The organism is Chitinophaga agrisoli (assembly GCF_008386695.1).
Classification (GTDB): Bacteria; Bacteroidota; Bacteroidia; order Chitinophagales; family Chitinophagaceae; genus Chitinophaga; species Chitinophaga agrisoli.
This window is the reverse complement of the sequence record NZ_VUOC01000003.1, coordinates 862,950-920,620: the sequence shown is the minus strand read 5'-3', so window position 1 is coordinate 920,620 and position 57,671 is coordinate 862,950. Positions and strand designations below refer to the sequence as shown.

Here is a 57,671-nt window from a genome sequence, read left to right as displayed (position 1 = left end):
AGATAGCGTGCATACATCCGCTATCAAAAAAGATTCCGCAGCTATAAAAAGGGATTCTGTACCTCTTCCTGCATTAAGACCGCCCCACAGTCCGCGTAAGGCGGCCTTTTACTCTGCCGTGCTGCCGGGTTTAGGCCAGATCTATAACCGCGAGTACTGGAAATTACCACTGGTATATGCCGCTATGGGCATCTCTGCTGGTTTCTTTGTTTCTAACTTTGCCACTTACAAAGATTTCCGCGACGCCTACCGTATACGTATGGACGGGAATGCAAATACTATAGATAAATATGAAGGCATATGGGATCCTGAGGATTTAAAGGTGAACCGCGACGCTTTCCGGCAATATGTGGACTATTCTGTGCTGGTATTTATACTGGCTTACGGGTTGAATATCATTGATGCCACCGTATTTGCGCATCTGCGGAACTGGAATATGAATGATGACCTGAGTATGCGGATAGTGCCCAAGGCGGAATACCATTCCCTGGGCGTAAGCCTGCAAATAAACCTGGGTAAAGCGAAACGCAGCAAGGCAACGGGTTGGGTATTTGGAAAATAAGGGGGATCGTTGTTGATCATAGCTGGCTGTCAATATAAAACAAGCGATTAAATTCTGGAACTGAGACATAATTATGAAAATAGCACTCATCGGATACGGAAAAATGGGACAGGCCATAGAGGCCATTGCAACAGCGAAAGGACATGAAGTCGTGCACCGCATTGATCTGAACACCCAGCACCTGCTGGAAAAAGAGCATTTAGGACAGGCTGATGTTGCTATTGAATTCACCACGCCGGAAACTGCTTATTCCAATATACTCAAATGTTTTGCCGCCAATGTACCGGTAGTAGTAGGTACCACCGGCTGGCTGGATAAATTGCCCGATATCAAGGCCCGTTGTCTGGAACAACACCAGGGCTTCCTGTATGCCAGCAATTTCAGCATTGGCGTGAATATCTTCTTCGAGATCAACAAACGCCTGGCAGAACTAATGGCTACCCAGCCCCAGTATGACCTGCAGATGGAAGAGATCCATCACACCCAGAAAAAAGATGCGCCCAGCGGCACCGCCATTACCCTGGCAGAGCAGATCCTGGAAAAAGTGAACCGGAAGACCGGTTGGGTAAACCAGGAAAGCAGCCAGCCGCAGGAACTGTCTATCATCTCCCGGAGGATCAACCCCGCGCCGGGCACCCATACCGTACATTATACCTCCGCTATTGACGATATTACCATTACCCACACGGCCCATTCCCGCGAGGGCTTTGCCGCCGGCGCAGTAATAGCCGCTGAGTGGCTGAACGGTAAAAAGGGTATCTTTACCATGAAGGATGTGCTGGACCTGTAAACTTCAAACTTTTAAATATATTTGCCAGCAGTTATCACACATACGGGTGGGATGCAAATCGTATTTATATGCTTTCTAAGAAAACACAATATGCCTTTCATGCCCTGATTCACCTGGCAGAGCATGCTGATAAAGGGCCCATCCTCATTTCCGAGATAGCGCAGGAGAAGAATATATCTATTAAATTCCTGGAGAATATCCTGCTGGAATTGAAGAATGCGGGCATACTGGGTAGTAAAAAGGGAAAAGGAGGCGGCTATTACCTGATGCGCACGCCTAAGGAGATACCACTGGCCCGGATCATCCGGCTGCTGGATGGGCCTATTGCCCTGCTGCCCTGTGTTAGCCTGAATTACTACGAACGCTGCGAGAATTGTAAGGATGAGGCGGTATGCGGGTTGAACGATGTGATGGGAAGAGTACGTGACGCTACGCTTAAGCTACTGGAAAACAAGACGTTGAAGGACATTTTGACCAAAGATTGATCTGATAAGGGGGATACCGATGAATGCCGGTTATCCCCGGTAATGCTTAAGGGAGTTATTTTCTACTACCAGGCCCAGGGGGCTATTTCCATTTAGATTTTCCTATCATATTGGTTAAAAGCCGTCTGCTTAGTTGCCCGGACGACAGAGTAAATTATGCGCTAAAGCCGGCTGCGGCTTTGCTAGCAGACAGTCCCCCCACCCCATCCATCCAATAATTAAATAATTTCCTCCTAATAGCCTATAGTTTTTATAGGATTTATGTATTTTTGTCTTAGCTAAGGAAGTACATGACAGACATTAAATCAGCATTGGCAGGACTGTCAGAAACGGCTGCCATTCAATATCTTGCAGAACAATTCCCCGGTGCGGTGGCATTTTCCACCTCCTTTGGGCAGGAAGACCAGGTACTGGCGGATATGATATGGCGCCATCAACTGCCGGTACGCGTATTTACGCTGGATACCGGCCGCCTGTTCCAGGAAACCTATGAGTTGATGGATCTTACCCGCGCCCGCTACAAACAACCTTTTGAGGTGTATTTTCCGGAAACAGCCGCAGTGGAAAAACTGGTGGCTGAAAAAGGGATGAACAGCTTTTATGACTCTGTTGAGAACCGGAAGGAGTGTTGCTATATCCGTAAGGTAGTGCCCCTGAACCGTGCCCTGCAGGGGGTAAAAGTATGGATCACCGGACTGCGGGCAGAGCAGTCTGAGAACCGCCAGGCGCTGGAAGCCCTGGAATGGGATGAAACCCGTGGACTGTATAAATTCAATCCCCTGGTGAACTGGTCCTATGAAGACATGCTGGCTTACCTTGACCAAAACAATGTACCTTTCAATAAACTGCACAACCAGGGTTTTGTTAGCATAGGCTGCGCGCCCTGCACCCGTGCCATTGAGCCTGGTGAACATCCCCGCGCCGGCCGCTGGTGGTGGGAACAGTCCAAGAAAGAGTGCGGTTTACATGGTTGAAATAACGATTAATAATGTACCATGAATAGTTAAGAGGGTGATGTGCTCTTGCCACATCGCCGTAAAAAAATTATACTGCTTAATTATTCCTGATTAATTTAACGATATGAGTAACAAAATACAATGGGAATTTCCGCAGGCACTGGAAGATGAGGCCATTTATATTCTCCGGGAAACTGCCGCACAGTTTGAGCGGCCAGCCATCCTGTTTTCCGGGGGAAAGGATTCCATTACGATTGTACGGCTGGCTCAAAAAGCATTCTATCCCGGAAAGATACCTTTTCCGCTGTTGCATATCGATACCGGGCATAACTTCCCGGAAACGCTGGAGTTCCGCGACCAACTGGTAGCCTCCCTGGGGGTAGACCTGGTGGTACGCAGCGTACAGGACAGCATTAACCAGGGGAAAGTACAGGAAGAAACAGGCAAATATGCCAGCCGTAACGCCCTGCAGACCGTTACCCTGCTGGACGCCATTGAGGAGCTGAAATATGACGCATGCATTGGCGGCGCCCGCCGTGATGAGGAAAAGGCCCGCGCCAAAGAAAGGATCTTCTCCGTACGTGATGAATTTGGACAGTGGAACGCCAAAATGCAGCGCCCGGAACTGTTTGACATGCTGAATGGTAAGATCCATATCGGCGAAGGCGTAAGGGTATTCCCTATCTCCAACTGGACAGAGCTGGACGTATGGAACTATATACGCCGCGAGCAGCTGGGCATCCCCTCCATCTACTTCTCCCATGAAAGGGAGATCATAGAGCGCGATGGTATGTACTGGCCCTACTCTCCTTTCCTGAACACCACAGAAGACGAAGTGCCCTTCCGCCAGAAAGTACGCTTCCGTACGGTGGGTGATATGACCTGTACCGCAGCGGTGATCTCTGACGCAGATAACCTGGAAGGTATTGTTTCTGAAATACTGGAAGCAAAGATCTCTGAGCGTGGCGCACGTATTGATGACAAACGCTCTGAAGCTGCGATGGAGAAAAGGAAACAGGCGGGATATTTTTAATGTGCGGATGTGCTAATGTGCAGATGTGCTAATGATTGAATGCAGCGAATATGGGTGAAAGGGATATTGACGATGACTGCAACGATTTAAAATTTGATTACTTCTGAAATTGTAAATAAGATATCAATGGAGGTTTTACGTATAACCACTTCGGGAAGTGTAGATGATGGGAAAAGTACCCTGATAGGCCGTTTATTGTATGATACCAACTCCATCCCGCAGGACAAGCTGGAAGCACTGCATGCGGCCAGCAAGCGCAAAGGGCTGGATTTTACAGACCTGTCCCTGTTAACAGACGGGCTGGTAGCTGAGCGGGAGCAAGGTATCACCATAGATGTGGCGCATATCTATTTTTCAACGCCTACCCGCAAATACATCATTGCAGACACGCCCGGACACGTGGAATATACGCGTAACATGGTAACCGGCGCTTCCAACGCGCAGGTATCCCTGATACTGATAGACGCCCGTAAAGGCATTGTAGAACAGACCTACCGCCACTTCTTCATTGCCAACCTGTTAAGAATACAGCACCTGGTAGTGTGCGTGAACAAGATGGACCTGGTGGACTATAGCGAAGAGCGCTTTAACCAGATCGTAACAGATTTTCAGCAGCTGCTGAACAACGCCGCCTTTAAGGAACAGGATGTGAAATTCATCCCCATCTCCTCCATTTATGGCGAGAACCTGGCCGCCCGCTCTGAAAAGATAGGCTGGTATAAAGGCGAGTCCCTGCTGGAGCACCTGGAGCAGATCAGCTTTGACCATGCAGATAATACACACCCGGCACGTTTTCCCGTACAATATGTGATAAGGCCCCGCACGGAGGCTCATCACGACTTCCGCGGATTTGCCGGAAAAGTGGCCAGCGGCCATTTTAATGTGGGTGATGAGGTGATCTCCCTGCCTTCTATGCAGACCAGCAAAATCAAGACCATTGAGCAGTTTGAGACCCAGCGGCCTACGGCCAATGCCCGCGAGAGTGTGGTGATCACGCTGGAAAGCGAGATAGACACCAGCCGTGGCAATATGCTGGCTAAACCAGACAGTGTTCCTGCCTCCCTGAAGGAGATCAGCGCACAGATCTGCTGGATGGACCAGCAGAAGCTAACGCCCGGTAAAACCTACCTGCTGCAGCATGGTATTAACCGCGTAAAGGCCAAGGTACAGCAGATAGATCATGTGATAGAGGTAACCACCGGCCGTACCCTGGACGATAAGAAGGAACTTGGCCTTAACGATATAGGCAAGATCAGCCTTAAGACCGCACAGCCCATTTTTGCAGACCCATACCGGGTAAACCCTGCCAATGGCGCATTTATACTGGTGGATGAGTATAGCAATGCGACGGTAGCCGTAGGATTCGTAGAATAATATTACAAGTACTGATAATAGAAAATGTCCGTGTTATCTCATATAACACGGACATTTTTATTTAGCGGAAGAAACGGTCGAATTCGGAATCCAGCTGGAAGAACTGCACGCCCAGGGATTTAAGGCGGGTGGCATCCCGGGCGGCGGCCAGATAAGGGCGGCTTTTGCCTTTTTTACCTTTATAACGGAACATATTCAGCACCCCAACTACCATAATACCCTGGTATTGGGCCCATTTTACATCATCATCGGTCATGCTGCCGGTCTCTCCAAAAAGATAGTAATATTCCGGGCTATAACCTGGTTTTTGGGTATTTATTTCCAGCTGCTGGCGGGTGCAGCTCAGCTTTATCTTACCGGTGAAATAGTCTGTGGATTCATCTGTGCCTATCATAAGGGCCTGCTTATCCAACCCGTATTTCTGCAACAGGCTTACCACCTGCGAAAACAGCAGGGTATCGTTGCCGCTGATCTTATTATCCAGCATGACCTGGATCTTGCCGCTGCAGGCAGAGAGAGCGTCTTCCAGCTTCATGACCTGGTTGCCCCGGGCGCTGCGCAGCTGGCTGATCTCGTCCCATGTCATGGCGGATACGGCTTTTTCCACGCCATAGTAGCGCTTAAAATCGGGATCGTGATGAATGATGAGCACACTATCGCGGGTGAGGCGCAGGTCCATCTCCACCATCCAGTATCCTCTTTCAATAGCGTCCTGCAGGGCGGGCAGGCTGTTCTCCGCGTTGGTGCTGTCTACTACCCCACCCCGGTGGGCAATGAGGAAATAGCGGCCAAATCCCTTACTAGGCAAGCCTGATTGCGCAAACGCAATATGGGAAATCAAACAAAGGCTCAATAGCAAGAGAAAATCCCCCTTAAAATATCTCATAAAAGTGCTCCCAGATTTCAAATGATAAAATAGCAAGTACGGCACATTCATCAAAATGAAAATTTCATTAACGTTTAGCTGTAAGGCTGCTTACAGTTTATCAAAGATATTGTGTCGTTGCCGATTGGCATAGCGATTACAATAGCACTTTAGTACCATAAAGGGCTTTATCTGGCATCCGATATAATGCGGAGGGAGGGTTTGTTACAGGTTCTTCAGCATGTCCGTCACCATCTTGGGCAGGTCATATTCCGGTTTCCAGCCCCAGTCTGTGCGGGCCAGCTCGTCGTTAATGCTCTGGGGCCAGCCATCTGCGATCTGCTGCCGGTAGTCTGGCTGGTAGCCGATGGTAAATTCCGGGATATGCTGTTTTATCTCTGCGGCGATCTCTTTGGGAGAGAAGCTCATGGCGCTGAGGTTATAGGAGGAGCGTACGGATATTTTGGCCTGGTCTGCCTCCATGAGCTCAATTGTAGCGCGGATAGCATCCGGCATATACATCATGGGCAAATAGGTATCTTCAGAGAGGAAGCAGGTATATTTCTTTTCTTCCAGGGCTTCATGGAAGATCTCAATGGCATAGTCTGTAGTGCCGCCACCAGGTGCGGATTTATAGCTAATAAGACCGGGATAGCGCAGGCTTCTTACGTCTATGCCGAAGCGGTGGTTATAGTACTCGCACCAGCGCTCGCCGGCAAACTTGCTGATACCATAGATGGTGGTGGGCTCAATAACGGTATGCTGCGGGGTGGTTTCTTTGGGGGAGTTGGGACCAAATACGGCAATAGAGCTGGGCCAATAGATTTTATCCAGGCCTTCTTCCTTGGCAATGTCCAGCACATTCAGCAGGCTTTGCATGTTGATGTGCCAGGCAAGCAGCGGATTCTTTTCACCAGTAGCAGAAAGGATGGCGGCCAGCAGGTAAATCTGGGTGATGTTATGGCGGATGACCAGTACGTGCAGCATCTCCTTGTTCATTACATCCAATGAAACATAGGGGCCGGTACCTTTTAACAGCTCATGCTCTTCGCGCAGATCAGAAGCCACTACATTCGCATCCCCATACATTTTTCTTAATGCCAGGGTAAGCTCCACTCCTATTTGCCCGCAGGCGCCTATTACCAGTATTTTGTCCTTCTTCATGTTTGGTTTTTGACGTACACCCGCAGGGCATACTTGCGTCCGTAATATTAATTGCTTTGGTGAAAATTTTAAACAGGGCATCACAGCACATGACAATGTTTCAACAATCTTTTCATTGTATTGAGAGCGGCGCCCGCATTATCTGTTTTGTGGTTACAATATTATGACAATTTAAACATTTAACGGATTACGTACCTTTACGTCCTCAAAATAAAATAGCTGTGTTAGGGCTGGTTAACCGCCGTCATAACACGGGGAATTAAAAACAAACAATAGCAGATGAAACACCTGAAAGCTTTATTCAAAGAGCAATATAATCCAGACAATTTTTTCCTGGTTGCCGGTCCCTGTGTGGTAGAAAATGAGGACCTGCTGATGACGGTAGCGGAAAAAGTATCCGGCATCTGCAAGCGCTTACAGATCCCTTATATTTTCAAAGCATCTTACCGTAAAGCCAACCGTACCAGCATCCATTCCTTTACCGGCGTGGGCGATGTAGAAGGGCTGGAACTGCTGCAGAAGACCGGCCAGGCCTTTAACCTGCCGGTGACCTCTGATATACACTCTGCCGCAGAAGCTGCCATGGCCGCTGCTTATGTAGATGTATTGCAGATACCGGCTTTCCTTTGCCGGCAAACAGATATTCTGCTGGCGGCCGCAGAAACCGGTAAGGTAGTGAATGTAAAGAAAGGCCAGTTTGTAAGTGGCGAGGCAATGAAGTTTGCGGTGGAAAAGATACAGCAGGCAGGCAATAACCAGATCATACTGACGGAGCGTGGCACTACATTCGGCTACCAGGACCTGGTAGTGGATTACCGCAACATCCCTATCATGCGGAATCATGGCGTACCCGTGGTAATGGACTGCACCCACTCCCTGCAGCAGCCTAACCAAAGCAGCGGCGTTACGGGCGGTAACCCGCAGCTGATAGGCACTATTGCCAAGGCGGCTATTGCCACCGGGGCTGACGGCCTTTTTATTGAAACGCACCCGGACCCTTCCAAAGCCCTGTCTGACGGCGCTAATATGCTACGCCTGGACCTTTTGGAAGAGCTGCTGGAGCAACTGGTACGCATAAGGGAAGCGGTGAAGGAAAATGTAAACGCCTGAGCGCATTTTTGCTGATTTTTTATTAAATTCATGCAAACACAAAATCAATCACCATGATACGTTTGCATGATGTTAAAACAGGCGATACGGTATTAGTACAGTATGAGGGCGATTTGCTGGAAGGGAAAGTGCTGGAGGTGAATCCGGAAGACAAGCAGGCATGTGTACTTACCCATGAGCAGCAGGAATTCTGGTACGATTTCGACAGCCTGTATGAAATACCGCTGGATGAGACACAGTTGCTGCGCCTGAAGTTCCAGAAGGATGAGGCGCAGTCCAGTAACGGTAGCGGCGCTTTGTATATACGCGGACCTTTCAGCGTACGGCTTTACCAGAAAGACGGACATGAGATGACGCTACTGAGTTACCGGGATGAGCACCGCGATCTGAAGGGAACGATAACGGTAAATCAGTTACAGAATCACTATCATGGCATGACCAATTTCCACCTCGATTAACCTTAGATCACAAATGCCTTATGGCTTATAAGATAACCCTTCTGACAGCTGCATTAGTACTAATGCAGCTGTTTCATGTTGTAGCACAAACCCCATCCCCCACGGTTTTATGGCAGGAACATTTTAATGAAGACGGCTCCAGCCGATGGCCGGTCATTAACCATGGCGATACCGCCACCGCGGGTATTGTAAAAGGGAATTATGTGCTGAATAACCTGCACTCCTCCTGGTATTTTGCGTTGCGCCTTGGCGCAGTGGATCTGGGCTCCGCGCCACAAATACTGGAGATGAAAATGAAAATGACGGATCACGTGAAGGAGGATGCTACTTATGGCATTATCTGGAATGTAGATAAAAAGTCAGCGCGTGTTTTTGATGAAAATTCTTTCCTGATCACTACAGACGGGCACTTCACCATTCAACGGCGGGAGAACATGGGGTCCGCTCCTATTAAGGAATATACCGCTTGCGCCTGCATCCGTAAGGATGACTATAATGTGCTGCGTATTGAGCAGGTACCTGGTCAGCCTTGCAGGTTTTATATCAATGACCAGCTGGTACACACGGCCACACTACCAGCCACTAACCTGGCGAGCATTGGCTTTTTCTGTGACCGGCGTGCTACGCTGGCCACGGACCATATTAAGTTTGCTGTTTATAATAAAAATTAGCCTCGGACAGCAGTTGAGGATAATAAAAAAAGCTGGCTGCCTCTGTTGATGAGGCAACCAGCTCTTATTATTTATGGATGGTATTATTTCTGTAACCGCACGGTATCCACAGCAGTTACCTGCCCCAGCGTAACAGATACGCCGTCTTTTATCGCGGTGTTGAATAACGTGTCTGTTGGAATAAAATGCAGGGAGTATGTACCGGCATCCACCCCTTTGATCAGATAAGCGCCATGGTCTGTGTAGGTGCTGGCCACTGTATCAGCGCCGTTCAGCACCACTACCGCAGTAAGCACGGAATCTGGCAATACGGCCCCTTTAATGGCGCCGCCCTGCGCTTCCATAAAGCCCCTGATCACCGGTTTCAATATAAATTTACCGCTGCCGCCGGCCGGGTGTATGGATTTAGCCACGTCAAAATCCAGTACCAGTTTGTACAATACATCTGCTACAACATCTGAGTTGAGCTTTAATTTAACGCCGGAAGACTGGCCGCTGGGCGTTTGCAGGTGAACGGAGTCGCCATCGTTGGTCACTACCCAGTTGTCGTCTCCTAATACCAGGCGGATTTCTTTTACGGTGCCAGTGTTGATGTAGGCGTCTGCCAGCACGGTGTCTTTATCATTCACCAATGTGAGCAGATTGTAACGTCCTCTTTTGAACCCTTGCAATGTTTGCCAGCCATTGTCATCGCTGTCGGAGTAGTTGATATTCACATCCTGCACATCAATGTATACGGCTTTAAAATCGCCAGGATCGTCCGTAAGCGCAACCTGGAAGCGGGCCTTACCGCTGTTGTCCTCATTTTTGGAACAGGAAGATAACGTAAAAATACCAGCAGCGATGAGCGCGCCGACGCAAAGGTTCTTCAGTAAAGTGTTCATCATACAAGTTTTAATGATAGATATGGCTGCCTCTTGTGAACAGCATCAATGCTTAGATGAACTGTTTTGCGGAAAGTTTAAGATAGTATTAAAAAAAACTTAATTTATTGTTAAATGGTAGTTAAGCGTATGATTTACACGGTCTTCTCCATTTTCCATTTGATATTACAACCCAGGCTGGGTTTCTGGAGGGGGCTTACAGGCTGGTCTTCCAGGAGCGCATTGAGGGCAGCGCGCATGTCTTTGCCGTCCTGGGGGCGGTCGTTGCCGGGCCGGGCATCGTCGAGCTGGCCGCGGTATACCAGTTTCAGCTCCCGGTCATATACAAAGAAGTCCGGCGTGCAGGCGGCTTCAAAGGCCAGGGCTACCTGCTGCGTCTCATCATACAGGTAGGGGAACTCATAACCCAGTTCTGCGGCTACTTCCCGCATGTGCTCCGGGCCATCTTCCGGGTACTGGAGGGCGTCATTAGCGCTGATAGCCAGGAAACGGATGCCTTTGGCCAGGTATTCCCGGGTAATCCTGACCATTTCCGGCTGTACGTATCTTACAAACGGACAGTGGTTGCAGATGAACATGACCACGGTGCCAACGGGCGCTGGGTCCTGGTGCAGGCGGAATAAATTACCGGAAATCACATCGCGGAGCTCAAAGTCGGGCGCGGGCGTACCCAGCGGAATCATATGGGAGGGTGTACGGGCCATGGTATCACATTTATACAGTACGGCGGCACAGGGAAAGGCGGGCGTTTTCCGCCTGGATCATAAATACCTTAACGGGTTACGACGGGCATTAAGGATGTAATTCTTCATGTTTACCCAAAAAGCCAGTATCATGTAAATAATGACGGGCGACCCCATGGTAAGGAATGATGTGTAGATGAAAAACAGGCGGATACGGGAGGTAGCCACCCCCAGCTTATCACCAATGGCAGCACATACTCCAAAGGCCTGCCATTCCACAAAATCCTTGAAACGCTTCATGATCCAAATTTATTAAAATCCGGTGTGAAAACCAAGCGGCCCAGTGGGGGCCAAGGACGGCAATACCTGTTAGTTACTGAAAGATAGTGGGTTACATATCTTTTTTGGGCAACAGGCGGCAATAAATAATCGTGCCAAGGTACCGGACTTATTTTAAAAACTTCCCGATTTTAGTTAATTTCGCGGTGCAATTTTTAACCGCTCTTAAATAATTTATTTCTCATGGTGTTTGATATTGAAATGATTAAACAAGTGTATGCGGCACTGCCGGGTAAAGTGGAAGCTACCCGTAAGATGTTAGGTCGCCCGCTCACTTTGGCAGAAAAGATTTTATACGCCCACCTGTACGCACCTGCTACTACGCCGTATGAAAGAGGAAAATCCTACGTGGAATTTGCACCGGATCGTGTAGCCATGCAGGATGCAACCGCTCAGATGGCCTTGTTACAGTTTATGACGTGCGGGCGTGATAAAGTAGCGGTTCCCTCTACAGTACACTGTGATCACCTTATACAGGCCAAGACCGGCGCTCAGCAGGATCTTGCCACAGCCCTGGACACCAACAAAGAAGTTTACGAATTCCTTTCCTCTATTTCCAATAAATATGGCATTGGCTTCTGGAAAGCCGGCGCCGGCATCATTCACCAGGTAGTGCTGGAAAACTATGCATTCCCCGGTGGTATGATGATAGGTACGGATTCTCACACGCCCAATGCCGGCGGTTTAGGTATGCTGGCCATAGGCGTAGGCGGCGCCGATGCAGTAGACGTAATGGCCGGCCTGGCCTGGGAACTGAAGATGCCCAAGCTGATAGGCGTAAAGCTGACCGGTAAAATGAGCGGCTGGACCTCTGCCAAGGACGTGATCCTGAAGGTAGCAGGTATCCTGACCGTAAAAGGCGGTACCGGCGCTATTGTTGAATACTTTGGCGAAGGCGCTGACAGCCTGAGCGCTACCGGCAAAGGCACTATCTGTAACATGGGTGCGGAAATAGGCGCTACCTGTTCCGTATTTGCTTATGACGAGAAGATGGCAGGCTACCTGAAAGTGACCGGCCGTACCGAAGTAGCTGCCCTGGCAGATGGCGTTAAAGAACACCTGCGCCCGGATGCTGAGGTATACGCTGATCCTTCCAAATACTATGACCAGGTAATTGAAATAGACCTGAACGAGCTGGAGCCTTATGTAAACGGCCCCTTCACCCCGGATCTGGCATGGCCTATCTCTAAATTTGCACAGGCTGTAAAGGAAAACAACTGGCCTGAGAAGCTGGAAGTTGCCCTGATAGGCTCCTGCACCAACTCTTCCTACGAAGATATCACCCGCTCTGCCTCCCTGGCTAAACAAGCCATAGACAAGAACCTGGATGTGAAGTCTGAATTCACCATCACCCCCGGTTCTGAGCTGGTACGTTATACCATTGAAAGGGATGGCCTGCTGGCTACCTTTAACCAGATAGGCGGCGTAGTGCTGGCAAATGCCTGCGGTCCCTGTATTGGTCAATGGGCCCGTCATATAGACGATCCTAACCGTAAGAACTCCATCATCACTTCGTTTAACCGCAACTTTGCGAAACGTAATGATGGCCTGGCATCTACCCACGCATTCGTAGCATCTCCGGAAATTGTAACGGCGCTGGCCATTGCGGGCGACCTTACTTTTAACCCGCTCACAGACAAACTGAAGACCAAAGACGGTAAGGAAGTTATGCTGGACGAGCCTACCGGTTTTGAACTGCCTTCCAAAGGCTTTGCCGTAGAAGACGCCGGTTACCAGGCGCCTGCTGCAGACGGTAAAGGCGTACAGGTGATCGTATCTCCCACCAGCGACCGCTTACAGTTACTGGCGCCGTTTGCTGCATGGGAAGGCATAGACCTGAAAGGCCTGAAACTGCTGATCAAAGCAAAAGGCAAGTGTACTACGGACCATATTTCCATGGCTGGCCCCTGGTTAAAATACCGCGGTCACCTGGATAATATCTCCAACAACATGCTGATTGGCGCTGTAAATGCGTTCAACGATAAAACCGATACTGTAAAGAACCAGCTGACCGGCGAATACGGTCCGGTACCGGCCACCCAGCGCGCTTACAAAGCCGCCAACATTGGCGCGGTAGTAGTAGGTGATGAGAACTATGGCGAAGGCTCCAGCCGTGAGCACGCAGCTATGGAACCCCGTCACCTGGGCGTTAGGGCTATCCTGGTTAAATCTTTTGCACGTATCCACGAAACCAACCTGAAAAAGCAAGGTATGCTGGCGCTTACTTTTGCCAATAAGGAAGATTATGAGAAAGTGCAGGAAGATGATACCTTCGATATCAACGGCCTGACCAGCTTTGCTCCCAACACAACGCTGACCGTGGTGCTGAACCATAAAGACGGCAGCCAGGACGAGATCACCGTTAACCACACCTACAATGAACAACAGATCGAGTGGTTCAAAGCGGGTGGCGCACTGAACGTGATCCGCTCTGAGTTCGCAAAGGCATAAGGAACTTAATAGCTGATAAATAAAAAAGCACTGGTGTAAAACGCCAGTGCTTTTCTATTTACTGATAGTATATTAACAAAACCCGTTGTTCGAACGTTAAGCGAACCTAAACCGAACCTAAACCGAACCTAAGCCCTTTCTAAAAACAGGTAAAATAGTATCATTCTAAAACAGCGATTTCTTCAAGGCAAACCTCCTTACCAGGCTAATACGGAAGTTACCGGTGCCAAAGGTCTGGTAGGTATTAGCCACCGGCGTTTCGCTGCGGGTGACCACATTTACATAGTGAATACCTGCAAAATAGCGGTTAGAATTATAGCCAATAGAAGCGCGAACAGTGTTATTCAGCTGCCAGCCTCCCTCCCGGGAGCGGCTGCCATCCATCATAAATAATTTGGTCACATTCACCCCTAACCCTCCGGAAAGTGAGAGGGTAAGGAACAAATGCCGTTTGTATACGAACGTGTACGCATACCCTGCCGTGGCGGCCACGCTGATAATGCCGGAGCGATCGTAGCGTTTGCCCTCAAAAAAATCCGGTTCTTCCAGGCTGGTGGGTATCAGGGAGGAGTCTCCATCTATCTTGGTGCTGAAGATCTCGCCGCCCAGTATCAGGGAACCTGCGCTTTTTTTCTGGTAATCGTTCTGCAGATAAGCCGCACGGTAAGAGAAGCGCTCATCGTTGAAAACATACAGCATGCTTAGCCCATAGTTACGGGTGTGAAGATCCGGGCGGATCATCAGGGGTTTGCCTTCTTCTGTATTAATACCAGCGGTAGATAATAAGCCATTATCACTGGCGGCTATATAATAACCCCGGTAATACTGCCAGTAAAAATCCACTACCAGTTTACGCAGGTATAGGTGGGTTTGCAGATCCAGGTACCGGGTGCGGCCATACACTTCGTCATCTTTGTTAATAAAGGGCAGGTTAAACCCAATATTAATGCCCAGGAACTTGTAGTTGGCGCCAAAACCTATGTTGAAGTTATCATTAGGCCGGTACAGGATCTCCTTATCCCGTTTGGTATCTACAATATCGAAAGTAGTGTATTTGCGGGAGCCATAGAGGCGGAAAGTGATATCACGGGTATAGTCATCAATGTAAGCGGAATCGTTTGTTGTCCGCAGCCAGTTGAAGGGTTTCCGGGGCGCAGTTTGTTCCTGCGCCGCTACGGCCGCAGGTATCCATAAAATGGCCACCAATATGATCATCCACAGGCGCATAGTGTAACAGGTAGGTTGTTGCAAGATATATTTTCTGACAATCGTTGTTAAACAGTTAACGATAGGGCTGCCTTATAAGCCGCTGAACGATCTATATTGTACGGTCAATTATTTGACGAGCTCTATGACTTCCAGCTTTTGAATACTGCCGGCTTCCAACTCGAAACGGACCAGGGTCTTTACTTTATGCCAGCCTTGCTGTCCGCAGGCGCCCGGGTTAATGTGTAATAACTGCAGTTTAGGATCCGGCATTACCTTCAGGATATGGGAGTGGCCGCAGATAAAGAGTTTAACAGGTTGTTTAAGCAGCATCTCCTTTACGCCCGGGGCATATTTGCCGGGATAACCGCCAATATGGGTCATCAGCACGCCCACGCCTTCCAGCTCAAAATGCAGGTTTTCCGGGTAACGGACACGGACATCCGCGCCATCAATATTACCATATACGGCGCGGAAGGGCTTAAAGGCCTCCAGTTCGTCTGCCAGGCCAGTATTGCCTATATCCCCGGCATGCCAGATCTCATCCACCTGTTCAAAGTGTTTGAATACCTGCGGATGCAGGTAACTATGCGTATCTGACATGAGCCCTATTTTTTTCATCCTTTAATATCTGATTTTTTATGGTTGGTAGAATCTGCGCTAACATTACCTTTCTGTGAAAAATGTTATGCCGGTTTCAGCCGTAAGTTATTTACGGGTTGATGGAATTTCGCATTGTATGCTCTCCTGTGAAAAATATATCATGCCCGGTTTCCTGCGGCGAAAATAGTAAAAAGCATTATTTTTAAAGACCCTTAAAGCTGCGTACATGCATCCATATACCGATATTACCGGCAGGCTGTTGATCTGTTGTCCTGACCGTCCCGGCATAGTGGCCGGCGTTTCACAATTCCTTTTCTCCCACGGCGCTAATATCCTGGATGCAAGCCAGCACAGTACTGATCCAAGGGAAGGATTATTCTTTATGCGCATGGTGTTTCACCTGGAAAATACCGGTATGAGCCGGGAGCAGCTGGAAGCGGATTTTCGCGAAAAAGTAGCCTTACCGCGGCAAATGGACTGGCATATTGATTATACAGACCGTCGCAAACGCATGGCCATTATGGTATCCAAATATGACCATTGTATCACGGAACTGCTGTGGCGCTGGCGTAGTGGCGAGCTGGATGTAGATATCCCTTTAGTGCTCTCTAACCATGATCACCTGCAGAAGCTGGCGGCAGATTTTGAGATCCCTTTCCTTTGCCTGCCGGTAAATGCGGAGAATAAAGCCCAACAGGAACAGGAAGCCATTAAGATCCTGCAGGAACAAAACGTTGATTTCATCGTACTGGCGCGTTATATGCAGATACTGTCGCCCGCATTTGTGAGCCATTTCCCCGGCAGGATCATCAACATCCACCATTCCTTTTTACCTGCTTTTGCCGGCGCCAGGCCTTATCTGAACGCCTATACCAGGGGCGTAAAACTGATAGGCGCTACGGCGCATTATGTAACCAATGATCTGGATGAGGGACCTATTATTGAGCAGGACGTGGCCCGCGTTAGCCATAAACATGCGGTAGATGACCTGGTGATGCTGGGGCGTGATATTGAACGGCAGGTGCTTACCCGGGCGGTAAAGGCACATGTGGAAGACCGGGTGATCATCCACGGTAATAAGACGATTGTGTTTTAATAAAAAAGGGGCTGTGTGTTGCAGCCCCTTTTTACTTATATCGCGACTATACTTAGTCTATCTTTCCCTTCACGAATTTACCCAGCGCTTTCCCGGCATCTGCATACGCTTCTGCGATACGTACGCCGGTATCAAAGTCGAAACCGCCAAAAACGCGGCCCTGGGCCTTTTCAACAGAGATCTTGGCTACTGGTTTGGAAGGATTGGCTGTTTCCACGATCCATACCTCCCCATCCATAGATGCGTTTTTACGCCAAACGCCTACGTTATAACCAGGCTCAATAAAACTGGTCTTAAAGATCAGCGTGTATTTGGCGCTTTTGTTGTGATTCATTTTAAGGCCGGCATACTCGTTGAACAGTTCAGAGAATTTAGGCTCGTAGCGCGCTTCGCGGTCGTCTTTCCAGGCTTTGGCCCAGGTATCGCCACGGCCGGCTTCTTTGCCGTTGTACTCTTCGGTCTTTTTGTGGATGTAGTCGTCCTCTTTGTCGAACTTACCCACTCTTAAACCGTCATAAGTGAATTCGCTGTTCAATTCTGTTTGTCCCTTTAACGCGGAAAGGTCGCCTTCTGTTAACTTAAGTTTCTGTGCATTTGCATTGCTCGCCATCATTGCTACCAGGAGGGCAGCGGACAGCTTGGGGATGAATTTCATGATCCTTGGGATTTAAGATTAGGTAACAAATATATGTTAACTTTAATTATATGGCTATGATGTGGGAAACTTTACATGCATACCTGCAGGACCAGTGTGCTACCATTATGGACCTGGCGCCTGTTATTGGCGAAAAGTCCCATAAAAAGGACGTACATAAGCTAAGGGTAACCATCAAAAAGACCAGGGCATGCCTTGATCTGGCCAGGCAGCTGAGCAACAAGGCATTTAAAGGCAAAAAGTATATCCGTTTACTAAAGGTATTACAACAGGCCGCCGGGGCGCTACGTGATCTGCAGCTACAGGAAGAGAGCCTGTTACAATACACCGGAAACGGCCGCCGTTATGCCCCTTTCCATCTGCTGCAGAAAAACCATGCCCAGCTGGCGGCGCAACAGGCGCGGGCCATTGCAGACGCCTTCCCGCTTGCCTTTGTAAAGACATTACCCAAACAGCTACAAAAAAAGGATGTAAAAGCTACCGGTGCAAAGGATGCGGGCGCTTACCTGCAACAGCAATACGCTGCTATCTCATTGCCTCTGGGCCGGGGGCCTGCGGAAAAATGGCATGACCTGCGTAAGGAGGTAAAACGCCTGCACTATCAGCTATCTATCCTGCAGCCGCTATTTGACACCTCCAAAGGCCTGGAAGAAATGCTGCGTTTTACGGACGAAGCCGGCTCCTGCCTGGGCGCCTGGCATGACCTGCTGGCGCTGCAACAGGTGATACGCCAGCATATGCGTTTGCTACGCAGCGAAGGGATGACTGTGCCTGCCGGCACAGATGAGTTATTAAAACGTATAGCAGCAGATACACGGCAAGAGCTGCAGCGGTGCAAGGCCTGGATACAACAAAAGCCCGATGTAACGATATAAAAGTGTTGCCTACTCTGTACGCAGGCTCTTCACAGGGTTGGCCACAGCGACCTTAATAGTGGCATGCCCCACCGTAAGCCAGGCAATACCAATGCAAAATAAAAGGGTGGTGATAAAGAACCCGATACCCAGGGAGATGCGGAAAGTATACTGCTCCAGCCAGTCCTGCATAAAATACCAGGCCAGCGGGGCTGCCAACAGGAAGGCAACAGCTATCAGCACGGTAAATTCCCTCGATAGCAGCAGGAGGATGCTGCTTACGGGCGCGCCCAATACCTTGCGGATGCCAATCTCCTTTTTGCGCCGTGCAGCCATAAAGGATACCAGCCCATACAAACCCAGGCAGGATATAAAGATGGCCAGGCCCGCAAATATCCTAAAGAGCCGGGCCAGCTGATTTTCCTGCTTGTAATAATCCGCTACTGTTTGATCAATGAAGCGGTATTCAAACACATAGTCGGGAAATACCTTGTTCCAGGCAGCGGCCATGGATGCCAAGGCTTCCCTCGTTTTACCCGGCGTTATCTTAATATTGGCCGTGCGATAAGTCCGCTTTAAGGTGGTCATTACAATTGCGCTCAGGGGATCCCGCAGGGAGCTCATATGAAAATCCTTCACCACACCCACAATAGGATAGGTATACGCGTCGCCATTTACGGTAATGTTTTTGCCGATGGCCTCGTCCGGCGTGCCCAGGTTTAATACCTTCAGCAGGCGTTCATTAACGATATATTCCTTTACCGTATCTGAAGGAGAATAGATACGGCCGGCCAGCAACTGCAGCTTATACATATCAAAGTAACCGGTATCCGCTGGTTTCATGTGTACAATGAGATCTGCCTTGCTGGTATGATTGGTGCTTAATTTAAGATCTGTAGCCCAGCTACCCTCCCCTACCGGGGCAAACGCACTAAAACTCACAGCCTGGATGCCCGGCTGCTGTAACAACAGGCTACGGAACATGTTTAGTTTTGCCTGGCTAAGGCTATCTCTGGGAAAGCCGGCACTTACAACAGCCTCTTTATTGAAGCCCATATCGGCATTGTTGAAATAATTCAGCTGCGAGCTAACCACCAGTGTGGCAATAATCAATACCTGGGCAATTACAAATTGCAGCACTACCAATCCCCGTCTTACGGAAACGCCCTTACCTGCTGTTGCAGCCATCCTGCTTTTAAGCGCATTCACCGGGTTAAAGCCGGATAATACCAGGGCGGGATAGGATCCTGCCAGCAAAGTAACGCCCAGCCAGGCGCCCAGCGCATACTGGATAACACGCGGACTAAACAGCATACCGGCCGACAGGTGACTTTCCAGCATGCTGTTTAAGAAAGGCATACAGCACAAGGCCACCATGAGCGCGCCTATTATGGCCATAAGGGCCGTGAGCCCTGTTTCGCCAAAGAACTGCAGGAGAAGCTGCTGGCGGTTACTGCCCAGTACTTTCCGCACGCCTACTTCCCTGGCGCGGCTAACGGCATTGGCTGTGGACAGGTTAATGAAATTAACGCAGGCAATGACAAGCAAAAATATACCAATAAGGCTCAGGGCTTTAATGAGCTCATAACTGAAAGTGCGATGATTGAAATTAGCAAAACGTTTATCGAAATGGATATCTGCTAATGGTTGCAGCATTAAATTGTAATCCGCGTTATCCGGAGATACATGCCTGGATAAAAAGGCGGGCAGCTGTTCATTGAAGCGCGATGCGATAGCACCAGGCCGCAGCAGTACAAAGCAATAGTTATCGGTCCAGAGCTCTACCCAATCCTGCATATCTACATTCAAGGCCGTTACCGTTTTATGGGAGATCACAACACCAAGGGGGAAGTCCGTATTAACAGGTAGATCGTCCAGGATGCCGGTAATCCGAATAGGGAGGTCATACACCTTAAGTACCTTTCCCATGGCCTCTTTCCAGTCGCCAAAATACTTGGTGGCCATGCGCTTTGTGAGCAGGGCCGTATTGGGCTCAACAATGGCCGTGGCGGGGTTTCCTGCAATAATGCGGCCGTCGAATATGTTAAAGAATTGCTGATCTGCAAAGAAAACGCCCCGGGGCTCCCGGAATTTTCTCCAGGTTTCGCCGCCAGGACCGGGAATGATCACCTGCACATTACGGTCGCCATAGATGGAGGCTGCGCTTTCCACCTGTGGAAACTCCGCCTTTAAGGAATTGGCTAACGGAAAAGATGCCGTAGCGCTATGGCCACCTTTTTTGCCTTCCCTTACTACCCGGTAAATGCGGTCCTTTTTTGCATGAAAACCATCAAAGCTACGCTCGTATGTCAACACCAGGAAGATGAGCAGGAAAGCGCTGAACCCTATCAGCAGCCCTGCACTATTCACAAAAAAATGGACCCTGTTACGCCGCAGGCTCCTGAAACCTGTTTTAAGATAGTTGCCAACCATACCGGCTTACCCGGCGAACACAATGCCACTTTGGTATACAAATGATAATCAGGGGGCTAGCATTATCTTTATTAGCGCAGTTGTCCGGTTTTGATACAAAAAATGTCCGGTTCCGGACAGACATAGTCCGTCCTGAAATAGCAATACACGTGAAGAAATAAGTCCATTATCTTGCTTGCCGCATTACCACTTCAAACATCAGGGCAGCGCCCAGTTTAGCCGTGCGGTTATCTATATCCAGCGCAGGATTTAATTCTGCAATGTCTATACCCGCTACTTTGCCGCTCTGAAGAATGATACGGAAACATTCCATAAACACGCCACCGGGCATAATACCATTAAAGGCAGTAGCGCTTACGCCGGGCGCAAAAGGGGCGGCAAATACATCCAGATCAATGGTAAGATATATATGCTCCACTTGTTCTAAACAAGCGTTTATAGCGGTTCTTAAGGTATTACGGTCCTGGCTGTGAAAAGCATCTGCAGGCAGGTATATAACGCCCGTTTCTGCGGCTATGCGGAATAATTGTGCGGTATTGCTATGGGCCTGTATACCCAGTGCCAGGTAACGGAAAGGATGCGTTTGTTGCAGGCAATCTTGCGCCAGCTGCCAGAAGCTGGTACCTGAGTTGGGGCCATCATCGCCAGGGATTCGCAGGTCAAAATGCGCATCAAAATTAATAAGGCCCAGCTGCGGCATGCCGCCCTGCTGTTGCAGGTGCCGATAGATACCACGTGCGTGCCCGTAGGTAATTTCGTGCCCGCCGCCCAGTACAATGGGCAGGTAACCGGCCGCCAGAATGTGCTGTACAGCCTCGCTGAGGGCGTCTTGCGCAGCTTCCAGGTTATTGTCTGTGCATACAATATTCCCGCCATCCAGGAACTGTATACCTTCATTAAAATGAGCGGGGAAACCGGCACAGGCCTTACGCAGGGCCATGGGGCCCTGGGCGGCGCCGGTACGGCCTTTATTGCGGCGTACGCCTTCGTCGCAGGCAAAACCCAGCAGTACTACGCCTTGCTGGCCCCTCAATAACGGCGGCAGCGGCGCTTGCAGGTTTACTAACCGTATCCATTGATGCCATCTTAAAGTATCTGCTTCCGTGCCGTCTATACGGCCGGTCCATACGTCTGTTGCGGTAGGCTGATAGTAATTGCCTGCGATCGTCATATCCTTGCTATTGTTGAATAAGTGTACCGGCCTTCCATACCCTGGAAGGTTTTAATTTACCCTGAAAGTATAACAGATCCCGGTAATCTGCGCAGGCATATGCCTGCATATCTGCGGCAGATTGCGGCAACAGCTGGCCGCCAGGCTGCAATTGCAGTGCGCGTGCGGCACGGAAGGTAAGGGCCGCCAGGGTTTCTGCGGTAGATAATTTCTGAGCTGCGCCCATTACGGCAGCCTGCAGCAGCAGATCGCCCATGGGGGCAGAACCGGGGTTCCAGTCGCTGGCAATGGCCAGGGAGGCGCCTGCATCCAATAGCTTGCGGGCAGGGGCATAAGGCATGCCCAGGCCTAAGGATGCGCCGGGTAATACCACGGCGGTAGTGCGGGACTGGGCCAGCATGATGATCTCTTTTTCCGTACTGGCCTCCAGGTGGTCTGCGGATAAAGCGCCCACCGCGGCGGCTACCGCGCTGCCGCCGGTGCTGAACTGGTCCGCATGTACGGTAGCGGCAAAACCAAGGCGCATGGCCTTTTCCAGGAATACCCTGGCGGTTTGCGGGGTAAAGGCGGTTTCTTCTATAAAAACATCTACCCGGGTAGCCAGCTGTTCTGCCTTTATTACGGGCAGTAGCTCTTCTATGATCCAATGCAGGTAGTCCACCTCGGTGCCTTTAAAATCTTTTGGCAGCATATGCGCCGCCAGGCAGGTGGGGATCAGCGTAGCCGGCGTATGCAGGGATGCGCTTTGTATGGCCTGCAGCATCTTTATCTCATTTACTACATCCAGGCCATAGCCGCTTTTTACTTCAATGGTGGTAACCCCTTCCAGCAGGTGGCGGTTGGCGCGGGCCACGGTATTTTCTGCCAGCGTTATATCATCCGCGCTGCGCGTTTTGGTAACGGAGTCCCATATACCGCCGCCGGCGCGGGCTATATCCAGGTAGCTTTTACCGGCAATGCGCATGGCGTAGTCACGGTTACGGCTGCCATCAAAGCAGATATGCGTATGGCAATCAATAAAACCCGGCAGCAGTACCATGGGCTCATCAATAAAATGTACCTCGCATTGCGGGTACTGGCGGCGCAGGTCTGCAAACTTGTCTATAGCACTGATCACACCGCCATCTATCAATATACCCGCCTTTTCCAGCAGCGGCAGCTGCTCATCCCGCAGCGGGCCTTTAAGCGGCAGGCCGCTCATGGGAAGTACCTGGGAGAAAGGGCCTATTAATAGCATAGTTAGTTGATTTATGGGTGAGCTTTAGCTGTTAGCGGTTATATGTGAACAAATACAGTCAAAGGCTCAAAGCTAACGTTAATAGCTAAAGGCTGATGTCAAATTTCTCTGCATATTCCTGCGCCTTCTCATAACCTGCATCCGCATGGCGAAAAATGCCCATGGCCGGATCGTTGAAGAGTACCCGTTTAAGACAGGCAGCTGCACGGTCCGTACCATCTGCCAGTACCACCATACCGGCATGCTGGGAATAGCCCATCCCTACACCACCGCCATGGTGGAAGGATACCCAGGTGGCGCCGCCGGCGGTGTTAGACATGAGGTTGAGCAAAGGCCAGTCAGACACGGCGTCTGAGCCATCTTTCATGGCTTCTGTTTCCCGGTTGGGAGAGGCTACGGAGCCACAGTCCAGGTGATCGCGCCCAATTACAATGGGCGCTTTTACTTTACCGGTACGTACCAGCTCATTAAAGATAAGGCCTGCTTTTTCCCGTTCGCCTAAGCCCAGCCAGCAGATACGGGCTGGCAGACCCTGGAAGGCAACTTTTTGCTGCGCCTGTTGCAGCCAGTTGATCAACGCTTCATTTTCCGGGAAGGCTTCCATTAAGGCGCGGTCTGTGGTGTAGATATCTTCCGGATCGCCAGAGAGGGCTACCCAGCGGAAAGGGCCTTTGCCTTCGCAGAACAGGGGCCGTATATAAGCGGGCGTAAAACCAGGGAAGTTAAAGGCATTGGCCTCGCCGCCGGCTTTGGCAAACTCGCGCAGGTTATTACCGTAGTCAAAGGTAATAGCGCCTTTTTCCTGCAGGGCCAGCATATACCCCACATGGCGGGCCATGCTTTTGAGCGAACGTTGCTCATAGTCTGCCGGGTTGCTTTTACGCAGGCTGGCAGCCGCTTCCAGCGAAAGGCCATTGGGTATATAACCATTCACGGGGTCGTGTGCGGAGGTTTGGTCTGTTAGTATATCCGGGATGATATTGTCCTTTAAAAGCCGCTCCAGCAGGTCGCCGGCATCGCTTACCAGGCCTATGGACAGTGCCTCTCCTTTTTCTTTGGCGTCCATGGCCCATTGTATGGCTTCTTCGTAGGAATCTGTCATACGGTCAATGTACCTGGTGTCTATCCGTTTGCGGATACGGGCCGGGTCTATATCCGCGCCCAGGAAAACAGCGCCGGCCATGGTAGCCGCCAGTGGCTGAGCACCGCCCATACCGCCTAAACCGGCAGTGACCAGCAGTTTGCCCTGGAGGCTGCCGTTAAAATGTTTGCGCCCGCATTCCACAAAGGTTTCGTAGGTGCCTTGCAGTATGCCCTGGGTGCCTATATAGATCCAGCTGCCGGCGGTCATTTGTCCAAACATCATGAGTCCTTGCGCCCGCAGTTCGTTAAAATGCTCCCAGGTAGCCCATTTAGGCACCAGGTTACTGTTGGCCAGCAGTACCCGTGGGGCCTGTGCATGGGTACGCACAATGCCTACCGGTTTACCGGATTGTATCAACAGGGAATGTTCTTCGTCCAGCTGCAGCAGCAGCTCAATGATCTTCTGTAATGCTTCGCGGTTGCGCGCTGCCTGGCCTATACCGCCATATACCACCAATTCATCCGGGTTCTCTGCTACTTCCTGGTCCAGGTTATTAAGCAGCATGCGCAGGGGGGCCTCCGTTTGCCAGCTGCGTGCATGCAGCTGCGTACCGCGGGGGGCTGTATAATGCGGATGGGCCGCGTATGTTTTAATAAAGTCCAAACTGGTCATGATGAATGCCGTTTAAGGGTATTTGATGAAGGGCAGCCGCTTCATTGGCTACCTGTACAAAAGACAGATCGGTGATGATGTTATGCAGGGCCTGTATATCATCCGCAAATACGCGGTCCTTTGCCGCAAAGGTTACCTGCTGGCGGGCATAGTCGTGGCAGGCTTCCAGGATGGGGCCTGATTTTAAAGGCCGGCGGAAATCCACCGCCTGTGCGGCGTACAGCAGCTCAATAGCCAGTATATATTCCAGGTTGCCTATCACCTGGTTCAGCTTACGGCCGCTAATGGAGCCCATGGACACATGGTCTTCCTGTCCCAGGGAGGTGGGCACACTATCTGCGCTGGCAGGGAAGCATAGGGTCTTATTCTCCGTTACCAGCGCTGCGGTGGTGTATTGCGGTATCATAAAACCGGAGTTAAGACCGGCATCCTGTATCAATAAACGGGGCAGGCCATAACGGCCTTCTATCATCATATAACAGCGCCGGTCTGATATATTGCCCAGTTCTGCCGCCGCCACCGTAGCATAATCCAGCGGTAAGGCCATAGGCTGCCCGTGGAAGTTGCCGCCGCTGATGGTATCCTCTGCGCTGAATATGATCGGGTTATCCGTTACGGCGTTCAGCTCTATGGTAGTAAGCTGCAGCAGGTGCTGGAAAGCGGTACGGGAAGCGCCATGCACCTGGGGCATACAGCGCAGGGAGTAAGGGTCCTGTACCCGGCCGCAATCCACATGGGAGGCCATGATCTCTGAGCCTTCCAGCATAACCTTTAAACGGTGCGCCACCAGCTGGTTGCCGGCATAAGGGCGGATGGCGTGCAGGCGTGGGTCAAACGGTTTGGAGGTACCCATCAGCCCTTCCAGGGACATGGCGCCAATGATATCTGCCGCTTCCAGGGCATTATGCATGCGCTGTAATGCCTTTACGGCAAAGGCCAGTATGAACTGGGTGCCGTTGATAAGGGCCAGGCCTTCCTTTGGGCCCAGTACTACCGGGGCCAGCCCTTCCTGTTGCAACGCCTCTGCGCCGGATACGATCCTTCCCTTATACCATACCTTACCCAATCCTATAAGGGGCAGGAAGAGATGGGACAAGGGCGCCAGATCACCGGAAGCGCCCACAGAGCCTTTTTCCGGTACCAGCGGGGTGATACGCTGCTCAATAAACCAGATGATCCGTTGCAGGGTAGCCAGGGCTATGCCGGAATACCCTTGCGCCAGCGCATGTACTTTGGTAATGAGCATAAGGCGCGCTATCTCTTCCGGGATGCTATCGCCAACGCCCACACTATGGCTTTGGAGAATGTTGTACTGGAGGGCGCGGGTATCCTCCTCTGAGATGCGGGTATCGCATAAAGGGCCAAAGCCGGTATTAATACCGTATACCACGGTGTGCTGGCTAACAATGGTCTGCACATGCTGGTAGCTGGCCGTTACTTTAGCCGTTACCTCCGGCGTTAATACCGCCTTGAGGCGGCCTGCGGCAAGATCCAGCGCACGGCCTGCCGTGAGCTGATCTATGCCATATCTGAACGCTTCGCTCATTTTGGTGTATGTTATAATGTTTATGGTTGTATAGGTTGTTTGATCCTGGCCAGTTCCTCTGTAATGCGGGCAGAGAGCGGGATACGCTGTACCGCCTGCTCTACCTGGGCTATGCCTTCCAGCAGTTGCCGGCTTTGTTTATGGCCATCTGCTACGCCGGTCATAGCGGCGGTAATGGCTACCCAGATGGGTTGCACCTGTTGCAGCAGCTCCTCTCCTTTTTTGGTAAGCATCACCAGTTGCCGGCGCCCATCATCCGGACATGGCGCGGTATTTACCAGGTCTTTCTTACGCAGGCCGGTGACCAGCTGGCTTACCGCGGAATGCGATACTTCCAGCTTATCTGCAATATCTATCAGGGGAACGGGTTGTTGCTGCGACAGCACATAGAATACCGGGAACCAGCTGGCTTCAAAGGGGATACCTGCCTGCTCATAGACCTTGTTCACTTCCATCAGGAAGTACTCGCTTAAGCGCCGCAAGCGGCTGCCAAATACCAGGAAACCAAGTGATGGGTAAAAGGACATGATGGTAAGCTTTTAGCGGTTAGCAGTTAGCTTTAGCTGTGGGCTGTTCAGGCGCCGATACCTATGAAATTATATAAGTACTTATATATTTAGATACAAATTTAGGGAAATTATCATTCTGGCAATCAAGACCGGCAAGAAGGATAATTTCCCTACGTTGGCTGGTGCAAACGGCCATTGCAACCTATGAACGGAACGTTTGCTTTAGGCTGGCACTACGGGCTTTCCCCATAGCTTGTTGTTTAATACCACTGGTTTACAGCCACCTGCTAACCGCTAAAAGCTAACCGCTGTTTATTAGTGTCTTTTCACATCAAACCATACGGGCGAGGTATCGGTTACATCGCCATTATAGTTAATGCTTAACTCTTCGCCCTTCTTGATCTCACGGCGGGTCTTGATGCTCATAGTGTCTGCATCAAAGTCCATCTCGTATTCACAATTGGGGTCATAGGAGTGGTTGTAGATGGAGCAAAAGCCCAGGGCTACACAGGAACGGGTTTCCCGCACCCCCCACAGAAAAAGGTAATTATGCAGTTTGGTCTTGTCTGCCTTGGCGGTATCATCAAATGATAACACGATCACAGGCGAAACTTCTATCAGTGTACCGGCGGGTATTCTTTCTTTGGTAAAGACACCTCTGCCCTTTTTCTTTGTTTTTTCGACGAATAAGTACGGCTTGATCATAGCGCTCGCTCTATATAATTTAAGAAGCGTAAAATAAAGGTAAAGCAACAAGTTATCAAAATCAGCGGTAAAAATTTTAGGTTTGCGCCCGGAAAAGGATATTTTCCGGCCCATAACTATGTAAATGCACTGTTAAATGATCAACTACAACCCAAAGGAGTGGTTTACTTTTATATTCCGATTTCATAAGGCCGACACTGTCCGGAAGCTGTTCCCCATGTTTATAGGGCTTAGTATCTACGCCGGGGCAATTGCCCTGCTGGAGCTGGAGGTATGGAACCTGCGGCGGTATAAGGAGCTGCAGCAGCTGTCTATCGTGCACAGCCTGCTAGGGTTCGTGATCTCCCTGTTACTGGTGTTCCGTACTAATACGGCTTATGACCGCTGGTGGGAAGGCCGCCGGTTATGGGGCTCGCTGGTGAATAACAGCCGTAACCTGGCCATGAAGCTGCGGGCCATATTCCCCGATGATGCCGCCAGCCTGGCTTATTTCCGGCAAATGATCCCCAACTATGCCTTTAGCATGAAGAACCATCTGCGGAACGGCTTTATAGCCGGAGAGCTGGAAACGGTGGATAGCCTTGTTATCAACGAACAGCAGCATATACCCAACCAGCTGGCTACCCACATGATAAGCCGTATATATGCGTTATACCGGCAGCAAAAGATCAGCGGCGACGAGCTTATCACCATTAACCAGGAGCTGCAGTCCTTTACGGATATCTGCGGGGGCTGCGAGCGTATCAGAAACACGCCTATCCCCTTTTCGTATAGCGTATTCCTTAAGAAATTCATCTTTTTTTATGTAATGACCATGCCCTTTGGCTATGTATTCAGCGTAGGCTACCTGATCATCCCTATGGTGGTGTTCATTTTCTATGTACTGGCCAGCCTGGAATTAATTGCGGAAGAGATCGAAGACCCGTTTGGGAAAGACGCCAATGACCTGCCCACGGATACCATTTGTGAGAACATCCGCAAGCATGTGGCAGAGATATTGTAATAGTCGTGGGCCCTGTTGCTAATAGTTAACAGCGATGGCAGCGACTAATTCACTTAATTGTTTATTTTCGTTCAGAGAGAGTTGAAGGTCTATGGAAAATGAAGCCTTACTGGAAAAATTCAGCATGCTGGCCAATGAGCGGAATCACCAGGAATTACGTATATACCTGGATGATCAGCTTATTACAGATATAGCAGAGCTCATTTATGAGTATCCTGAACAGGCTGACCTTATCATTGATAACCTGTCCATTAGCCGGGCGGCGGCCGCCTTCAGGATCCTGGACTTCCCCCTGCAGGAAGAGGTGATCCGCAACCTTTCTGCCGCCAAAGTAGCGGAACTGCTGAATGAACTGCCGGCGGATGACCGGGCCGCCTTTTTAGGAGAGCTGCACAGCGAAGCGGTGAAAGAGCTGATCCGCCTGCTAACCCCGGAAGAACGTAAGATCACCCTGTCATTGTTAGGATACCCCGAAACCAGCGTAGGCCGTATCATGACGCCGGACTATATAGCCGTGCGGGAAGAGTGGAGCGTAAAACAAGTGCTGGACTATATCCGCGAGCATGGTAAGGATAGCGAGACCATTGACGTGATCTATGTGGTAGACGAAAAAGGCAAGCTGCTGGATGATTTCCGGATCCGGGAGTTCCTGCTGGTAGCCACTGATACCCTGGTACATACCCTGATGGATGACCGTTTTGTAGCCCTGCATACCATTGACGAACAGGAAGAGGCCATCCAGGTTTTCCGGGTGGAGAACCGCGTAGCCCTGCCCGTTATCGATGACCAGGGCATCCTGCTGGGCATTGTGACCATTGACGATATGTTGTGGATAGCCAACGAAGAACATACAGAAGATATCCAGAAGATAGGTGGTACCGAAGCATTGGATGAGCCCTATCTGGATATGCCCTTACTGAAACTGGTGAAAAAGCGGGTAGGCTGGCTGGTAGTGTTATTTATTGGCGAAATGCTCACCGCTACCGCCATGGGCTTTTTTGAAGATGAGATTGCCAAAGCGGTGGTGCTGGCGCTATTTGTGCCCCTGATCATCTCCAGCGGCGGTAACAGCGGTTCCCAGGCGTCTACCCTTATTATACAGGCCATGGCCCTGGGCGAAATATCCCTTGATGACTGGTGGCGGGTCATGCGCCGCGAGATCCTGTCCGGCCTTATGCTGGGCGGTATACTGGGCATTATTGGGTTTACCCGTATATTACTTTGGAACAGCCTTTTCCATACTTATGGCGACCATACTTTTCTGATAGGCACTACCGTAGGCTTTTCCCTGGTAGGCGTAGTGCTGTGGGGCACACTTTCCGGCTCCATGCTGCCCCTGGTGCTAAAAAGGCTGGGGGCTGACCCGGCCACTTCCTCCGCTCCTTTTGTGGCCACCCTGGTGGATGTAACGGGCCTGCTGATCTATTTTACCATGGCCTATGCGTTTATGAGCGGCATACTGCTCTGAGTAATTACCAATTACTAATTACGAATGATGACCGAAGCGGTTGTTGTTAGAATTTCTTCCAGCTTAGTTTTACGGAATCCCTGTGTTTGTATACAATGAACAGGTTATCATAGTCCTTATCGCCTATGGAATCCAGCGGCGGTTTGGCCTTTAACGCGCGCAGCAGCGGCAGCAGCGTATTGCTATGCCCTACTATTAAAATGCGTTTGCCCCAATCCTCATGGCGGGTAATGGTATAGATCAGCGATTCCCCGGTGGTATCCGGGCTATAATAGGCGGTATCCAGGTGCAATTGTTCCAGTAATGGATCAGCGGTTTGCACAGTACGTTTAAAAGGCGTAAAATACACTTTCTGCAACCCGGAGTCCTTTAAGAGGGTATAGAGCTTTTGTGCACGCGCCTCGCCCTCCGGCGTAAGGGTAGAATCCGCGCCGGGATTCTTTTCCGCATGGCGTACCAGGAAAAAGGAACCAGTAAGGAAACTGCTATCCTCCGTTAACGGCACCGGCTGACGCACGGGAGCCGTTTGGCAGGAGAACAGCAGGAATAATATAAATGGGTAATACTTCATCCGTTCAATCATTTACCAGGGCGGTTTTGAGGGCGCCCGCTTTCATAGGATTATCTTTCCTGTTTTTATACTTTTAAACAAAATAAAGCACTGCAATGATAAAATGGCTACTCCCTACCATTATTTTTTTAACTGCCGCTCAAACCTATGCCCAACAGGCCGCCAGCCCTCTTACTGTAAATATGATCATGCAGGATGCCAAATGGATAGGTACCTCCCCCAGTAATGTATTCTGGGGCACAGACAGCCAAACCTTCTACTTTAACTGGAACCCGGATAAAGCGATGGATGACTCCCTGTATGCCGCCACCACAGCCACCACTGCTCCCTATAAAACCAGGGCCGCCAACCGGGCGCTCATCAATGCCCAGGCCGATGGCAGCTATAACCAGGACAGAAGCCTGATTACCTATAGCTATAACGGCGATATTTACCTGCTGACCATCAAAACAGGCGATACCCGCCGTATTACCCATACTGCCATTTACGAAAGTAACCCTTTGTTCAGCTTTGGCGATAAAAAGATCGTTTACCAGCTGGAACAGAACCTGTATGCCTGGGATCTGGCGGATGGCGGCACGGAACAGCTGACCAATTTCCAGAAGGGCAGCGCTCCTGCTGCGGATGATAAACCGTCGGACCTGAACGAACAGGAAACATGGCTGCAACGCGAACAGCTGCAGCTAATGCAGGTACTGCGGGACGCAAAGGCCCAAAAAGACAGCGCCAAGGCATACCGCAAATCACAGGAAGGCGATAAAATACGCGCTATTTATACCGGCGATAAAAGCCATGAGAACATCCGCATCAGCCCTGATGGCCGTTTTATCAGCTACCGGCTGTACCGCGGCCCTACCGGCGTAAAAAGCACTATTGTGCCCACTTATGTAACGGAAAGCGGCTTTACGGATGAACTATCCACCCGTACCAAAGTAGGCGCCGCCCAGGGCTCATTTGAAAGCTTTGTGTATGACCGCCGGCGCGATACCATCCTGCCCATCAAAACCAGCAATATTCCCGGTATTACGGATCAACCGGATTACCTGAAGGACTATACAAAGCCCAACACGCCGGCCAAAACGCCCAGGCCCCGGCCGGTTGCCATCCATGGCCCATATTGGTCAGATGCAGGCACACACGCCATTGTAGACATCCGTTCTGATGATAATAAAGACCGCTGGATCATGCTGCTGGATGCTGCTACCGGCCAGCTAAAACTGCTCAACCGCCAGCGGGACGAAGCCTGGATAGCAGGCCCCGGCATTGCCTGGTCTGGCAGCTCCAACCTGGGCTGGATAGATGAAAATACCTGCTGGTACCAGTCAGAAGCCAGCGGTTACTCCCACCTGTACAGCACCAACGTAACTACCCTGCAAACAAAAGCTATTACCAGCGGTAAATACGAAGTGCAGGAAGCCCAGCTGGCACAGGACCGCCAGCATTTTTACATAGTGACCAACGAAACGGCCCCCGGCGAAAAGCAGCTGTACCGTATAGCCATTACGGGCGGTAATAAGGAACAGCTTACCCAGCTGCCGGGCGCGCATGAGGTATCTATTTCCCCGGACGAACAATGGATAGCCTACCGTTACTCCTATACCAACAAACCCTGGGAACTGTACCTGCTGGCCAATAAACCCGGCGCGCAGCCGGTACAGGTCACCAACCTGGCCCAGTCTGCGGAGTTCCGCGCTTATCCCTGGCGTGATCCGGAGGTGATCACCTACACCGCCCGCGATGGCGCTACCGTATACGCCCGCCTCTACCAACCGGCAACCGCTAAAAAGAACGGCGCCGCCGTGGTATTTGTGCATGGCGCAGGTTACCTGCAGAACGCGCATAAATGGTGGAGCCAATACTTCCGCGAATATATGTTCCATAACCTGCTGGCGGATAAAGGGTATACCGTACTGGATGTGGACTACCGCGGCAGCGCAGGCTATGGGCGCGACTGGCGTACCGGCATTTACCGGCATATGGGCGGCAAAGACCTGGACGATGAGGTGGATGGCGCTAATTACCTGGTGACCAAACTGGGGATCGATAAAAAGCGTATAGGTATCTATGGTGGCAGCTATGGTGGGTTTATGACCCTGATGGCCATGTTCACCACCCCGGATGTATTTGCCGCAGGGGCAGCCCTACGTTCCGTTACAGACTGGGCGCATTATAATCACGGTTATACCAGCAATATCCTGAATGAGCCTTATACGGATAGCCTTGCCTACCACCGCTCCTCCCCCATCTATTTTGCGGATGGCCTCAAGGGCCGCCTGCTGATGTGCCACGGTATGGTAGATGTGAATGTGCATTTCCAGGATATTGTACGGCTTACACAACGGCTGATAGAGCTGGGCAAGGATAACTGGGACCTGGCGGTATACCCGGTAGAGGACCATGGTTTTACCACGCCCACCAGTTGGACGGATGAATACAAAAGGGTATTAAATTTGTTTGATACTACACTGCTCAGTAAATAATCACAAATTACCGCTGGCAGTCTGTGAAATGTTCATAACACGAATAATTATGAATTACGATTTTTCATTACTCAACCGTAATTCCTAATTGATTATTCGTAATTAATAATGCATATTGCAAGCTAATACCTAAAAAAATTTAGCAAAAATGTGTGGAATAGTAGCTTATATCGGGCAGCGAGCGGCCTATCCCGTTGTATTGAAAGGCCTGAAACGCCTGGAGTACCGTGGATATGACAGCGCGGGCATAGCCATTATCAACCATGGATTGCATGTGTACAAGAAGCAGGGAAAAGTGGCCGGCCTGGAGGAGTACCTTACCGGCAAGGATATGCAAAGCCAGATCGCTATCGGCCACACCCGTTGGGCCACGCACGGGGAACCCTGCGACCGTAACTCCCACCCCCACGTTTCCGGTGATGGAAAACTGGCCATGATACACAATGGCATTATTGAAAACTATGCACAACTTAAACAGGAGCTTTTAAAGAAAGGGCACGTGTTCCAAAGCGATACGGATACAGAGGTGCTGATCCACTTTATAGAGGAGATCCGCAACAGCAACCAATGTTCTGTAGAAGAAGCCCTGCGTATAGCGCTGAAAAGAGTAGTAGGCGCTTATGTGATCGTTATTGTGGATGAGGACAATCCTGATACGCTGATAGCTGCCCGCAAAGGCAGTCCGCTGGTAATAGGCGTAGGCAAGGGAGAGCATTTCCTGGCCTCTGACGCCTCTCCTATTGTGGAATACACCAAAGAAGTGGTGTATGTGAATGACTATGAAATTGCCATTGTAAAAGCGGATGAGCTGATCCTCAAAAACATCACCAACGAAAGGCAAACGCCCTATATACAGAAACTGGATATAGAGCTTACCAATATTGAAAAAGGCGGTTATGACCACTTTATGCTCAAAGAGATCTTTGAGCAGCCGCAAACCATTTTTGACAGTATGCGCGGCCGCCTGGACGCTAAAAACGGTAAACTTACCCTGGGTGGTATACGCGATCATATGGATGTGCTGACAAAAGCCAAGCGCATTATTATAGTGGCCTGCGGCACCTCCTGGCATGCCGGCCTGATAGCGGAATACATGATAGAGGAACTATGCCGTATACCGGTAGAAGTGGAATATGCTTCTGAGTTCCGCTACCGCAATCCCGTAGTGGGCGAGGGCGATGTGATCATTGCCGTATCCCAGTCCGGCGAAACGGCGGATACCCTGGTAGCCATGGAAAGCGCCAAACAGCAGGGCGCTATTATCCTGGGCGTATGTAATGTGGTAGGCTCTTCCATTGCCCGCCTGTCACATGCCGGCGCTTATACCCATGCCGGCCCGGAGATTGGCGTAGCCAGCACCAAAGCGTTTACCGCGCAGCTGGCGGTATTATGCCTGATGGGTTTAAAGATAGCTGCAGACAAGGGCTCCATTACCCAGCAACGTTTCCAGCACCTGCTGGATGAATTGCAGGATGTATCTGAAAAAGTAGGGACCGCCCTGGAACTGAATGAGCAGGTAAAGGCCATTGCCGCTAAGTACAAAAACGCCCGCGACTTCCTCTACCTGGGCCGTGGCTATAACTTCCCCGTAGCGCTGGAAGGGGCGCTGAAGCTGAAAGAGATCTCCTATATACATGCAGAAGGCTACCCCGCCGCAGAAATGAAACACGGCCCTATTGCCCTGGTAGATGAGCAGCTGCCGGTAGTATTTGTGGCCACACGCGACAGCTACTATGAAAAGATCGTTTCCAATATACAGGAGATAAAAGCCCGTAAAGGCAAGGTGATCGCCATTGTTACAGAAGGCGACCAGATCATACCCGGCATGGCCGATGATGTGATCGAAGTACCGGAAGCAGACGAGCTGGTAGCGCCCATGATCTCCGTAATACCCTTACAATTGCTGGCATATCATATTGGCGTGCTGAAAGGGTATGATGTGGACAAGCCCAGGAACCTGGCGAAGTCAGTGACTGTTGAGTAACACACGACACTTGCTATCCTATGCCTCTTCCACCTCTCAAAAAAGAACACCATGAACCTGATACAGAAAAAACCTTTAACTGAGCTGGGTTATCACTTTATTGATACTACCTGGTTACCCAAAGGAAAAGATGAGTATTACCTCCGGGATCAGCAATGGGGCAAGCACAATATCTACCGCAAGTTGAATGCACAGGAGATTGAGATCCTGGTAAGGAATGACAATACCTCCGACGACTGGAATAATATCTTTGTATCCAACGAGTTTAACCCACAGCTGGTGCAGCACTGCCATTTTTTTGGTATGGTGCGTATTGGCAAGCTGGAGCCTTATTTCCTGGAATTCCATAACCTGCGCCTGCCGGTAGGATTGTATAACAGCACCATCTGCGCCTGTGATTTCGGGGATAACGTAGTGGTACATAATGTGAACTTCCTTTCCCACTATATCATCGGCAATGAAGTGATCATTGCCAATGTGAACGAAATGGCCACTACTGACCATTCTAAGTTTGGTAATGGCATTATCAAGGACGGTGAGCAGGAAAACATACGTATCTGGCTGGAGCTATGTAACGAGAACGGCGGCCGCAGCGTAATGCCTTTTGACGGTATGCTGCCCGGCGACGCCTACCTCTGGACCCGTAACCGGGACGATGATGCCCTGCAGCAGCAATTCAAAGCATTTACAGAAAAACAGTTTGATAAAAAACGCGGTTACTACGGCAAGGTAGGCGACCGCAGCGTGGTAAAGAACTGTAAGATCATCAAGGATGTAACCATTGGCACTGACGCCTACCTTAAAGGCGCTAATAAACTAAAGAACCTTACCATTAACAGTATGGCTGGCGCAGCCTCACAGATAGGCGAAGGCTGCGAGCTGGTGAATGGTATTATAGGCTATGGCTGCCGCGTGTTTTACGGCGTAAAGGCAGTACGCTTTGTAATGGCCTCCCACTCGCAGTTAAAATATGGGGCGCGCCTTATTAACTCCTACCTGGGTAATAACGCTACCATCTCCTGTTGCGAGGTGTTGAACTCGCTCATCTTCCCGGCGCATGAGCAGCACCATAACAACTCCTTTCTCTGTGCCGCACTGATCATGGGGCAGAGCAATATGGCCGCGGGTGCCACCATCGGCTCTAACCACAATTCCCGCGGGGCGGACGGGGAGATAATAGCCGGGCGCGGTTTCTGGCCGGGCCTGTGCGTAAGCCTGAAGCATAATTCCAAGTTTGCCAGCTTTACGCTTATCTCCAAAGGCACCTATATGCAGGAACTGCATATCCCCGTTCCCTTTAGCCTGATCCTGAACAGTGAGCATGATAATACGCTTAAGATCATGCCCGGCTACTGGTTTATGCATAACATGTATGCGCTGGCCCGTAACTCCTGGAAATATGTAGATCGCGATAAACGTACGGATAAGACCCAGGAGATCGAATACGATTACCTGGCGCCGGATAGCGTGGAAGAAATGATCACTTCCCTGCCAATAATGGAACTGGCTACGGCTAAGGCCTGGTATGCCGCCAGGGGCAATACTATAGAAAAGCTAAGCGAGCAGGCCTTACTGCAAAAGGGCCGGGAACTGTTACTGGTACACCCGGACGAAGTAGCCCGCCTGACCATACTGGCAGAAAATATGGAGAACAGCCACCGCCGGGTACAGCTGCTGAAAGTGCATAAAGCCTATTCCCTGTTCAGGGAGCTGATTGTGCTGTATGGCATCCGGAACATACTGGCGCATACAGATAGTACCATCCACTCTTTTGCCGCGCTGCAAACCATCGGCAAAAGCGCTAAACGCAGCGCCTGGACAAATGTAGGCGGACAGCTGATGAAAGCAGACACCTTGGAAGACCTGAAGGCCAGGATCCGGAAGGGTAAGATCAACAGCTGGGCGCAGGTGCATGAGGCCTACCAGGAGATAGGCAAACAGTATGCGGAAGATAAACTGCAGCATGCCGTTGCCAGTATGTTGTATGTACAGGGATTAAGCCCTAAGGACTTTACCGCGGAACGTTTTGCACAAAACCTGCAGCAATCCGTCAGCACTATGGGCTGGATCACCGCCTGTATCCATCAGTCACGCGAAAAGGATTACCAAAACCCTTACCGCAATATGGCTTATGAAAGCAAGGAGGAGATGGAAGCCGTTATAGGCAAGCTGGAGGATAATGGGTTTATACAGCAAACAGTTGCTGAACTGAAGCAGTATAAGAAACAGGTGAAGAACCTGCAGAAAGATTGGGCGCTGTGAACCCGCCTAATTGGGATATCGGGAAAATTCGATGTACCTTTACAGGATGGAACATTTAGCAATCTTTAAAGCCCTTTCTAACGAAACAAGGCTACAGATACTGAACTGGTTAAAAACGCCTGAGGAGTTTTTCCATGACCAGCAGGAGCCCTTAAGTACCGGGGTTTGTGTGGGACAGATCCAGAAGAAGTCCGGGCTTACGCAATCCACTATCTCAGAAAACCTGGCAGTACTGCAGAAGGCCGGCCTGGTAACCTCCAAGCGGATAGGCCAATGGACCTATTACAAGCGCAACGAAGCTACTTTTGAGCAGTTGAGCAAAGTGGTGCAGGCAGAGATCTAGTTATGCTGATAAACTACCCGTTACACCGATATCCAGCTATGCTGATAAGCTACCTGCTACACCGATATCTAACCTTTCTTATAAGCTGCCTGTATGGACGATAACAAGATCCGCTGCAGCTGGTCGCTGAAAGACCAGCTCTATAAAGACTATCACGATAATGAATGGGGCAGGCCCCTGCATGACGATACCCGGCTGTTTGAGATGCTGAACCTGGAAGGCGCACAGGCAGGGTTAAGCTGGTATACCGTGCTCACCAAGCGGGAGAACTACCGCCGCGCCTTTGATAACTGGGATGCAAAGAAAATAGCGCGCTATACAGACAAAAAAGTAGAAAAGCTGCTGCAGGACCCCGGTATTATCCGCAACCGGCTAAAGGTGGCCGCCGTTATCAGCAACGCTAAAGCTTTTTTGCAGGTGCAGCAGGAGTTTGGCAGCTTTGACAAATACATCTGGCAGTTTGTACAGCATAAGCCGATAGATAATCATGTACGGTCCCTGGGAGATGTGCCCGCCAAAACGCCCCTATCAGACGCTATGAGCAAAGACCTGCTGAAAAGGGGATTTAAGTTTGTAGGCTCCACGATCTGTTATGCCTATATGCAGGCCACCGGTATGGTAAATGATCATATTGCCAGCTGCTGGACACGGCAAAAGAAATAACCACCATTAAATTTTAAACAGCAAAGCCGCATGTATCATAATGATGCATGCGGCTTTTACTTATATGCCTAAAATTATACTATCTCTATACTCACCTTGGTCAAACCATGTGAAAGAAAGCCCAGCTGGCGTGCTGCCAACTGCGTAAGATCTATAATGCGCCGGTTATCAGGATGCAGGCGGTCTGTGATACGTACTATCACGGAACGCCCATTACGCAGGTTAGTGACCTTAACATAAGTGCCCAGGGGCAGGGAGTTATGGGCAGCCGTCATTTCCTGGTTGCTGAAGATCTCTCCGTTTGCGGTTCTGCGGCCATTGAACTTGTTGGCATAATAGCTGGCAGTACCCTTATAAGATTCTTTTTGTACGGCCTCTTCCCTACCCAGCCACAATGGCAGCGACAGTAATAAAACCGCGCAAAGGCATACTATCACATACCTGGTCCACTTTACAATTTGCCTCTTCATGCCCTACAGGTTCCAAAAACCATGCTATAACACTACTTAAAATAGGTATTTATTAATACTATTTAAACTGTATTGGTTTCAAGGAAGTTAAATATCCCTATTATCGTATGAGTATCTCGCTGAGTGACGAATTGGCAATAAAGCCGGGGTCGGTAAGGGTGTTAAGGAACATGTACAGCTCCCGCTGGTCTTTGTCTGTAAGGGGGATACCGTTCTTTACCAGGGGATCGATGGTATTGCTTTGCTCCACCCCCTTATTGTAGTGGTTAAAAACCTGGTAAATATCGAAGAAACGGCCATCGTGCATATACGGGGAGCTTTTTAACACATTACGCAAGGAGGGCACCTTAAATTTCAAATAATCGCCGGTGTTGCTGGTAATGCGCATGCGGCCTACATCATTCAGGGCCGGCAGGTAAGGCAGCCCGTTATTGCGGTAGGAGTTATCTGTAAAAAACGGCTCCCGATGGCAGGCGGCGCATTTTTGCTGAAAGATCACATATCCCTCCTGTTCTTCTGGCGTAAAAGCCACGCCGGGCGCTTTACGCATTACGCTATCATATTTGGATTCAAAGGACACCATGGTGGCAATGAACTGGGTGAGCGCCCGGAACAGGCGCTGGCTGGTGATCTCTTCCGTACCATAGGCCTCCTTGAACATTTTGCGGTAGCCAGGATCTTTTTGCAGGCGTTTTACCAGCTTGCCCAGGTCCTCCCCCATCTCATTGGGATCTGTAAGGGGGGTAAGCGGTTGTATCTCCAGGTTATTTACGCCGCCATCCCACATAAATTCCTTTTGCCATATAAGGTTAAAAAGCGTGGGTACAGAGCGTACGCCTATGCGGCCCTCCACCCCATGGGCCAGGGCATGGTCATAATGCCCAAAAGCGGCAAATTGCTGGTGGCAGAAACCGCAGGAAATGGTACTGTCGCGGGAAAGCTTAGGGTCGTAGAACAGGTGGCGGCCTAAGGCAACGCCTTGTTTGGTGAGCGGGTTCTTTGAGAAATCATAAACCGGGGATGGTAAACCGGGCGGCAATTTTAGCACATAGGGCTCTGGTCCCCCGGGGGAAAGGGTGATATGCTCCCGGGTACCGCTGGCCTCTAATACGGCAAACAGCAGCCCTAAAGCGAATAATGTTATAATGCTTAAAACCCGCAAAAAATAGCTTTTAGCTGTTAGCAGTTAGCTTTTAGCCATTGGCTGTGGCAAAACTGGCAACATATTGCACAAATAGTGTTTGGATCTTAGCAGGTAACTCCTGGCCCCGGCATTGCTAACAGCCAAAGGCTAAAAATTTACCGCTAGTTCGAGATGCTGAACATATTCCTGTAATTATCCGCCACGGCGGCAGCCTGTGTCCCCGGCGTGGTACAGGAAGCAACTTTTTTAAAGCTGATGGCATTAGGCAGGTGGAACCAGGTATACGCATCGGCCGTTAGCTGTACCGTTGCCGGCGTGGCGGCCGATAGTTTTACCGGTTGCGGGAAATTTAGCTGCACACGGCGCAATACGTTGCTGGCGCCTTTAAAACCGCCAATATGGAATTCTACCAGGTTAAGCGGTTGTTTGGATACCGGCGAATTACCTTCCAGCTTAGCCATGATGTAGCCGCTGTTCCAGGTCCAGAACATACCGTTTACCGGGTCCAGGGCGCCGGTCTGTGCGCCGCTCATGTTGTGTATACTATCCACCCCTATCATGAAAGAGATACGCTGGTAAGTGCCTTCCGGCGCCTGTGGCAGCGTGATCCTTTTGGTACTGTCGCTGCTTTCATTTACCAGGAAATAAGCCGCCGGCAGGGTAATTTCCTGTCCCGTGGTAGTGGTGAGCGTAAAATTGCTGATGTAGTATTTGAACATGGTGATGGTAAACGACTCGCCCGCCGCATTCATATAAGCCGTAGTACCCAGCGCCATTGGCCTTCCGTTCACCACATGGGTGAAGTGTAACTGCAGTGAAGCAGTACGGGTGGGCGGGCGGCGTGGCCCGGTGTGGGTAGTTCCGCCGGTAAATAGTAGCAGGCAAAGGTAAGCGGCCGGTATAGCTAACAAAAAATTCCGCAAGATCATCGATTACTTTTACTAGAGTAAATTACGATGATTTTGCGGAATGCTGAAAAATACTGCGTTATAGCCTATTGTACCTTATACCCCTTCCAACCGTAGTAGAACACTACTGCAAAACATAGCAGCGGTACGCTGTAAGCCATAGCGGTAGACTGATTTTCCACTACAATACCCATCACATACGGCATTAAAGCGCCGCCTACGATAGACATGATGATGAATGCGCCACCTTGTTTGGTATAACTTCCCAGGTCCTTTACGCCCAATGCAAAGATGGTAGGGAACATAATAGACATGAAGAAGAAGATGGCCATTAATGCATATACGGACATAGCGCCTTTGCCCATCATTACAACGGCACAGAGCACTATATTAGCCACTGCGTATAAGGCCAACAGTTTATTAGGCGCTACTTTCTTCATAACAGCGGTGCCTACAAAGCGGCCGGCGGTAAACAGGCCCAGGCTGATGGCGAGCAGGCTGGAGGCCCTTTCGTTAGTAGTGCCTTGCCAATACTCCGTTACATAGTTAATAAACAATGCGCCTACCCCTACCTGTGCCGCTACATAAAAAAACTGCGCCACAACGCCCCATACAAAATGCCTGCGACTGAACAACGGCGTGGCGGCGGCTACCGCAGCCTCTTCTGTTGCCACTGCTTCCTCTTTTATCTCCGGCAGTTTGGTACGGTAAAAGAAGCCGGCTATCAGCAGTACCACTACGCCCATGGCAATGTAGGTGTACTGTACAGAAGAAAGGTCCTGGCCGCCCTCGCTTAAGCCAAAGAACAGCTTTCCGCCGATGATAGGCCCAAAGAAAGAGCCCAGCCCGTTAAAACACTGGGAAAGGTTTAACCGGAACTCTGATGTTTCCGGGCTACCCAATACCGTTACATAGGGATTGGCGGCTGTTTCCAGGAAAGTAAGGCCGCAGGCCAGTATGAACAGGGATACCAGGAATGCATTGAAATTAGTGTAATGCGCGGATGGATAAAACAGGAACGCACCGGCGGCGTACAACAGCAACCCCAGGATGATACCACGTTTGTATCCATACTTATTCATAAACGATCCCGCGGGTAATGCCATCAGGAAATACGCGCCAAAATAGGCGAACTGTAACAGCGTAGACCGTTTCACAGTAATATCCAGCACTTCCTGGAAGTGTTTGTTTAGCACATCCAGCAGGCCATAGGCCAGGCCCCACAGAAAAAACAGGCTGGTGACCAGGATAAAAGGGAACAGGTAGCTTTTCTTGCTGTCGGTAACCGCGGTTACTTTGCTCGTGGAAACAGTGGCTCCAGCCATAAGGTAAGGTTTATGTAGTTCGTAATTAAAAACAGCTTTTAGCTATTAGCAACAGGCTGCAGCTAACAGCTAACCGCTAAAGGCTAACTGCTAGCTAATTGATCTGTCCAGGTGCGTATAACCGCCATCGACATAGATGATCTGGCCGGTAGTATGCGCAGATTGCGGCGCGAGCAGGAATACGGTCATAGCCGCGATCTCTTCGGAAGTGGTCATACGTTGCTCCAGCGGTATTTTGGAAACGATGGAAGCCAGTTTCTCTTTAGGATTGGGTAAAGAGTTGATCCAGGTCTCATAGAGCGGCGTCCATACTTCTGCCGGTATTACGGTGTTTACCCGCACGGAGTAAGGCACCAGCTCTACCGCCCACTCGCGTGTAAGCGCATTGATAGCGCCTTTGGAAGCAGCATAACCAGAGGTATTACCCTGGCCGGTGGTGGCTACTTTAGAACCGATATTAACAATGCTGCCTTTATTAGCTTTCAGATAAGGCAGTGCATAATGCGCCAGGTTATAATAGTGGGAAAGGTTCTTTTGCAGGGATGCCATAAACCTTTCCGGATCGCCTTTTTCCAGGCCCACACCGTCATTTACGCCGGCATTGTTGATGAGCGCGTGGATAGTGCCAAACTCCTTTACGGTGGTATCTATCACCCTGCGGCAATCTGCAACTTCGCCCAGTTCTGCCTGTATGGCAAAAGCCTTACCGCCAGCACTTTTTATAGCTGCTACTGCTTTATCATTATCTGCAGCGCCCCTGCCTACTACAACGGCAATAGCGCCTTCTGCTGCTACCAGTTTAGAGATCGCTTCTCCAATACCTTTGGCGCCGCCTGTTACGATGATCACTTTATCTTTTAATCCCAGATCCATAGTTTGTGTTTTTTGAATAGTTATAACTTATAAAACGCTGCCGCATTACCGCCCATTACAGCGGCCTGCTCTGCAGCGCTCAGGCGGCTGATGTAATCTGTAACAAGGCCTTTTACCTGCGCATATTCGCCAGCCAGGAGGCATACGGGCCAGTCAGACCCATACATGAGCCTTTGGGGGCCAAATGCTTCCAGTACTACATCCAGGTAAGGCGCAAAGTCCGCGGGTTTCCAGCGCTGCCAATCGGCCTCTGTTACCAGCCCGCTTATTTTGCAGTATACATTTGGCGCGGCCGCAATGGCGCGCATGCTTTTTTCCCAGCTTTCAATTTCTCCGGTCTTACAATAGGGCTTGGCCATATGATCTATCACCAGGCGTTGTGCGGGAAAACGTTGTACAAACTGCTCCACTGCCGCCAGCTGAATGGGATATACCAGTATATCGTAGGTAAGATCAAAAGGCGCCAGCGCCTGTATACCCTGGCAAAAATCGTCGCGCAGCAGGAATGCCGTATCCGGCTCTCCCTGTACGATATGGCGGAAACCTTTCAGCTTTTTGAACTGCGCATAATAGGCCAGCCGTTCTGTTAAGTTGGGGGCCCGCAGGTCTATCCAGCCTACTACGCCTTTTACAAAGGCATGTTCGTCCGCCAGCTCCAGCAGGAACTGCGTTTCTGTTTCAGACTGGTCTGCCTGTACGGCTACACAGCCATCTACGCCGTTCTGCTGCAATATATCCAGCAGGTGATGCGGCAGAAAGTCCGCCTGGATCACGCTCATATCGTCCGTGATCCAGGCGTCCCTTACCGGGTGGTATTTCCAGAAATGTTGATGGGAATCTATGACCATACCAGGTTTCATAACGGTGATTAAAAACTAGAGGGAGAAGATCTTCTCCATCAGCATCCACTTTTCGCCAGGTTTGGCAATGGGCAGCGCCTGCTGGTATTTCCACATTAGCTGCTCCCATTCCTGCACCTTGGGATTGGCGGCGTCTGCGGCGCCTTTCTGCTCAAAGGAGAAGGTATCATTCACTTCCATGATCATAAACAAACGGTTCATGATCCGGTAGATCTCCATATGCTCAATACCGCTGCCGGTGATGCTATCCTTTATCTCCGGCCATACTGCCTGGTGATATTTTTCGTATTCTGCTATCAGCTGCGCATCATCCTTCAGGTCCAGCGCCAGGCAATATCTTTTCATAACTGTTATTGTTTTACGGTTTCCAGGCTTTGGCTACCTGTTTGGAGGTGCCCAGTCCATCAATACCCAGTTCCATTACATCGCCTTCCTTAATGTATACCTGCGGATTCATACCCAGGCCTACGCCAGCGGGCGTACCGGTAGAGATCACATCACCCGGCAGCAGGGTCATGAACTGGCTCAGGTAAGATACCAGGAAAGGTATGTTGAATATGAGGTTGGCCGTGGTGCCATCCTGTACGGTCTTGCCATTCAGGCTTAACCAGATACGCAGGTTGTTCACATCCTTTATTTCATCTTTGGTGGCTATCCAGGGGCCCAGGGGCGCAAATGTATCCGCGCTCTTACCTTTTACCCACTGACCATTACGCTCCAGCTGGAATTCGCGCTCGCTGTAGTCGTTATGCAGGGCGTAGCCGGCTACATAATCCAGGGCGTCTTTCTCTTCCACATAACTGGCTTTTTTGCCTATTACTACGGCCAGTTCCACTTCCCAGTCTGTTTTCTTACTGTTCTTCGGAATTACCAGGTCGTCATTAGGGCCTACCAGCGAAGAGGTGCTTTTGAAGAACACGATCGGTTCCGTAGGGATCTGCATATTGCTTTCCTTGGCGTGGTCTGCATAGTTAAGGCCAATACAGATGATTTTGGAGGGCCTTTCCAACGGGGGACCCAGGCGCACATCGTCCGCTACGCGGGGTGCGCTGCTACTATTGGCGGCCCACCATTTTTCCAGGCGTTCCGGGCCATTGGTAGCAAAGAATTTCTCGCCAAAATCTTCTCCGAAAGCGCTTACATCAAAGCGGCCATCTGCGGTAACAATACCCGGTTTCTCTTCACCCGGTAATCCGAATCGTATCAGTTTCATTAGTTATAAGTTTCGCTGTAATTAATACACCCTTCCCAGCTCTGTAAGCTGCAGGCGCCCATTCTCCACTTTAATATCCACTACGCCGTCAAAGGTCTTATCATGCTGCAGGCCAAATATGCAATGCTCTGTTTTATCAGTTCCCTGTATTTTGGGCAAATATCCGCTGGGCACGGCAAAGGACTGTCGTTTCCTGGCGCCGGCAAACTCTGTATACAGCTGGATGGAATCCGGTGTGGAAGCCGGTTCCAGGCGTACGATCAGGTCAGCCAATATATCGCCGGACTGTATATTGCGTGTATAGTTATCCATCAGGGGCCGTTTGGTGATCATCTTACCTAAGCCCAGCACATCCTCTGCATAATGCCAGATGGTATCCGGGGGCGTGCCTCTCTGCAGGATCTGCAGCTCACCGTCAGCGGTTACGCTGGCGTGGTAGTAACGGGTGCCGTGGCTTTGTTTTAATACGCCTATATAACAGCTGTTGGGTTTATCCCATACCGTGCGGTACAGGTCTACCGTATCCACATCCTTTGCCAGGGGCAGGTCAAATGATTTCTCCTTTGTTTTATCGCCCATGATAAAAATGATCCTCACCTGTGAAGTATCGTCTTCATGGGTGAAGTCTACATTTATAGCGCCGCCTGGTTTTGCGGGCTGAAAAGTGGCAGCTGCCTGCCCTTTTTCCTGCTGTTGGCCAGACTGGCATGCCCAGAGGCCCATTGCAATGGTGATTGCTAATACTGCTTTTCTGAAATGTTGCATGATGAGTTCTTATAATATCCTGCAATATAAGCTGGCAGTATCAGTTATTCAATTTTATAAAGCCCCCGTCTATCGGGTAATCACAACCGGTAATAAAGCCTGCCTGCTCAGAGCAGAGGTATAGCGCCAGCCAGCCTACTTCTTCCGGTTTTGCCATACGGCCGATGGGTTGGGTCTTGGACAGTTTTTCGAACATTTCCTGTTCCTTGCCCGGGTAGTTCTTTGCCAGGAAGCCGTCTACAAACGGGGTATGCACCCTGGCGGGCGATACGCAGTTACAACGGATATTATCGTGCAGGTAATCTTTTGCTACGGAAAGGGTCATGGTGAGTACAGCGCCCTTGCTCATGGAGTAGGCAAACCTGTCAGGGATGCCCACGGTAGAAGCGATGGAAGCAATGTTAAGGATAACGCCCCCACCCTGCTGTTTCATGTGTTTGATGGCTGCGTACATACAGTTATAGGTACCTTTTACATTCACCTGGAATACGCGGTCAAAATCCGCTTCTGCGGTGGTATCCAGCTTGCCTATATGGGCAATGCCGGCGCAATTAACCAGTATATCTATACGGCCGGCTTCCGCCTGTATGGCGTCTATGGTCTTTACTACATCTGCCTGTACGGCTACATTACAGCCATGCGCCTGGGCCTGGCCACCTTCAGCAAAGATCTCCGCCACAGTGCCTTTGCCGCTCTCTTCGTTCAGCTCAATGATATGCACCGCTGCGCCCTGCGCTGCGAAAACCTTGGCTATAGCCTGACCGATACCGCTGCCGGCGCCGGTTACTACGGCCACCTTATTGTCTAACCGAAATAGATGCATCTTCCCTAGTTTTTTTAAGGGTTCTAAAATACCTATTTTAACGGGGCGATTACAATTGTTTTTTAACTGTAATCCATACTTTCTTGACTTATTTTACGATAATCGGATAAAAAGCGGGTAAATTATGAGGAATACGCCCTATCTGCGCCATCATTTAAAGGCCTGGCAAATGGTATGTTGCCTATTATTGCTGCATGCAAGGGCCTTTGCGCAAACCATCCCGCTTAATAAATACGGACTGCCGGTGGTGGACAATATGACCCTGTACCGGCAACTGGTAGCGGCGGATAGTAACCAGCGCCTGGTAGACCTCCGTCAATACATTCCAGGCATCCGTACGGATGTACGGTATGGCACCACGGATAACTTCACCCACCAGGTACTATACCCCCACCCCCGGGTGTTTTTACGCCTGCCGGCTGCCAAAGCGCTAAAGGCCATCCAGGCGGAACTGCAGGCCCACGGCCTGGGACTCCTGATCTTTGATGGTTACCGGCCTTACCGCATTACGGAAAAGATGTGGGAGATAGTACCAGACGACCGTTATGCCGCCGATCCCCGCCGGGGCAGTGGCCATAACCGCGGCATAGCGGTAGACCTGACCGTGATACAGCTGTCCTCCGGCCAGCCCCTTCCTATGCCTACCGGCTATGACGATTTTACGGAAAAAGCGCATTACAGCTACCAGCCGCCGGATAGCGCCGTGCGGGCCAACCGGGCCTTTCTGCGGCGTACTATGGAAAAATACGGGTTCTCCGCCCTGGAAACGGAATGGTGGCATTTTTACCTCACCGATCTGCAGCAGTATCCCCTGCTGGACCTGGAGTTTGAAGCGTTAACCCGGGAGGCCGGCGGCCGGTAATACCCATATAACAGCTCTATAGCCCTATAACCGGCAGACATGCCTCCGCTGAGGTAAGCCTGTTGAGGATACGTGTGTTTGATATAGGCTACCCGTAGGCTACTGGTAGTTTATCGGTACTTAACCGGTAGATAACCCGTATCTATAAAGGGACGGCTTATATACGGGTTATATACGGGTCAGATACGGGTTATATACCGGTTATCTATAAGTGGGCATAAAAACAAAGGGTGACCAGGCAGTTGATCATCTCTGCCTGGTCACCCTTTGTGGTAACTATCGGAAAAACCTAGTAGATCTTATTCAGTGCGTCTACATACGCATTTACGGAGGCGCTCACAATATCCGTGGAGTACCCAAAACCGTAATAGGAACGGCCATTGTACTTTACCCGCATATTTACCTTGCTCACATCTTCGCTACCGCCGTGCATGGCCTGTATACTAAATTCATCCAGGTCAATATCGTCTTTGATGATCTCGTGGATGGCGTTGATAGTGGCATTCACCGGACCGTTACCGGCTGCGCTGGCCTCTTTCTCATCACCGTTCACCCTGAGCTTTACCGTAGCCATGGGACGCAGCGGATCGCCGCACACTACTTGTAACAGGGTTACTTTAATGGCCCTGTCATCGTAGTTCTTCTCATCGCCATCGCCCATCAGCTGTTGCAGGTCTGCATCGCTGATCTCTTTTTTCTGGTCCGCCATGATCAGGAAACGCTGGTATACTTCGTCCAGGTTGATCTTATCCAGCTTATAATCCAGGCGCTCCAGGTGATGCTTTAACGCGTGGCGGCCGCTGCGGGCGGTAAGGATGATGGAGCTGGTGGCAATGCCCACATCTTCCGGGTTCAGGATCTCGTAGTTCTCGCGGTGTTTCAGTACACCATCCTGGTGGATGCCGGAGCTGTGTGCAAAGGCATTACGGCCTACGATGGCTTTATTGGGCTGCACCGGCATACGCATCATAGTAGATACCAGGTTGCTGATGGCGTAGATGCGTTTGGAATTGATATTTGTTTCTAAACCAAGGCCGGCGTGGTGTGTTTTCAGTATCATGGCCACTTCTTCCAGCGAGGTGTTGCCGGCGCGTTCGCCAATACCGTTGATGGTACATTCTACCTGGCGGGCGCCGTTCATTACGCCAGCCATGGTATTGGCGGTAGCCAGGCCCAGATCGTTATGGCAGTGTACGGAAATGATGGCTTTGTCGATATTGGATACGTTATCCACCAGGTATTTGATCTTAGCGCCATACTGGTCCGGCAGGCAATAGCCGTTGGTATCCGGTATGTTCACTACGGTAGCGCCGGCGGCTATGACGGCTTCTATCATCCTGGCCAGGTATTCATTATCTGCACGGCCGGCGTCTTCTGCATAAAACTCCACATCGTCCACAAATTTGCGGGCGTATTTTACCGCGTCTACAGCGCGTTTCAATATGTCTTCGCGGGTGCTGTTGAATTTGTATTTAATGTGCATATCGGAAGCGCCGATACCGGTATGGATGCGTTTACGCTTAGCGAAACGCAGCGCATCTGCGGCAGCGTCAATATCCAGGGTGTTAGCGCGGGTAAGGGCGCAGATCACCGGTTCCGATACTGCCTTGGAGATCTCTACTACACTCTGAAAATCGCCAGGGCTGGAGATGGGGAAACCAGCTTCAATGATGTCTACGCCCAGGAATTCCAGCTCTTTTGCCACTTCTATCTTTTCGACGGTGGTAAGCTGGCAACCCGGCACCTGCTCACCATCCCGCAGGGTAGTATCGAAAACATATACACGATTCTTGTCCATGTTTGTTTGTTTAGATGTAAACAGTGTTTTAGTTACTATTTACGAATGTTGACGGTAGCCATCATTCGTAATTTATTTTTTAGTTCAGGTTCTCTAATACTTTAGCGCCCATAGCGTCTGTACCCATAATAAAGCCATTCTCTGTATGCTTATTGGCTATATCCATGGTACGGAAGCCCTGGCGGAGCGTTGCTTCTACGGCTTTTATCACACGCTGTGACTCTGTTTTAAGACCAAAGGAGATATCCAGCATCAGTGCAGCAGACAGGATAGCCGCCAGCGGATTGGCAATGCCTTTGCCGGCAATATCATGCGCGGAGCCATGGATGGGCTCATAAAAGCCGGTGGAATCGCCCACGGAGGCGGATGCCAGCATACCCATGGAGCCTGCTATCTGCGAAGCCTCATCTGTGAGGATATCGCCAAACAGGTTACCGGTAACTACCACATCAAAGCGTTTAGGGTCTTTGATCAGCTGCATGGCGGCATTGTCAATGAACATATGCTCTGTTTCCACATCAGGGTAGTCTTTGGCTACTTCCTGCATTACCTCGCGCCAGAGGCGGCTGGCCTCCAGTACATTGGCTTTATCTACAGAGCAGAGTTTATTACGGCGGGTGCGGGCCGCTTCGTAAGCTTTACGGGCAATACGCTCTACCTCGTACCGGTGATAGATCATCAGGTCAGAAGCGGACTGGCGGTCATCACTGCGTTTCTTTTCGCCGAAGTATACATCGCCTGTCAGCTCGCGGAAGAACAGGATGTCTGAGCCCCGCAGGATCTCCGGCTTTATGCTGGAGGCTTCCAGCAGCTCGTCAAACAGTTTGATGGGGCGCAGGTTGGCATACAGGCCCAGCTCCTTACGGATCTTCAGCAGCCCTTGTTCCGGCCTTACCTTCAGGGTAGGGTCATTATCATATTTGGCGTGACCAATAGCGCCAAACAGGATGGCGTCGCTATTGCGGGCCTTTTCCAGCGTTTCGTCCGGCAGCGGCTCACCGGTGGCTTCTATGGCCACATGGCCCATGATGCCCTCTTCAAATGTAAACTCGTGTTTGTAGTTCTGTGCTATACTAACCAGCACTTTCTGTCCCCAGGCCGTTACCTCTTGTCCTATCCCATCACCCGGTATAACCAGTATTTTTTTAACAACACCCATATATCAGTTTATAATTAAGCAGTTTGTGGTGGCGGTCAAGGCCTTTTCGAAAATATCCCATCCGCCGGGCGGCGGACAGGATACCTGGAATAATTAGAAATTAAATTCCCGGCTGGCTTCATATTTTTCTATGTCGCTGCGCAGGCTGATGAGATAATCTATATCGTCGTACCCATTTATAAGGCAGGCCTTTTTATACGGGTTTATGTCAAATGTAACCTGTTGGCCGGTAGCTGCGATCCGGATGGTCTGGGCTTCCAGGTCTATTTCCAGCTGGGCGTTCGCATCCCCTTCAATGGCAGTAAAGATCTGCTGCAGGAACGCTTCGCTTACCTGTATGGGCAGGATAAAGTTGTTGAGCGCATTGTTTTTGAAGATGTCTGCAAAAAAGCTGCTGACTACTACCTTAAACCCGTAATCGCCCAGGGACCAGGCGGCATGCTCGCGGGAGGAGCCGCAGCCAAAGTTCTTACCGGCCACCAGGATCTCGCCTTTATAGGTGGGATTATTGAGCACGAAATCCGGGCGGGGCTGGTTATTGGCGTCAAAACGCCAATCGCGGAACAGGTTTTCGCCAAAACCTTCCCGGGTGGTGGCTTTTAAGAAGCGCGCCGGGATGATCTGGTCGGTGTCTATGTTTTCTATAGGCAGGGGCACTGCGGAAGAAACCAGGTGTTGAAAATTCTTTTTCATAAAATATATCCTCAGTGGCGCCGCCGGCGGGTGTATCATCCACCGGCGGCGCTGTGCTGTTTTAGTTTTTAACTGCTGCTACACGCAGCCTTACATAATCTGCATACCATTTACCATCGCGAAAATGTGTGGGGCGCAGGCTTTCCTGTGCCTGTTGCAGGATGGATGTGCGGTGCTCCGGGGGTATGTTCTCAAAAAAATGATCCCCAAACATCTCGAACCATTCAATAATGCCATTGTCCGGGTTGGCCAGTTCTGTAGCCCGGTCAAAGCAGTGCGCCTGGTGTATGCGGAAGCCGTATTTCTCCAACAGGGAGGTATATTCTCCCAGGGAGGGGAAATACCAGAACGGCTTATAGCTGTAGCCATGCTGTTGCATGGCTTTTTCCAGGGCCTGCAGCAGGCTGGCTACATTGCCCTGTGCCCCCATTTCCAGCACCAGGCGGCCGCCCGGTTGCAGGTGCTGGTACATACGCGCGGCCACCTGCTCCTTATCCAGCATCCAATGCAGGGCTGCGTTGGAGAAAATGGCGTTGTACTGTACCGGCAGGGAAAAACTGGCGGCGCTGGCCTCTATAAACTCCATGCCCGGGAAATTATTGCGGGCAGTGGCGATCATGGAAGCGGAGCTATCCAGGCCTGTTACCTGTGCGCCGGATTTGGCCAGGGTAGCGGTTAGCTCTCCCGTGCCGCAGCCCAGGTCCAGGATCTTTTCGCCGGGCTGCGGTTGCAGCCATTCAACCAGGCTATTGCCGTATTGAAAGACGAAGGCGAAATTGTTTTTATAGAGATTGGCGTTCCACATGTTAAATACGCTTTTAGCGGTTAGCTATTAGCTGTTAGCTGTTGTAGTCCTTTGTACCTGATGGCGCTAAAGGCTAAGAGAGCTAAAAGCCGGTTTTATACCAGTTCCCGTACATCCATCACCTTACCGGAGATCGCCGCTGCCGCCGCGGTAAGCGGGCTGGCCAGGAAGGTGCGGGCATTGGGGCCCTGACGGCCTTCAAAGTTGCGGTTGGAGGTAGAGATGCAATACATACCTGCAGGCACCTTATCCTCGTTCATACCCAAACAGGCAGAACATCCCGGTTCGCGCAGCTGGAAGCCGGCCGCTTCAAAAATCTTGTCAATCCCCTCCTGTTTAGCCTGGGCCTCTACCTGTTTGGAGCCGGGCACTATCCATACCACCACATCATCTGCCTTGTGCTTACCCTTTACAAAATCCGCTACCATACGCAGGTCCTCTATACGGGAGTTGGTACAGCTGCCAATGAACACATAATCCACTTTTTTACCCAGCAAAGCGCTGCCAGGCTCCAGGGCCATATAATCCAGTGATTTTTTGAAAGAGGGCCTTTCCTTATCCTCTACCTGCTCCAGGGAGGGAATGTGCTGTGTTACCCCCATTCCCATACCGGGGTTGGTACCGTAGGTGATCATGGGCTCTATGTCTGCCGCATCAAAACTGAGGACCTTATCGAAAGTAGCGTCTGCGTCAGAATGCAGGGTTTTCCAGTACGCTACAGCCTTATCCCAGTCAGCGCCTTTGGGGGCAAACTGGCGGCCCTTGATATAGGCAAAAGTGGTCTCATCCGGCGCAATAATGCCGCCACGGGCGCCCATCTCAATGCTCATATTACAAACGGTCATCCGGGCTTCCATGCTCAGGCTGCGGATAGCCTCGCCGGCAAATTCCACAAAATAGCCGGTAGCGCCGGAGGCGGAGATCCTGGAAATGATGTATAGGATGATATCTTTAGAGACCACGCCTTTTTTGAGCTGGCCGTTAATTTCGATCTTCATGCGTTTGGGGCGGTACTGCAAAATGCACTGGGTAGCCAGTACCTGCTCTACCTCTGAGGTGCCAATACCAAAGGCAATAGCGCCAAAGGCCCCATGGGTAGAGGTGTGGCTATCCCCGCACACAATGGTCATACCCGGCAGGGTAATACCCAATTCTGGCCCTATTACGTGCACAATACCCTGGAATGGGTGGCCCAACCCGTATAATTCTACCCCGAACTCCGCGGTATTTTTGGTGAGCATTTCCACCTGGTGGCGGCTCAGGGCCTCCTTGATAGGCAGGTGCTGGTCAATGGTGGGTACATTATGGTCCGCGGTGGCGCGGGTCTTTTCTGTGCGGAATACCGGTATACCCCTTTTCCGCAGGCCATCAAACGCCTGGGGGCTGGTCACCTCGTGGATAAAGTGCGTATTGATGTAAACCGCGTCCGGAAAACCGGCTTTGCTCACCACTACGTGGTTATCCCATATCTTATCAACTAATGTCTTTCCCATTGCCTGTTTACTTTAAAATCCCTTTTCTGCTGTTTTGAGCGGCGGAAATTGGTCTATGTTAACTACTTTTATGCTTCCTTGTAATGATTATACTTCCAAATCTAATGGTGAATAGTTAATTGCCATATCGTTAAATTTGTTTTAATTACGATCCACAAGGTTATACGAAAACCATTAAATGATTGAAAAACAATTGTTTACGAGACTTTAATAACGATGCCCAACAGTCAGCATGACGCGCTATTCATATTAATAAAAACACTTACAAAAGCAGAAAAACGGAATTTCCAGCTTGCTTTTAATAAGAATAATACCAAAGAGGATGTACTGTTCATCCAGCTATTCAACACGCTGGACAAAATGAAGGACTATGACGAGGAGCAGATCCTGAAGAAGATCCCCGCCATCAAAAAACAGCAGCTAAGCAATGTAAAGGCCCATCTATATAAGCACCTGCTAACCAGCCTGCGGCTATTATACAAGCAAAAAGACCCGCTGATAGACCTGCGGGAGCAGCTGGACCACGCCCGGGTACTGTACAATAAGGGGCTGTATACCCAGAGCCTGAAGCTGCTTTCCCGGGCCAAAAGCATGGCCATGGAGCAGGAAGAGGTAATGCTGACCTACGAGATAGTGGAATTTGAGAAGCTGATAGAGTCCCGCCATATTACCCGCAGCCTGGAAAACCGGGCAGAGGAACTGAGCGATGAATCCCGGGTGATAGAGCAGCAGCTGACCAGTATCAGCCGCCTTAGCACCCTGAGCCTGCGCCTGTATGGCCTGTACCTGAAGCTGGGCCATGCCCGCAATGAGAAGGATGCGGAGATGGTAAAGCGCTTTTTTGAAGAGAATGCGCCTCATATTGGCCAAACCCATATGAGCTTTTACGAAAAGATCTACCTGTACCAGGCCTATTGCTGGTATTACTACATACTACAGGATTTTGTTATGTATTACCGGTATACCCAAAAATGGGTAAACCTGTTCAAAGAATATCCCTCCCTGCTGAAAACGGATGTGGATATGTACATAAAAGCCATGCATAACCTGCTTACCGCGCATTTTTATACCATGAACGATGAAAAGTTCACGGCAGTGCTGCAGGAGCTGGAATGTTTTATAGACGATCAGCAGGAGCAGTTTAATGAAAATACCCGCACCAATGCCTTTGTATACCTGTATACCGCCAAAATAAACCGGCATTTCCTGGAAGGTACTTTTAGCGAAGGCCTTAGCCTGGTGCCGGAGCTGGAGGAACGTATTGCGGAACATCAGCTAAAAGTAGATCAGCACCGTGTACTGGTGTTCTATTACAAGATCGCCTGCCTGTATTTTGGCAGCGGGGATAATAACAAAGCTATTGTCTACCTGAATAAGATCATTCACCTGCGCATTGGCAACCTGCGGGCGGATATACAGTGTTTTGCCCGGATCCTCCACCTGATAGCGCATTATGAGCTGGAGAACTATGGCCTGGTAGAATACCTGATCAAATCCGTATATCACTTCATTGCCAAGAATAAAGACCTTGGGCAGATGATGGAGGAGATATTGAAGTTCCTGCGTAAAAATATCTATGCCCATCCTAAAGCGCTGCGTAACGCTTTTGCTGATCTGAAGGAGCGGCTGGTGCAGATCTCCCGGAACCCTTACGAGCGCCGGTCTTTCCTGTACCTGGATATTATCAGCTGGCTGGAAAGTAAGATAGAAGGCGTACCGGTGCAGGATGTGATCAAAAGGAAATTCCAGAAGAAAGAACCCCGGATATAAAATTTACTGCACCTGTTCGTAATGCGGCTCATAGCGGTAATACCTTGTTATGAACAAAATGAAAGCCGCCGCTTGTGTGGCGATGATGGCGCCTATATACAGATAACCCAATGTCATAAACAATAGCACACAGAAGATGCCTAATACCCAGCGCAGGTACTTATCCTGGTCCAGCCGGGGAAAGTAGAGCAGGCAGCGGAACAGCGGCAGTAATGATATTGCCAGCGCTATCATCAACAGCCAGTGCCATGGGCTGTGTGGTAATGTATGGATAATGAGCAGCCCAAATTCAGGTAGTAATAAACAACCATATGTGATACATAGTGCGCTATATCTTTTCCACAATGATAGTGGCAGACTGCGGGTAAAACCCAGGAACTGATCTTCAAAATGGCGATGTTCAAATACCACGATACAATGCAGTAGCAAGGAGATAAGCAGCCCTGTAAGCACTGCCCTTATATCATAGGGATCTCCTTCCATTAACGTGAAAGTAGCGACCAGCACCAGGCAGGATAATACTTTTGTAACCAACAACGCGCGGGTACGATTGGTCGCTAATTCATATACATAGTATAACGGCAGCGGTTTGTAGAAACTACGGTTTAACCATTGCTGTAAACGATGGTATAATGTAATAGCGCCGGGGCGTTTCAATTGCCGGTTGTAAATCCACACCGCCCATACACACATGATCACATTAAAACATAACAATATAACAGCAGGTGCATAGTATGCTTTCCTTACTGCTACCACAGCGGCGATACTACTATAGATCAACACCGGCGCATATACGCCAATATGCACCAGTAACCAGTTAGTTTGCATGCGGCGGGCGGGCATGCTGCCGATGGTCTGATACAGGAAACTGTATTCCTTGTTACCAAGTGTGCCCAGCACAAACCACATACATTTCAAATTATATAATAACCATAATCCAATGGCGAGCAATAAGAAATTGGTGGTGCTAACAATGCCCATCATGAGGCTATAATGGTAGGAGATCAACTGCCCGCCTGGCACAATGCCAAAAAGCAGGTAAAACAGCAAAAAGAAAAAGCCGGTGTTTTGTGCGTAAAAACGACCCGTAAATATTTTGCCTAATATGTTGATAACTGCCATAAAAATGTTAATTGATTGCTACTCAAATTGCTTAACAATTGAATAACAAATTACCCTTATACCTATACTTTTTTTAACTCCTTATTATCTATTACCAGTGTAGCCGTTAACTGTAATTCTCCGGCGGTGATGAGCTGGTGGGAGGTAATGACAAAGCTAACGCCGTGCTGTGTGTGAAAGCGGCGGATCCAGTCATATAGAATGGGGATGGTGGCAGTATCCAGCGTGATCAGCGGCTCGTCCAGCAGGATCAGCGCGGGGCGGCCGGTAAACGCCAGCAGCAGGGATAATTTCTTTAACATGCCACTGGAATAACTGCTAACAGGGTTGTGAATAAAAGCGGGGATACCTAATAAGGCTGACAATTCTGTGATACTTTCGTAGCCCTCTCCCCTGGCGCCTGTATGCAGCTGCAGCAGGTCGCGGCCGGTGAGGAATGCGGGATACAGCGGTTCCGCCTCTGCATAACTCACCATTTGGCGGTATTGTACAGGTTGACGTTTGCTACTGATTGTGGATTTAACTAATACATCTCCCTCAAAAGGAATAAGCCCTGCTATGATCTTTAAACAGGTGGTTTTACCTGCGCCGTTACCGCCCTGCATCCAGTAAATACCATGGGGCAATTCCAGCTTTGGCACGCTGATAATCAGCGAGTCATAATACTTTTTTTGTATCTGATGCAGTGTGATCATACGTAAATATGGCGAAATAAATTTTACATTAAAAGCACATTTAATGCCTAGAGTACTTGTACACAATCCTTCTTCAATACCACCGGCAGTTTCCGAAATTGTTCCCATCAATTTTGTTTCTTTTTCCACACGTGTTAAAAACTTTAAAGGGCACCCGGTGTGTTTCGTACTTACATTTGCGTCAGTTCTTGACTTAGTTGCATTGGTTCCCGGGGTAACATCCGGGATTAATAGGGAATCGTGTTAGAATCACGAGCAGACGCGCTACTGTGATTCCTGATCCCGTGCGCAAAAAACGGTTGAATGTCAGGGAAAGCCAGAGACCTGCCAGCGCAACATTTGTCAAAGCCTTCGCGGTATAAGGGTATTGACGCAAGTGACACCTTCCTCACTCCGGGAAAAGGTATCTCTCGTCACCCCACCCCTTACCGAAAGAGTACAGCAATAACCAAAAAAATTATTGGCGCATGAACCATGAAAATGAGATCTTGTTGAAAGAGAACAAAGACCGCTTTGTATTGCT

General features: G+C 50.1%; 55 protein-coding genes and 1 riboswitch (2 of these 56 cut by a window edge). Of the genes, 22 read left to right on the top strand and 33 right to left on the bottom strand.

Annotated elements, in window-relative coordinates; genetic code table 11:
* The 6 genes from F0L74_RS19150 to F0L74_RS19125 form a co-directional block, all read left to right on the top strand.
* Positions 1–562, top strand: partial view of a DUF5683 domain-containing protein gene (locus F0L74_RS19150; protein WP_149839480.1) — the 3' portion only. Its footprint begins 122 nt before the window's first position; the window shows 562 of its 684 coding nt (coding positions 123–684); its start codon lies beyond the left edge, outside the window; it ends in the stop codon at positions 560–562.
* Between the two features lie 73 nt (positions 563–635).
* Complete coding sequence (gene dapB / locus F0L74_RS19145) at positions 636–1,352, top strand: 4-hydroxy-tetrahydrodipicolinate reductase (RefSeq protein ID WP_149839479.1); 717 nt, start codon at positions 636–638, stop codon at positions 1,350–1,352.
* 68 nt (positions 1,353–1,420) lie between these two features.
* On the top strand, positions 1,421–1,837 hold the full coding sequence (locus F0L74_RS19140; protein WP_149839478.1) for an RrF2 family transcriptional regulator: 417 nt from the start codon (positions 1,421–1,423) through the stop codon (positions 1,835–1,837).
* Between the two features lie 290 nt (positions 1,838–2,127).
* Positions 2,128–2,811 (top strand): phosphoadenylyl-sulfate reductase, encoded by a 684-nt coding sequence (locus F0L74_RS19135; RefSeq protein ID WP_149839477.1) that lies wholly within the window; start codon positions 2,128–2,130, stop codon positions 2,809–2,811.
* Between the two features lie 106 nt (positions 2,812–2,917).
* Positions 2,918–3,826: a sulfate adenylyltransferase subunit CysD gene (gene cysD, locus F0L74_RS19130; RefSeq protein ID WP_149839476.1), complete on the top strand. Its 909-nt coding sequence runs from the start codon at positions 2,918–2,920 to the stop codon at positions 3,824–3,826.
* A 126-nt stretch (positions 3,827–3,952) separates the two neighbouring features.
* Positions 3,953–5,200, top strand: coding sequence for a sulfate adenylyltransferase subunit 1 (locus F0L74_RS19125; protein ID WP_149839475.1), 1,248 nt, complete (start codon positions 3,953–3,955; stop codon positions 5,198–5,200).
* Between the two features lie 61 nt (positions 5,201–5,261).
* Here F0L74_RS19125 and F0L74_RS19120 read toward each other — a convergent pair whose 3' ends face one another.
* Both F0L74_RS19120 and F0L74_RS19115 read right to left on the bottom strand, forming a co-directional pair.
* Positions 5,262–6,008 (bottom strand): glycerophosphodiester phosphodiesterase, encoded by a 747-nt coding sequence (locus tag F0L74_RS19120; RefSeq protein ID WP_188316067.1) that lies wholly within the window; start codon positions 6,006–6,008, stop codon positions 5,262–5,264.
* A 282-nt stretch (positions 6,009–6,290) separates the two neighbouring features.
* A complete protein-coding gene (locus tag F0L74_RS19115) occupies positions 6,291–7,229 on the bottom strand; it encodes an NAD-dependent epimerase/dehydratase family protein (RefSeq protein WP_149839473.1) in 939 nt (312 codons plus the stop codon).
* A 279-nt stretch (positions 7,230–7,508) separates the two neighbouring features.
* Between F0L74_RS19115 and kdsA the strand changes: the two genes are divergently transcribed.
* The 3 genes from kdsA to F0L74_RS19100 are packed head-to-tail and all read left to right on the top strand — an operon-like array spanning position 7,509 to position 9,468.
* A complete protein-coding gene (gene kdsA / locus F0L74_RS19110) occupies positions 7,509–8,339 on the top strand; it encodes a 3-deoxy-8-phosphooctulonate synthase (RefSeq protein ID WP_149839472.1) in 831 nt (276 codons plus the stop codon).
* 53 nt (positions 8,340–8,392) lie between these two features.
* Complete coding sequence (locus F0L74_RS19105; protein WP_149839471.1) at positions 8,393–8,797, top strand: hypothetical protein; 405 nt, start codon at positions 8,393–8,395, stop codon at positions 8,795–8,797.
* 20 nt (positions 8,798–8,817) lie between these two features.
* On the top strand, positions 8,818–9,468 hold the full coding sequence (locus F0L74_RS19100) for a hypothetical protein (RefSeq protein ID WP_149839470.1): 651 nt from the start codon (positions 8,818–8,820) through the stop codon (positions 9,466–9,468).
* Between the two features lie 83 nt (positions 9,469–9,551).
* On the opposite strand, the gene F0L74_RS19095 is transcribed toward F0L74_RS19100, so the two are convergent.
* The 3 genes from F0L74_RS19095 to F0L74_RS19085 form a co-directional block, all read right to left on the bottom strand.
* A complete protein-coding gene (locus tag F0L74_RS19095; protein WP_246197768.1) occupies positions 9,552–10,355 on the bottom strand; it encodes a DUF4382 domain-containing protein in 804 nt (267 codons plus the stop codon).
* Between the two features lie 131 nt (positions 10,356–10,486).
* The gene (locus F0L74_RS19090) at positions 10,487–11,056 is read right to left on the bottom strand and encodes a thioredoxin family protein (protein WP_188316066.1); all 570 of its coding nucleotides are present in this window, start codon (positions 11,054–11,056) and stop codon (positions 10,487–10,489) included.
* A gap of 57 nt (positions 11,057–11,113) precedes the next feature.
* A complete protein-coding gene (locus F0L74_RS19085) occupies positions 11,114–11,335 on the bottom strand; it encodes a PspC domain-containing protein (RefSeq protein ID WP_089914236.1) in 222 nt (73 codons plus the stop codon).
* 222 nt (positions 11,336–11,557) lie between these two features.
* On the opposite strand from F0L74_RS19085, the gene F0L74_RS19080 reads away from it, so the two are divergent.
* Positions 11,558–13,825, top strand: a complete 2,268-nt coding sequence (locus F0L74_RS19080) for an aconitate hydratase (protein WP_149839469.1) — start codon at positions 11,558–11,560, stop codon at positions 13,823–13,825.
* Between the two features lie 165 nt (positions 13,826–13,990).
* Here the strand turns inward: F0L74_RS19080 and F0L74_RS19075 are convergent, their stop codons facing one another.
* Positions 13,991–15,076, bottom strand: coding sequence for a DUF4421 domain-containing protein (locus tag F0L74_RS19075; protein ID WP_149839468.1), 1,086 nt, complete (start codon positions 15,074–15,076; stop codon positions 13,991–13,993).
* Positions 15,077–15,160: 84 nt separating this feature from the next.
* Positions 15,161–15,634 (bottom strand): metallophosphoesterase family protein, encoded by a 474-nt coding sequence (locus tag F0L74_RS19070; protein ID WP_262714238.1) that lies wholly within the window; start codon positions 15,632–15,634, stop codon positions 15,161–15,163.
* A 226-nt stretch (positions 15,635–15,860) separates the two neighbouring features.
* Here F0L74_RS19070 and purU point away from each other — a divergent pair, with 226 nt between their 5' ends.
* Complete coding sequence (gene purU, locus F0L74_RS19065) at positions 15,861–16,730, top strand: formyltetrahydrofolate deformylase (RefSeq protein ID WP_149839466.1); 870 nt, start codon at positions 15,861–15,863, stop codon at positions 16,728–16,730.
* Between the two features lie 52 nt (positions 16,731–16,782).
* Here the strand turns inward: purU and F0L74_RS19060 are convergent, their stop codons facing one another.
* Positions 16,783–17,385 (bottom strand): hypothetical protein, encoded by a 603-nt coding sequence (locus F0L74_RS19060; protein ID WP_149839465.1) that lies wholly within the window; start codon positions 17,383–17,385, stop codon positions 16,783–16,785.
* Positions 17,386–17,441: 56 nt separating this feature from the next.
* Between F0L74_RS19060 and F0L74_RS19055 the strand changes: the two genes are divergently transcribed.
* On the top strand, positions 17,442–18,260 hold the full coding sequence (locus tag F0L74_RS19055) for a CHAD domain-containing protein (RefSeq protein WP_188316065.1): 819 nt from the start codon (positions 17,442–17,444) through the stop codon (positions 18,258–18,260).
* 9 nt (positions 18,261–18,269) lie between these two features.
* On the opposite strand, the gene F0L74_RS19050 is transcribed toward F0L74_RS19055, so the two are convergent.
* The 7 genes from F0L74_RS19050 to F0L74_RS19020 all read right to left on the bottom strand — a co-directional run bounded on the left by F0L74_RS19050 (position 18,270) and on the right by F0L74_RS19020 (position 27,596).
* Positions 18,270–20,609 carry an ABC transporter permease gene (locus F0L74_RS19050; RefSeq protein ID WP_213087015.1) on the bottom strand — a complete coding sequence of 780 codons (2,340 nt, stop codon included), beginning with the start codon at positions 20,607–20,609 and terminating at the stop codon, positions 18,270–18,272.
* A gap of 229 nt (positions 20,610–20,838) precedes the next feature.
* Positions 20,839–21,843, bottom strand: coding sequence for a formimidoylglutamase (gene hutG, locus F0L74_RS19045; protein ID WP_149839462.1), 1,005 nt, complete (start codon positions 21,841–21,843; stop codon positions 20,839–20,841).
* A gap of 7 nt (positions 21,844–21,850) precedes the next feature.
* Positions 21,851–23,080 (bottom strand): imidazolonepropionase, encoded by a 1,230-nt coding sequence (gene hutI / locus F0L74_RS19040; protein WP_149839461.1) that lies wholly within the window; start codon positions 23,078–23,080, stop codon positions 21,851–21,853.
* Positions 23,081–23,165: 85 nt separating this feature from the next.
* On the bottom strand, positions 23,166–24,836 hold the full coding sequence (gene hutU / locus F0L74_RS19035) for a urocanate hydratase (RefSeq protein WP_149839460.1): 1,671 nt from the start codon (positions 24,834–24,836) through the stop codon (positions 23,166–23,168).
* Positions 24,814–26,382 (bottom strand): histidine ammonia-lyase, encoded by a 1,569-nt coding sequence (gene hutH, locus F0L74_RS19030; RefSeq protein WP_149839459.1) that lies wholly within the window; start codon positions 26,380–26,382, stop codon positions 24,814–24,816. Before hutH ends, hutU begins: the two co-directional genes overlap by 23 nt.
* A 20-nt stretch (positions 26,383–26,402) precedes the next feature.
* Entirely contained in the window at positions 26,403–26,909 is a 507-nt protein-coding gene (locus F0L74_RS19025; RefSeq protein ID WP_149839458.1) for a MarR family winged helix-turn-helix transcriptional regulator, read from the bottom strand.
* Between the two features lie 297 nt (positions 26,910–27,206).
* Positions 27,207–27,596, bottom strand: coding sequence for an SET domain-containing protein (locus F0L74_RS19020; RefSeq protein WP_149839457.1), 390 nt, complete (start codon positions 27,594–27,596; stop codon positions 27,207–27,209).
* 136 nt (positions 27,597–27,732) lie between these two features.
* On the opposite strand from F0L74_RS19020, the gene F0L74_RS19015 reads away from it, so the two are divergent.
* On the top strand, positions 27,733–28,599 hold the full coding sequence (locus tag F0L74_RS19015) for a bestrophin family protein (protein ID WP_149839456.1): 867 nt from the start codon (positions 27,733–27,735) through the stop codon (positions 28,597–28,599).
* A gap of 91 nt (positions 28,600–28,690) precedes the next feature.
* Entirely contained in the window at positions 28,691–30,067 is a 1,377-nt protein-coding gene (mgtE, locus tag F0L74_RS19010) for a magnesium transporter (RefSeq protein ID WP_149839455.1), read from the top strand.
* Between the two features lie 46 nt (positions 30,068–30,113).
* On the opposite strand, the gene F0L74_RS19005 is transcribed toward mgtE, so the two are convergent.
* Positions 30,114–30,638, bottom strand: coding sequence for a histidine phosphatase family protein (locus F0L74_RS19005; RefSeq protein WP_188316064.1), 525 nt, complete (start codon positions 30,636–30,638; stop codon positions 30,114–30,116).
* 95 nt (positions 30,639–30,733) lie between these two features.
* Between F0L74_RS19005 and F0L74_RS19000 the strand changes: the two genes are divergently transcribed.
* The 5 genes from F0L74_RS19000 (at position 30,734) to F0L74_RS18980 (ending at position 38,370) form a co-directional block, all read left to right on the top strand.
* Positions 30,734–33,118, top strand: a complete 2,385-nt coding sequence (locus tag F0L74_RS19000) for a S9 family peptidase (protein WP_149839453.1) — start codon at positions 30,734–30,736, stop codon at positions 33,116–33,118.
* A gap of 148 nt (positions 33,119–33,266) precedes the next feature.
* Positions 33,267–35,102, top strand: coding sequence for a glutamine--fructose-6-phosphate transaminase (isomerizing) (glmS, locus tag F0L74_RS18995; RefSeq protein WP_149839452.1), 1,836 nt, complete (start codon positions 33,267–33,269; stop codon positions 35,100–35,102).
* A gap of 51 nt (positions 35,103–35,153) precedes the next feature.
* The gene (locus tag F0L74_RS18990) at positions 35,154–37,364 is read left to right on the top strand and encodes a DUF4954 family protein (RefSeq protein WP_149839451.1); all 2,211 of its coding nucleotides are present in this window, start codon (positions 35,154–35,156) and stop codon (positions 37,362–37,364) included.
* 46 nt (positions 37,365–37,410) lie between these two features.
* Positions 37,411–37,707, top strand: a complete 297-nt coding sequence (locus tag F0L74_RS18985) for an ArsR/SmtB family transcription factor (RefSeq protein WP_149839450.1) — start codon at positions 37,411–37,413, stop codon at positions 37,705–37,707.
* Between the two features lie 93 nt (positions 37,708–37,800).
* Positions 37,801–38,370 (top strand): DNA-3-methyladenine glycosylase I, encoded by a 570-nt coding sequence (locus tag F0L74_RS18980; protein ID WP_149839449.1) that lies wholly within the window; start codon positions 37,801–37,803, stop codon positions 38,368–38,370.
* A gap of 74 nt (positions 38,371–38,444) precedes the next feature.
* On the opposite strand, the gene F0L74_RS18975 is transcribed toward F0L74_RS18980, so the two are convergent.
* The 10 genes from F0L74_RS18975 to F0L74_RS18930 form a co-directional block, all read right to left on the bottom strand.
* Entirely contained in the window at positions 38,445–38,840 is a 396-nt protein-coding gene (locus tag F0L74_RS18975; protein WP_149839448.1) for a septal ring lytic transglycosylase RlpA family protein, read from the bottom strand.
* 100 nt (positions 38,841–38,940) lie between these two features.
* The gene (locus tag F0L74_RS18970; RefSeq protein WP_246197767.1) at positions 38,941–40,002 is read right to left on the bottom strand and encodes a cytochrome-c peroxidase; all 1,062 of its coding nucleotides are present in this window, start codon (positions 40,000–40,002) and stop codon (positions 38,941–38,943) included.
* 143 nt (positions 40,003–40,145) lie between these two features.
* A complete protein-coding gene (locus F0L74_RS18965) occupies positions 40,146–40,913 on the bottom strand; it encodes an MbnP family protein (protein ID WP_149839447.1) in 768 nt (255 codons plus the stop codon).
* Positions 40,914–40,978: 65 nt separating this feature from the next.
* Positions 40,979–42,217, bottom strand: coding sequence for a sugar MFS transporter (locus tag F0L74_RS18960; RefSeq protein ID WP_149839446.1), 1,239 nt, complete (start codon positions 42,215–42,217; stop codon positions 40,979–40,981).
* A 90-nt stretch (positions 42,218–42,307) separates the two neighbouring features.
* Positions 42,308–43,090 (bottom strand): L-fucose dehydrogenase, encoded by a 783-nt coding sequence (locus F0L74_RS18955; RefSeq protein ID WP_149839445.1) that lies wholly within the window; start codon positions 43,088–43,090, stop codon positions 42,308–42,310.
* A 20-nt stretch (positions 43,091–43,110) separates the two neighbouring features.
* Positions 43,111–43,950, bottom strand: a complete 840-nt coding sequence (locus tag F0L74_RS18950) for an amidohydrolase family protein (protein WP_246197766.1) — start codon at positions 43,948–43,950, stop codon at positions 43,111–43,113.
* A gap of 15 nt (positions 43,951–43,965) precedes the next feature.
* Entirely contained in the window at positions 43,966–44,295 is a 330-nt protein-coding gene (locus F0L74_RS18945) for an L-rhamnose mutarotase (protein WP_149839444.1), read from the bottom strand.
* A gap of 13 nt (positions 44,296–44,308) precedes the next feature.
* Complete coding sequence (locus F0L74_RS18940) at positions 44,309–45,163, bottom strand: fumarylacetoacetate hydrolase family protein (RefSeq protein ID WP_149839443.1); 855 nt, start codon at positions 45,161–45,163, stop codon at positions 44,309–44,311.
* A 21-nt stretch (positions 45,164–45,184) separates the two neighbouring features.
* Positions 45,185–45,928, bottom strand: coding sequence for a hypothetical protein (locus F0L74_RS18935; RefSeq protein WP_149839442.1), 744 nt, complete (start codon positions 45,926–45,928; stop codon positions 45,185–45,187).
* Positions 45,929–45,968: 40 nt separating this feature from the next.
* Positions 45,969–46,751 carry an SDR family NAD(P)-dependent oxidoreductase gene (locus tag F0L74_RS18930; protein ID WP_149839441.1) on the bottom strand — a complete coding sequence of 261 codons (783 nt, stop codon included), beginning with the start codon at positions 46,749–46,751 and terminating at the stop codon, positions 45,969–45,971.
* 124 nt (positions 46,752–46,875) lie between these two features.
* On the opposite strand from F0L74_RS18930, the gene F0L74_RS18925 reads away from it, so the two are divergent.
* Complete coding sequence (locus F0L74_RS18925; protein WP_149839440.1) at positions 46,876–47,613, top strand: M15 family metallopeptidase; 738 nt, start codon at positions 46,876–46,878, stop codon at positions 47,611–47,613.
* Between the two features lie 289 nt (positions 47,614–47,902).
* On the opposite strand, the gene F0L74_RS18920 is transcribed toward F0L74_RS18925, so the two are convergent.
* From F0L74_RS18920 to leuC, 5 genes are all read right to left on the bottom strand, one after another.
* On the bottom strand, positions 47,903–49,411 hold the full coding sequence (locus F0L74_RS18920; RefSeq protein WP_149839439.1) for a 2-isopropylmalate synthase: 1,509 nt from the start codon (positions 49,409–49,411) through the stop codon (positions 47,903–47,905).
* Between the two features lie 79 nt (positions 49,412–49,490).
* On the bottom strand, positions 49,491–50,570 hold the full coding sequence (leuB, locus tag F0L74_RS18915) for a 3-isopropylmalate dehydrogenase (protein WP_149839438.1): 1,080 nt from the start codon (positions 50,568–50,570) through the stop codon (positions 49,491–49,493).
* A 93-nt stretch (positions 50,571–50,663) separates the two neighbouring features.
* Positions 50,664–51,263: a 3-isopropylmalate dehydratase small subunit gene (gene leuD, locus F0L74_RS18910; protein ID WP_149839437.1), complete on the bottom strand. Its 600-nt coding sequence runs from the start codon at positions 51,261–51,263 to the stop codon at positions 50,664–50,666.
* A 61-nt stretch (positions 51,264–51,324) separates the two neighbouring features.
* Positions 51,325–52,068: a class I SAM-dependent methyltransferase gene (locus tag F0L74_RS18905; protein ID WP_149839436.1), complete on the bottom strand. Its 744-nt coding sequence runs from the start codon at positions 52,066–52,068 to the stop codon at positions 51,325–51,327.
* A 95-nt stretch (positions 52,069–52,163) separates the two neighbouring features.
* Positions 52,164–53,561 carry a 3-isopropylmalate dehydratase large subunit gene (gene leuC / locus F0L74_RS18900; protein ID WP_149839435.1) on the bottom strand — a complete coding sequence of 466 codons (1,398 nt, stop codon included), beginning with the start codon at positions 53,559–53,561 and terminating at the stop codon, positions 52,164–52,166.
* Between the two features lie 216 nt (positions 53,562–53,777).
* Here leuC and F0L74_RS18895 point away from each other — a divergent pair, with 216 nt between their 5' ends.
* Positions 53,778–55,331 (top strand): hypothetical protein, encoded by a 1,554-nt coding sequence (locus F0L74_RS18895; RefSeq protein ID WP_149839434.1) that lies wholly within the window; start codon positions 53,778–53,780, stop codon positions 55,329–55,331.
* Positions 55,332–55,334: 3 nt separating this feature from the next.
* On the opposite strand, the gene F0L74_RS18890 is transcribed toward F0L74_RS18895, so the two are convergent.
* On the bottom strand, positions 55,335–56,453 hold the full coding sequence (locus F0L74_RS18890; protein ID WP_149839433.1) for a hypothetical protein: 1,119 nt from the start codon (positions 56,451–56,453) through the stop codon (positions 55,335–55,337).
* 62 nt (positions 56,454–56,515) lie between these two features.
* On the bottom strand, positions 56,516–57,148 hold the full coding sequence (locus tag F0L74_RS18885) for an ABC transporter ATP-binding protein (protein WP_149839432.1): 633 nt from the start codon (positions 57,146–57,148) through the stop codon (positions 56,516–56,518).
* A gap of 186 nt (positions 57,149–57,334) precedes the next feature.
* Positions 57,335–57,494: riboswitch (cobalamin riboswitch) on the top strand.
* Between the two features lie 121 nt (positions 57,495–57,615).
* Here F0L74_RS18885 and F0L74_RS18880 point away from each other — a divergent pair.
* On the top strand, positions 57,616–57,671 hold the 5' end (the start) of the coding sequence (locus tag F0L74_RS18880) for a ribonucleoside-diphosphate reductase small subunit (protein ID WP_149839431.1). Its footprint extends 916 nt past the window's final position; 56 of the gene's 972 nt are visible here — the first part of the coding sequence; the start codon lies at positions 57,616–57,618; the stop codon falls past the right edge of the window.

Bases quoted from the DNA above. Each gene is read 5' to 3' on its own strand.
- dapB (WP_149839479.1), top strand. From the start codon at position 636: ATGAAAATAGCACTCATCGGATACGGAAAAATGGGACAGGCCATAGAG.
- F0L74_RS18965 (WP_149839447.1), bottom strand. From the start codon at position 40,913: ATGATCTTGCGGAATTTTTTGTTAGCTATACCGGCCGCTTACCTTTGC.
- F0L74_RS18940 (WP_149839443.1), bottom strand. From the start codon at position 45,163: ATGAAACTGATACGATTCGGATTACCGGGTGAAGAGAAACCGGGTATT.
- leuB (WP_149839438.1), bottom strand. From the start codon at position 50,570: ATGGGTGTTGTTAAAAAAATACTGGTTATACCGGGTGATGGGATAGGA.
- glmS (WP_149839452.1), top strand. From the start codon at position 33,267: ATGTGTGGAATAGTAGCTTATATCGGGCAGCGAGCGGCCTATCCCGTT.
- hutI (WP_149839461.1), bottom strand. From the start codon at position 23,080: ATGCTATTAATAGGCCCTTTCTCCCAGGTACTTCCCATGAGCGGCCTG.
- F0L74_RS19100 (WP_149839470.1), top strand. From the start codon at position 8,818: ATGGCTTATAAGATAACCCTTCTGACAGCTGCATTAGTACTAATGCAG.
- F0L74_RS18885 (WP_149839432.1), bottom strand. From the start codon at position 57,148: ATGATCACACTGCATCAGATACAAAAAAAGTATTATGACTCGCTGATT.
- purU (WP_149839466.1), top strand. From the start codon at position 15,861: ATGCATCCATATACCGATATTACCGGCAGGCTGTTGATCTGTTGTCCT.
- F0L74_RS18960 (WP_149839446.1), bottom strand. From the start codon at position 42,217: ATGGCTGGAGCCACTGTTTCCACGAGCAAAGTAACCGCGGTTACCGAC.
- hutU (WP_149839460.1), bottom strand. From the start codon at position 24,836: ATGACCAGTTTGGACTTTATTAAAACATACGCGGCCCATCCGCATTAT.
- F0L74_RS18975 (WP_149839448.1), bottom strand. From the start codon at position 38,840: ATGAAGAGGCAAATTGTAAAGTGGACCAGGTATGTGATAGTATGCCTT.
- mgtE (WP_149839455.1), top strand. From the start codon at position 28,691: ATGGAAAATGAAGCCTTACTGGAAAAATTCAGCATGCTGGCCAATGAG.
- F0L74_RS18980 (WP_149839449.1), top strand. From the start codon at position 37,801: ATGGACGATAACAAGATCCGCTGCAGCTGGTCGCTGAAAGACCAGCTC.
- F0L74_RS19060 (WP_149839465.1), bottom strand. From the start codon at position 17,385: ATGAAATTCATCCCCAAGCTGTCCGCTGCCCTCCTGGTAGCAATGATG.
- F0L74_RS19095 (WP_246197768.1), bottom strand. From the start codon at position 10,355: ATGATGAACACTTTACTGAAGAACCTTTGCGTCGGCGCGCTCATCGCT.
- F0L74_RS19105 (WP_149839471.1), top strand. From the start codon at position 8,393: ATGATACGTTTGCATGATGTTAAAACAGGCGATACGGTATTAGTACAG.
- F0L74_RS19005 (WP_188316064.1), bottom strand. From the start codon at position 30,638: ATGAAGTATTACCCATTTATATTATTCCTGCTGTTCTCCTGCCAAACG.
- F0L74_RS18985 (WP_149839450.1), top strand. From the start codon at position 37,411: ATGGAACATTTAGCAATCTTTAAAGCCCTTTCTAACGAAACAAGGCTA.
- F0L74_RS18955 (WP_149839445.1), bottom strand. From the start codon at position 43,090: ATGGATCTGGGATTAAAAGATAAAGTGATCATCGTAACAGGCGGCGCC.
- hutH (WP_149839459.1), bottom strand. From the start codon at position 26,382: ATGAGCGAAGCGTTCAGATATGGCATAGATCAGCTCACGGCAGGCCGT.
- F0L74_RS18950 (WP_246197766.1), bottom strand. From the start codon at position 43,950: ATGAAACCTGGTATGGTCATAGATTCCCATCAACATTTCTGGAAATAC.
- F0L74_RS18935 (WP_149839442.1), bottom strand. From the start codon at position 45,928: ATGCAACATTTCAGAAAAGCAGTATTAGCAATCACCATTGCAATGGGC.
- F0L74_RS19025 (WP_149839458.1), bottom strand. From the start codon at position 26,909: ATGTCCTTTTACCCATCACTTGGTTTCCTGGTATTTGGCAGCCGCTTG.
- F0L74_RS19140 (WP_149839478.1), top strand. From the start codon at position 1,421: ATGCTTTCTAAGAAAACACAATATGCCTTTCATGCCCTGATTCACCTG.
- F0L74_RS18945 (WP_149839444.1), bottom strand. From the start codon at position 44,295: ATGAAAAGATATTGCCTGGCGCTGGACCTGAAGGATGATGCGCAGCTG.
- F0L74_RS19125 (WP_149839475.1), top strand. From the start codon at position 3,953: ATGGAGGTTTTACGTATAACCACTTCGGGAAGTGTAGATGATGGGAAA.
- F0L74_RS19135 (WP_149839477.1), top strand. From the start codon at position 2,128: ATGACAGACATTAAATCAGCATTGGCAGGACTGTCAGAAACGGCTGCC.
- F0L74_RS18930 (WP_149839441.1), bottom strand. From the start codon at position 46,751: ATGCATCTATTTCGGTTAGACAATAAGGTGGCCGTAGTAACCGGCGCC.
- F0L74_RS19090 (WP_188316066.1), bottom strand. From the start codon at position 11,056: ATGGCCCGTACACCCTCCCATATGATTCCGCTGGGTACGCCCGCGCCC.
- F0L74_RS18895 (WP_149839434.1), top strand. From the start codon at position 53,778: ATGCCCAACAGTCAGCATGACGCGCTATTCATATTAATAAAAACACTT.
- kdsA (WP_149839472.1), top strand. From the start codon at position 7,509: ATGAAACACCTGAAAGCTTTATTCAAAGAGCAATATAATCCAGACAAT.
- F0L74_RS19080 (WP_149839469.1), top strand. From the start codon at position 11,558: ATGGTGTTTGATATTGAAATGATTAAACAAGTGTATGCGGCACTGCCG.
- F0L74_RS18890 (WP_149839433.1), bottom strand. From the start codon at position 56,453: ATGGCAGTTATCAACATATTAGGCAAAATATTTACGGGTCGTTTTTAC.
- F0L74_RS18905 (WP_149839436.1), bottom strand. From the start codon at position 52,068: ATGTGGAACGCCAATCTCTATAAAAACAATTTCGCCTTCGTCTTTCAA.
- F0L74_RS19055 (WP_188316065.1), top strand. From the start codon at position 17,442: ATGATGTGGGAAACTTTACATGCATACCTGCAGGACCAGTGTGCTACC.
- cysD (WP_149839476.1), top strand. From the start codon at position 2,918: ATGAGTAACAAAATACAATGGGAATTTCCGCAGGCACTGGAAGATGAG.
- leuC (WP_149839435.1), bottom strand. From the start codon at position 53,561: ATGGGAAAGACATTAGTTGATAAGATATGGGATAACCACGTAGTGGTG.
- F0L74_RS18990 (WP_149839451.1), top strand. From the start codon at position 35,154: ATGAACCTGATACAGAAAAAACCTTTAACTGAGCTGGGTTATCACTTT.
- F0L74_RS19070 (WP_262714238.1), bottom strand. From the start codon at position 15,634: ATGTCAGATACGCATAGTTACCTGCATCCGCAGGTATTCAAACACTTT.
- F0L74_RS19085 (WP_089914236.1), bottom strand. From the start codon at position 11,335: ATGAAGCGTTTCAAGGATTTTGTGGAATGGCAGGCCTTTGGAGTATGT.
- F0L74_RS19000 (WP_149839453.1), top strand. From the start codon at position 30,734: ATGATAAAATGGCTACTCCCTACCATTATTTTTTTAACTGCCGCTCAA.
- hutG (WP_149839462.1), bottom strand. From the start codon at position 21,843: ATGACGATCGCAGGCAATTACTATCAGCCTACCGCAACAGACGTATGG.
- leuD (WP_149839437.1), bottom strand. From the start codon at position 51,263: ATGAAAAAGAATTTTCAACACCTGGTTTCTTCCGCAGTGCCCCTGCCT.
- F0L74_RS19020 (WP_149839457.1), bottom strand. From the start codon at position 27,596: ATGATCAAGCCGTACTTATTCGTCGAAAAAACAAAGAAAAAGGGCAGA.
- F0L74_RS19115 (WP_149839473.1), bottom strand. From the start codon at position 7,229: ATGAAGAAGGACAAAATACTGGTAATAGGCGCCTGCGGGCAAATAGGA.
- F0L74_RS18925 (WP_149839440.1), top strand. From the start codon at position 46,876: ATGAGGAATACGCCCTATCTGCGCCATCATTTAAAGGCCTGGCAAATG.
- F0L74_RS18920 (WP_149839439.1), bottom strand. From the start codon at position 49,411: ATGGACAAGAATCGTGTATATGTTTTCGATACTACCCTGCGGGATGGT.
- F0L74_RS19015 (WP_149839456.1), top strand. From the start codon at position 27,733: ATGATCAACTACAACCCAAAGGAGTGGTTTACTTTTATATTCCGATTT.